Here is a 57,671-nt window from a genome sequence, read left to right as displayed (position 1 = left end):
GGGATGGGATGCAAATAAGAACCTATTCATACCGAACTTCACACGAGAAGTTAACAATCAAAGCATGTGTGCTGAAGGTAGGTGTGCAGAACCATTTGCAGGTCACATGTTTGGTAAGGGCACCATGTCTGGTGGTTGGCCATTATATCCTGCGCAAAATGCATACACGCTTTTAGCGCCTTATGAATCAAGTGTGTTCCAAGATGCGATGGAATCAAAAGCAAACTTTGATCTAAATTCATCAACTGGCTACAGTAAATGGGATCATGAAACACAAAGCATGGCACCATGGACATATAGTGTGAATGATGATCTTGGTCGTCTGTTAACGACTATCTCTGATGCCGATTCATTGCATGAGTTTGGAGCAGAAGATACTAAGCTTCAAGAGCTTTATGCAACGTACAACCTAATCCATTTCAATATGGGTAATGGTCACTGGGCAAGAGATATTCATCTGACTAACGATATTGCCTTTGAAGGTAAGATCGCGGTTGTTGAATCGTGGGCAGGATGGACCGCTTATTTACACCTAAATGGCACAACGATTTCATTACCAACGGGCAGTAAGTTTGCCTACCAATACACTAATGGTGAATGGGTTGAGATTGAAAACGATGTTCTAAATAAGAAAGTCGAACTAACACCATCGAAACAAGGCGTAGCGGTAACAACACTTGTGGGTTACTACGATCCTGAAAACACATTGCCAAGCTACATTTACCCTGCACTGCACGGTGCGTATGGATCTGTGTATGAAGATAACTTCAGTCCTTCTTCTTGTCAGTTAGAAGTGATGACACAAGAAGCGGGAGTGAAAACGTATAATCTGCATAACCGTCGTTTAATGGCTGGTAAGATGAACCGCTTCCACGTTAACGTTGAAACCGCATTAAAACCATATCAAGCGAATGTAGTGTGTAATGACGAAACATTAGATAGCATTGAACTGGCAGCGCCAAAAGCACCACTAAAAGTAAGTATTATTACTACTGAAGCAGGTTTTGCACCTGAGATTATCGGTGCCGATAATGTGGTTCTTGCTCAAGGTACTGAGTTTGAGCCATTAACAGGTGTAAAAGCGACCGATGACTATGATGGTGATGTGACATCATCGATCATCGTTGAGGGTGTTGTTGATACCAATACGGCGGGTCGTTATACCTTAACTTATAAAGCGTATGATAATGCAGGCAGTGAATCAGTTGTCACTCGCCAGATTGATGTACAAAGTGAAAAACCAGTATTTACGGGCGTTAATGATCTAACGATTGATGCAGGTACAGCGTTTGATCCAATGTCAGGTGTGTCAGCAACCGATGCAGAAGATGGTGATATTTCATCTAAAATCCAAGTATCAGGAAGCGTAGACGTTCATACTGCAGGTATCTACACATTGACTTACCGTGTTATTGATAGTGCGAGTCAAACCGTGGCCGCTATCCGTAACATCACGGTAGTTGCAGAAGTGGAAAATTGTGAAGATGCATGGACAATGAACGGAACGTATGTTGCTGGTGATCTTGTTTCTCACAATGGCGCAGTATGGCAAGCGGGGTGGTGGACAAAAGGTGAAGAACCTGGCACAACAGGTGAATGGGGCGTTTGGAAAAAAGTCTCAGACAGCGGTTGTTCAGTTGATAAGCCTGTAACACCAGATCCAGAACCAACGCCACCACCATCAGGTGAGCACCCACTTTATCAAGCAGGAACAAGCTATAAAGAAGGCGACATCGTAATGGGTAAAGATGAGCAATTATACCAATGTAAGCCATGGCCTAACTCTGGTTGGTGTTCAAATCCTAACTACGAGCCTGCAGTGAGCGTATTCTGGCAAGACGCATGGAATAAATTATAATTTTAATTAAATTATTTAGTTAAAAGATAATCATTGAAAATGCCACTTATCTAAAGGTAAGTGGCATTTTTTAAACTACGGTCAATAACTGATCGGAAATTATTAATTATTTACCAGTTTTTTCATTCGTAGACCAATAAACATACCTAATCATGATAATGAAAACTCAGGATTATCAAGTAGGAAAAGAAGTATAAACCAATAGTAACAGAGAGCAATCCACACAAGATTACCATACCACGACTAGGAAGATACTTATGAGTAAACCCAAAAATCATGAGGTCTTCTGGTGGGTTAATATTTTTATCTCAGATTTTTTGGCTTGAGAGTATCTATACTGAAAATAGTACTTGTAGAAACAAGCTAAAAGCCTAAAATTATTATCATTTTTGAAATAACCTAAGAAATTAAGGATGGCTACGTGTTAGAGCATCATATTCGTAACTATATTGCAGGAAAATTAAGCTCGTTAGGTATAAATAGTGACCCTTACGGGTTAGAGCTGACAGGTATTTTTGTGCTTGTTGTTATTGGCGTTGCGCTTATTGGTTATTTAATCACTCGTCATATTATTGTTCGAACGATAAGTAATGTTCTTCAGCTGACCAATATCCCTTTATTAGAAGGGTTTACAAAATATAAAGTATTTGAAAAATTAACCTTACTAGTACCGATTACAATTTTAAATTTACTCTTTCCCCTTGCACTTGGTCATTACACTGTTATTTCGACGATAGCCGATAAAATATTAAGTATTTCAATTTTAGTTGTTTTTATCTCCATGCTGTTTGCACTGCTTGATGCGCTTAATGATATGGCTACAGCAAAAGGCATTACCCGTCGAATGCCAATTAAGAGCTTCGTTCAGCTGATTAAGTTATTTGCTTACTTTATCGGTATCGTTGTATCCATATCTATCCTTGCTAATGAATCACCAGTGATATTTTTGAGCGGGCTAGGGGTTGCAACGGGTTTTGTGCTGCTGGTATTTAAAGATACTATTTTAGGTTTTGTGGCTGGTATTCAACTTTCAGCTAATAAAATGATCAGTTTAAATGATTGGATTGAAATGGATGCTTATAAGGCTAATGGTAGCGTTGAGGAGATTTCATTAACGACAGTCAAAGTACGAAATTTTGATAATACGGTGAGTATGCTGCCTGCTTATGCATTAGTGCAAAATGCTTTTGTTAACTGGCAAGGAATGTCTGATTCAGGCGGTAGACGTATTAAGCGTTCAGTTAATATTGATGTGAACTCTATTCGTTTTATGACAGATGAAGAGATTGAATCACTTAAGAGTATTCGAATTTTACGCGAGTATTTATTTGAAAAAGCCAAAGAAATAAATACATTTAATGAAGAATTAGATGATATTCCTCAGGCTGGTAACATTCGACAAATGACGAACGTAGGTATTTTCCGCGCTTATTTAGCCGCTTACTTACGGACTAATAAAGATATTCATTCTTATATGATGTTCATGGTGCGTCAGCTAGAACCAACCCCTGAGGGTTTACCATTACAAATCTATGCGTTTACCAACAATACGGATTGGGTTTTTTATGAAGGAGTACAAGCGGATATCTTCGATCATATTTATTCCATTATGCCATTGTTTGATTTACGCCCTTACCAAGCATTGAGTGGTCATGATGCTGCAATGATTGGTAAATCTAAGGGATAGAGTGCGACATAGCTGAGGTGGTGATAATCATTGCCTCAGTTCATAACTAGAATTATTTAGATTTCAGATACAAAAAAGCCCCAGCATTTCTGCTAGGGCTTAGAATGTGGTGGAGGGATAGGGATTTGAACCCTAGAACCGCTATTAACGGTTGCCGGTTTTCAAGACCGGTGCTTTCGACCACTCAGCCATCCCTCCGATGCCGCGTATAATAGGGGGTACGGCTTTTCTTGTAAACCCCTAATTGTATTTAAATTGGTTGTTTGTTCCTTTATTGCTCGATTCTTCTTGTTTTTATATGTTTTGTTCGAATTTGCTTTCATTTCATTAGCTAAAAAAACATCAATAAAACATGTTGATACATCTGTTAAACAAAATATATCGTGTGTATATCAAGTGCTTTCATATACATTTTATTTTCTATTCGATCTTTTGTTAACGATTTCATCTACTTGTGTTTTAAACGTGTTTATCTTTATTTTAATTGTTGGCCGCTTGGGTCCTTTATGTGCTAAAGCTACAAATCACATTGAACTATAGCCTTGCTGGCTTTTTTGTCTTTAATAAGGCGTAGAAAAAATTAAAATGATGATGACTTCTAATAGGGATAATGACAATGGTTTGCTACAATCGGCGAAAATTATCGTATTTAAAGGTTCATCATGTCATTTGCGTCATTAGGGTTAACGGAACAGTTACTCAATACTGTTTCAGAATTGGGTTTTAAAGAGGCAACACCAATTCAAGAACAAGCGATTCCTCTCGTATTACAAGGACATGATGTACTTGCCGGAGCGCAAACCGGAACAGGAAAAACCGCCGCTTTTGGTTTACCGCTGATCCAACGTTTAATTGAAAATCCGATTCATCGTACTCAAAACTCAAAAGTTATTGGTAGTTTAATCTTAACGCCGACACGTGAATTGGCGCAGCAAGTATTCGATAGCTTGGTTAGTTACACCAAAGACACCGACATTAAAGTGGTTGTTGCTTATGGCGGCACGAGCATTAATGTTCAGAAAGACAATTTAGTCGGTGGCGCTGATATTTTAGTCGCGACTCCTGGACGACTATTGGATCTTTTGCATATTAATACCATCACGCTAAACCAAGCGGGCTATTTAGTCTTAGATGAAGCAGACCGCATGCTAGACATGGGTTTTATTCCTGACATTAAAAAGATCTTACGCAAAATGCCTGCTGAGCACCAAACGCTATTTTTCTCAGCAACCTTCAGCAAAAAAGTCAGAGAAATCGCTTACTATATGCTGCATAAACCAAAAGAAGTGCAAGTTACGCCAACAAACAGTACCGCTGATACGGTAGAACAGATGGTTTATCCTGTCGATCAGCATCGTAAAAGTGAGCTATTAGCATACTTGATTGGTTCTCGTAACTGGCAACAAGTACTTGTGTTTACAAAAACAAAACAAGGCTCTGATGAGTTAGTTAAAGAGCTAAAAAAAGATGGTATTAAAGCTGCCTCTATTAATGGTGACAAGAGTCAAGGTGCTCGTTTACGTGCGCTAGAAGAGTTTAAAACAGGTAAAGTTCGTGCGTTAATTGCAACGGATATTGCGGCTCGTGGTTTGGATATCGAGCAATTAGAATGCGTGATTAACTATGAATTACCATTCAAAGCCGAAGATTATGTTCACCGTATCGGACGTACTGGCCGAGCAGGATGCACAGGTAAAGCTATTTCATTAATGAGTTCAAATGAAGAGTATTTATTGCAAGCGATTGAAAGCCTGCTTGACACTCGTTTACCGCAAGAATGGTTAAAAGGATACGAACCTGATCCAAATGCTCGAGTAGTAAAAGAAGACCATTCACGTCAAAGTCGTGGTCGTTCTGCGGATAAAAGAAAAATGAAAGCAAAAATGAAAATTCATTCAAATCGCGGAAAGTTTAAAAAATAGCCATGTCGTTATTTTGAATAAATGTATAAATACCCCGTAATTATTTACATGATAATTACGGGGTATTTTTTTATTTGATACTTGTTTTTTGTTCTTTATTTATGCATATTTGAGTAATATTTGTACTGCAAGAACGGTTAAAATGAGAGATAAGTCAAATTTAAAGTGAATATTCTTATATTCAGGCTATATCGAACTGTTTGTAAAACTGTGTAAAATTGAGTTGAAACTATAAATATGAGGCGTATGATTCCGAAAAAAACTGAAGCCACTTTTGGGTTGTTTTCCTTCAGTTCTGGAGAATTTATGACGCAAAGAGCACTTTCTGTACTTTGCCTGCTATTTTTATCTTACTCATCTTCTTTATTCGCTGAATCTTTTACGCTACCCATTTGGAAAGAGGAAGCGGAAGCACGAGGCTATGATTTACCTGAAGCATTTGGATTAAATATTAGCTATATGAAACAAACTCAGGATATCTCTGTAGATAGTATTGGGTTTGATGGTTCGATACCTGCTTTATTTCCTTGGAATCCACCTCACCAGATCGGTGATATTGTCGATATACAATCGGTTGGCAATGGCACACAAATGAGTGAAGTACTGACATTACGAGGGGATATGTGGCTTTTTCCCTTTTTAAATTTATACGGCATTGTTGGTTCTCTTAAAGGTTATTCAGAAACTGATATTAAAATAAGTCTTAAAGGCCCAAAAGGAAATCTACCATTAGGTAGAACATCATTTCGTTTGGACTTAAATGGCACACTCTATGGCGCAGGCTTTGTTCTTGCTGGTGGCTATAAAGACGTATTTACTCTAGTTGATGCGAGTTATACAAAAACCGATTTAAATGTCATTGATGGTGCGATCAGCTCTATTGTTATTTCTCCGCGAATTGGTTATGACTTTACGCGTTTAGGAGCACCACTACGCTTGTGGGTAGGGGCAATGTATCAAGATGTAGAGCAATCATTGTCGGGTAATTTAGATAATGTAGGCTTAGGCGCACTGTCTAAATATATTGACAATGGTCGATTTCATGTTGAACAGCACCTTGTTACACCGTGGAATCCATTATTAGGAATGCAATATAAGATCCATGACCGTTTATATCTTTTAGGTGAAGCGGGTTTTGGTGATCGTAAAAGCCTTTTCTTAACCGTTGATATGCGATTTTAAATCATGAAGCTATTAAGCGCATCGACAGCAGTGTTATTAAGCTGCTGCACATTTTCACTCTCTGCAAAAGAGGGGCACAAAGCTGGGTTGATACTTTTTTAGAGGAGCTTGGCTCATCAGAAGATATTGATGTCAGTAAAGGGATTGACTGGGCTGTGCTTCCAGGGCCTTTTGCTAATCCTGAGCAAGGCTTTGGTATCGGTGTTGCTGCTGTTGGCCTTTATTCCCCATTGGAGACTCCAGATAGCGCCCCCTTATCTACTATTAGTATTACGGGTTATGGGTCAACGTCTGGATCTTATGGGATTGGTGTTAATAACCGAACTTATTTTGAAAATGATGATTTACGTTTATTGGTTCAAGCAAAAGCAAGTCATACCCCTGAATACTATTGGGTATCGGTAAACAGGCTGCGGAATTTGACAGTAATAAGACCCTCGTTGAAGCACAAATCTTAGGCTTTACTCCAAAAGTAGCGTATCAATTTTTACCTAATACCTATTTTCTTTTTGGTGCTGATATAGAGAGTTATCGTAAGCTTTCGTCAGATACTGAGGTATTAACACCGAGAGATCTGGAAAATACTTTTTTAAGTGCAGCGACGGTTAGTGTTGAATATGACAGTCGTGATTTTGAACTAAACGCCTATGCAGGAATGTTATTCAGTATTAACTGGAATGCCTATCGTACTGAATTTGGTTCAGATTTTGATTTTGATGAAGTGACGCTTAACTATCGGCAATACTACAAAATGACGTCTGATACGGTTTTTGCTTGGGAAGTCTATGCACAAGACGTTCAAGGTGATATTCCTTGGTTTGCGCTGTCAGCGTTAGGCAGTGATAAACGAATGAGAGGTTATTACTCAGGGCAGTATCGAGATAATAGCCAATTGTCTTCTCAAGTGGAGCTTCGCCATCAGTTTAATCTACGGCATGGAATGGTTGCATGGGTTGGTGGTGGCAATGTTGCTGACAGTCATCAAGAATTACTTCATAGCCAATGGCTGCCCACTTATGGTATCGGTTATCGGTTTGCTTTCAAGCCAAGAGTTAATGTACGGCTGGATTATGGTTTAGGAAAAAACAGTCAAGCTGTCTACTTTCAAATAAATGAAGCGTTCTAAAAGAGGTACATATGAATAAAAAAAATCTATTCATGGTGGTGAGTAGCCTAATTTTTGGCTGCTCATTTTCTGTTTTCGCTGATGCACCTGTTGGTGTAAGACCGTGTTGTGCATTTGGGACTAATTTACAAACCGAAGTAGGGGGGATCCCTATTCCTTTTCTCTCTGTTGAAAATGTATTGAATATCGATAATCTCGGTGAGCATATATACAATGATGGCAGTCAAAGTGTCGCAAGAAGTTTGATGGGTTTTGGTGATGAAAGTAATGGCATTTTTTATTCTGAAAAAGGTGGCTTCTTAGATTCTGCCCATATTCGAGATACTGCCGACTTTACTTATTATCTCTATGGAGAGTTTTATACTCATCTAGGGACAGAGCATCAGGTTATACTGTCACCAGAATTGAAAGAGCGTGTTGTTCAATTGCATGTTAGCTCAGAAGTTTACTCAGAAGCTGAGCGTCAGAAAATCAGTACTGAATTGGCAGCCTTAACCGCTTATCGATTTGCTCAGTGGCATGAGATAGCGCAGTGGTTTGGAATGGAATCGGTTGGCGGCTTTAAAGAGTATGCTTCTGCTTTTTCACCAGAAGATCTGTATTCAAATATGTTAGGAGCATTGCTTGCGAGTGATGTTATTACTGCCAATCCACAATTAAATAAGAAAGATTTTTCTAAGGCGATGACTAAAGCAATAGAAGCCAAGTTTATTGAATTAGGCGTCGGAACTAAGGAAGAGTCAAAAGCACAGATCAAGAAAATGGATGGTGTGTGGTGGGATAGCTCTAAACGCTTACCAAATAAGTGGGTCGTGATTTATAGAGAATATCACCTAGGAACTGATTTAGAACCAAATGGCTTTAAAGATGAGGTAAAAGAGAGTGTTTCAACTGAATATGAAGCTTTGGCTACATTCAAACTTATGCCAAATGAAAATGATAAAAATTTTACCGCGCTGCCTGATAGGTTAAAAAATAAACCTTATTGGACACCGAATGATTTCCAGGCAATTTCTGATTTTGCTAAAGCGCAAGACGACAAAGAATTACTAAAACTAAAATAGTGATGTACTAAAACTATTGTAAATAAAAAGCCCCGAGTAGGAACGTTATGATTACCGTTTTATTCGGGGCTTTTTATATATTACAAATTATGCTTTTCTATTTTCTATTTTCTATTTTCTATTTTCTATTTTCTATTTTCTATTTTCTACTTTTGGCACAGTTGCGTATTTTTCAGACCTAAACCCTTTTAGCAGGCTTACACACATTCTTTATTTTATGTGATTGATTAATGGTCAAGGTATAGATAGTTTTGCCAAGACTTCATGCGGATTAATACTTTTCGCATGATAGATACGTGTTCAAAACTATCAGAATAAACAGAAATTTCAGCATTAGAACCTGCAGGTAAATGAAATTCAGAAACATCATCAGTCAACTTTAATTTAACTAAAGCTCTACCGTTAGTTCGAATAGCATTAGTCCCTAATAAAGCACCAGAAGCTTGAATTTGGCCTTCACCAATAGCAGGAATTACGTCGACCACTTCACCTTCAAATACTCGACCTGGGATTGCTCGGAATAAAAACTCAGCTTTAAAGCCTTTTTGTAAACGTTGCAGAGAGTTTTGACGAAACGCACCGACAAAGTATTGATCTTCTGTATGAACAAAAGTCATTACAGGACGTAAAGGAATAGGAACTGCCATCATCCCCGGACGAAGTGCCATTTGTGTGACATAGCCATCTGTTGGTGCTCTAACAATGGTTTCATCTAGATTAAACTGTGCCTGTTCTAATTCTGCACGCATACGAGCAACGGTTGTATTCTCTCCATTTATCTCAGATTCTAAAGCCAGTTTCGCTTGTTGTTCTTGAGCTTGGACGGATTCTACAGTTGCTTCAGTCGCTTTATAAGTTTGCTTTCTTGTATCTAATTGTTGAGCAGTAAAAGCACCTTTTTTATAGCCTTTTTCGTAACGTTTAAATTCACGATACGCTTTATCTTTCTCTGCGATAGCTTTAATGGTATTCGCTTGCGCTGATTTATAGATAGACTCCAATTGTAAAGCGGCTTGTTCTGCCTCACTTAGCGCAGCTTGTTTACGAATGACTTCTGCTTGAAATGGGATGTCATCAATTTTAAATAATACATCACCAGCAGCAACCGGTTGGTTAGGGATCACATTAACTTCAATGACCTTACCCTTAACACTTGGAACAATTGGTGTAGTTACATAAAACTGACCACCAAATTGAGTGAAAGGGTGGTTGTAGTTCATTAATAAAACCAGTGTACCAACAAGCACAACGCCACCTAAGCCAGCGGTAGGTACTGTCCATTTGTTTAATGGGATCTTAAATATTTTGAAGATAGCAATACACAATGCGGTGTAAGTAAGAATAAGCAATAAATCCATTATATTTGCTCCTCTTGAGATGCTTGACGAGGTGATGCTTTAGATTGATTCACTTCTAGTTGCGACAGTTTTTCAGTTAATAGCTCAACTTGATCATTAAGATGATTAACGCGAGTTTGCAGTTCTAATTGGTTGTTTTCAATTTTATGGAAGCCCCAACCACGATCCTCACGCCATAACGTTGCCCAAATCCATAAGAACGGCCATAAGACATGAAGCGTAAATAAACTGACCCAGCCTGCAATGTGTATTGCATCTGAATGAGGATGGTCTCGTTTATGTGCTATCTCATAAGGAATATCATGAATAACAATAATGCCGTAAAAAATAACTAGAGCAACAAAAACGAGTAACCCAAGAGCAAAATAATCTAAAAACATAAACGGATCCTTGTTTACCTATAAAATTAACAAAACACATACCTATTAATAACTTGAGTGTCGCATTGCTGTCATTGATATGCAAGTGGGTTGTTATTTTGATATAAAAAAACCGACATAAATGAGATGTCGGTTTTTTAATCTTATTAATTTAGAGGCTGACGCAGTTACGGCCACCATCCTTAGCTCGATATAAGGCAACATCTGAAGCCTTAATAACGTCTTGAGGCTTATTGAATTCAGAATTATCTGCAACCCCAATGCTGATGGTAACATTAACGACTTTGGTTTTGTTTACCTTACCTCGTTTTGCTTGTCCTTCTTTTGCGTCTTTAGGTCGCGTGGTGTTATCTCTGATAATTAAATCATAATCCGCAATGTCTTCTCGTAATTCTTCTAGATATTCAAGACTCTGCTCAGCTGTTTTACCTTTAAATAAGACGGTAAATTCCTCACCACCATAACGGTATACTTTCGCGTTACCGCCGGTTTGTGCCATGATACTTGCGACCAATTTAAGCACATCATCACCCGTATCATGACCGTAAGTATCGTTAAACTTTTTGAAATGGTCGACATCAAGCATTGCAATTGTGTAACGGCGACCGAGATGTTTCATTTCGGATTCTAGTGCTCGACGCCCCGGGATCCCCGTTAATTGATCGATAAATGCAAGTTCATGACTGGCAGAAATGATGTATAACAAAAGAAGCAGACCGGCGATTGAAAACATAGTGCTTGAAATAAAATCAATGCTGAATAAAGCAAATGTTAATGATGAGTATAGTAAGCAGGTATAAGATGCTAAATCGGTATTGTTATTGCGTGTAAGAACAAAAATGGCAGAAAGCCCACACATAACTAAACTATAAAGAACAATAACAATTGGTAACGGAGACACTTCAGGAATATTAAGTAAGTAGGTTTCCCAAATTTCAGTCATGTCGTTATCGGCAAAGTGTGAGACGATGATCCAGCACCAAAAAAACATAAATAGAAGAATGCCTAGGTAGCCTGCGCCATATTTAGAAAATATACGGCGTTCAGGAAAGATAAATGTCGTCATCATTGAAATAGGTAGCAAGAAGGCTGTTAGCGTAAATTCAATGCGAGTTGTCCCATAAGACAATGGAACTTGAAGGCGTTCTTGGATAATCCAATAAGCAATTGCCATGGTAATTGCGATCATACCAACACGGCCCTGGTTGAAAGGTTGGCTCAAAAGCAATACAATTGACAGCACGATGTAGGGTAATATGTATGAGAATCCTTGGTTTTCAGAGGATAAATGGATAATTCCATCCATACCTGTTATCACGGAAACAACGATGATAATAGGCAATAGCAGTTTAAATAATGGATGACTCAAAAGGTTAAATGACATTGGTTTATAGCTAACCCTAATTAATCTAAAAAAGAAAGAGTTTGTCACTGAATTGATAGGACAAGACGTTATTCTATCAATAACATAACTCTATTCATATGCTTGCACTGTAACTTAATGCATTTAATAACAATAAGGCACCTATTTATATGGAATCAAATATTCACAATTACATGGAAGTGTTGGTAAAAAAACGTTTTTTTGAGTTAGATTTTCACCAGGTATACAGCCAAGATCAAATTACTGATATGACATGTATTAGTTTAAATCAGCTTCCAACATTATACATTCGTCATAGCTTAGACATGTTAGCGGCAACACCTCAAAAAAAATTAATGCAATATAATGAAATGGTTGCTGCTGCGGTAGAAAACGCGGAGAAAATGGTCGCGAATGATCGCAGAGAGCGTAAGGATGATTTTGAAGATATTGTTGTATATACGGCCAAAGATCGATTTGAATTAGAGGATGAAGAGATCCCTTTTTCAGGGAAGATTAATTTAGAGTAAAAAAAGCCTGTGCCGCTAATACGGTACAGGCTTTTTATTAGGATGCTTACTTATGCATCCGTTTTTTCAGTGTGTTCAGGTTCTACTTGTTCAGCAATAGGCGCTTCTGGAGCAGGGAAGGCTTGTACTGGTTTAGCCACCATATTACGCGTATCTTCTTTTACTTCAGCAAGAACAACAGTCAGATGGTCACCAAGCTTGAAGGTTTCATGCTTATCAATAGAGATTGAACCTTGCTCAGCACTGCATTCAATACGCTCTTTGTTATCGACAATGAGTGACCCTGGAATGAAGGCGGCAGCCCCATTTTCAATTAATCGTACACGCATACCTGCACGGTTAATATCAAAGATCTCTGCGGTAAACTCAGTAGCTTGCTCAACATTTGAAGCAAGAGTACGGCAATATAGCCAATCACTTACATTTCTTTCTGCCATACGGTGGTAGCGACGGCTTAGTGCAAGCTCTTCACCAACGATATCATCAGGGCGTTGTACTGGTTCTTTGCCTAAGATGTGCGCTTTCAACATACGGTGGTTAATCATATCGCTGTATTTACGAATAGGAGAGGTCCATGTTGCGTAAATATCTAAACCCATTGCGTAGTGTGGTAATGGTACGTTGCCTGTTTCACTGTACGTTTGGAATTTACGAATGCGGGCATCAAGGTATGATGTAGGTTGAGTTCCAAGAAGGCGACGTAGTTCACTAAAACCTTCTAGCGTTGCTATATGCTCTTCTGTGAATTCAGCGTCATCTAATTGATTTACAATGTCAGTCACGTCTTTTAATTTATCTGACTTAATACCTGCATGAGAGTTAAACACACCCATATTGAAGGTATTACGCAGCGTTTTTCCAGCACAGATATTTGCCGTTACCATTGCTTCTTCAACTAGCTTGTTTGCACAGCGGCGCATATCAGCATGAATGGCAACAACATCATTGTCTGCATCTAGTTCAAAACGATAATCAGGACGATCTGGGAAGATCACAGCATGAGTTTGGCGCCATAAGGTACGAGCTTGTGCAAATTCGTGAAGCTCCGTAACCACTTGAGCAATGGTTTCTGTTGGCTGCCACTTATCACACGAGCCTGTTTCTAAGAAATCAGACACATTGTCGTAAGCTAAACGTGCATGAGATTTCATTGTCGCAGCAAAGAAATTAATAGATTCTTCATCAATCGTGCCATTAGCAGCAACGTTTACTGTACAACAAATAGCTGGACGTTCTTTATTTTCGATAAGTGAACATAATTGGTCACTTAAATCACGAGGTAGCATTGGAATGTTGCGGCCTGGTAAGTAGATAGTATAACCACGTTTACGCGCGACTTGATCCATGCTGTCATCTGGGGTGATGTAGGCCGTCGGATCGGCAATTGCAATCGTGAGTTCAAAAGAACCGTCAGCTTGCTTTTTAATGTATAACGCATCGTCCATATCTTTAGTCGATTCACCATCAATAGTTACAAATGGCGTTTCTGTCATGTCAATACGAACGAGATCAGCATCATCTTTGATTTCCCAGTTGTCGATACCTTCAGGCTCAGAGTTTGGTAAATCGTTTTGCGCAAGCGTTACCCACCATGGTGCGATTTTGTCGTTGCTATCGGTGATTTTATGAGTGACTTCGCATAAGAAGCTTTGATCGCCTTTTAAAGGGTGTTGCGTAAGCTCTGCTACAACCCAGTCACCTTCTTTTAAGGTTTCTGGGTTTACACCTTTACGAGCTTTCGCTTTGATAGCATTTTTTAGGCTAGGGTGATCGGGCATAACTTGAAGACGTTTTTTGAACATTTCAATGCGGCCGATAAATCGTGTAATTGATTGCTCAACGAGTTGTTCTGGTTCGGCTTGCTCTTTATCGTTTTCAGAGCGGATCAATGCCACTACTTTGTCACCATGCATTACTTTCTTCATTTGTGCAGGTGGAATAAAGATACTTTTCTTTTTATCATCGGACTCTAAAAAGCCAAAACCGCGGTCGGTTGCTTTTACTGTCCCTTCTTTTTTAGGGAGTTTTTCTTGTATCTGCTGCTTTAGTTGAGCGAGTAGTGGGTTATCTTGAAACATAAGCCTTCATACATATAATAGAGAAATAACGCGCTAACTTTACTATTGCCCTTAATTGATTACTAGAAAAGACGGATTAAATTTTAAGAAAAGGATGTTTAACGTACAAAAAACTGCCTAAACGAAGAAAGTTGAGTTAAATTTGTGAAGTTGCTCAATTTTTTCTGGTAATTCTTGACGTATTGAGGCATTATCCGCACCCTGAGTTAATCATCTTCTATATTTTAAATAGAAGTTGATAAACCGTCCTGTCCCGAGTGCTTGTGTGTGTGTATGGAACTTGCTGAGCAAATGGGACCGTTTTTATATGTTAATTATTGGGATCCCAATGTCAGAAACTATTACTGAATTCCGCCAACTGGCTTTAGACGAAACTATCTTATCTGCACTTGACGAAATGGGCTTTATTGCACCTACGCCAATTCAAGCTGAGTCTATTCCTCTTTTGTTAGCTGGTCGTGATGCACTTGGTAAAGCTCAAACAGGTACTGGTAAAACAGCTGCTTTCTCTTTGCCTCTTTTAAACAAAATTAACCTTAAGCAACATAACCCACAAGCAATCATCATGGCTCCTACGCGTGAACTTGCTATTCAGGTTGCTGCTGAAGTTAAGAACCTTGGTCGTAACATCAAGGGACTTAAAGTTTTAGAGATCTACGGTGGTGCTTCTATCGTTGATCAAATGCGTGCTCTAAGCCGCGGTGCTCATATCATCGTTGGTACGCCTGGCCGTGTTAAAGATTTACTTAACCGTGACCGTTTAAACCTAAGCGAAGTTCATACTTTCATCCTTGATGAAGCTGATGAAATGCTAAAAATGGGTTTTGTTGATGATGTAACTTGGATTCTTGAAAAAGCACCAGATACAGCTCAACGTATCCTATTCTCAGCAACTATGCCTCCAATGGTTAAAACAATTGTTGACCGTTACCTACGTAATCCTGCTCGTGTTGATGTTGCTGGTACTAACCACACCGTTGACAAAGTAGCTCAAAATTTCTGGATCGTTAAAGGCGTAGAAAAAGACGAAGCAATGTCTCGTCTTCTTGAAACTGAAGAAACTGACGCGTCAATCGTATTCGTTCGTACTCGTCAAGATACCGAGCGTCTAGCTGATTGGTTAAGCGCACGTGGCTTTAAAGCTGCTGCTCTTCACGGTGATATTCCTCAGTCTCTACGTGAACGTACTGTTGATCACATCAAAACTGGTGTTATTGATATCCTAGTTGCAACTGACGTTGTTGCACGTGGTCTTGATGTTCCACGTATTACTCACGTATTCAACTACGATATCCCATTTGATGTTGAGTCTTACATCCACCGTATCGGCCGTACTGGTCGTGCTGGACGTAAAGGTAAAGCGATTCTATTAGTTCGCACAAACCAAATCCGTATGCTACGTACGATTGAGCGTGTAACTAAATCAACAATGGAAGAGATTGAACTTCCACATCGCGATCAAGTTGCAGAAGCTCGTCTAGCGGTTCTAGGAGCTGAATTAGCAGCAGACAAAGAATTCGTTGCACTAGAAGCATTTGCTGACTTAATCACTAAGCTTCAAGAGACTCTAGAAGTTGATGCAGCAACAATTGCAGCAATGCTTCTTAAGCGTCAACAAGGTAAGCGTCCTTTATTCTATAAAGGTCCAGACCCAATGATCGCAGCAATGGAACGTGCTAAACGTCGTCCAGAGCGTAGTGATCGTGGTGACCGTGGTGAGCGTCGTGATCGTGGCGACCGTCCAGAACGTGGTGAACGTCGTCAATACAACAACGCTGATTTCGATACGTACCAACTAGAAGTAGGTCGTGAGCAAGGCGTTCAAGTTAAAGACATCGTAGGTGCTTTAGCTAACGAACTTGGTTTCACTAAAGGTGCTATCGGTGCAATCAAACTTGCTCCTGGTCACACATACGTACAGTTACCTAAGAAAATGTCTCCAGACGTTGCAAGTAAGCTTAAGCAACTACGTATTCGTCAAAACGAAGTGAAGGCAGTTGTTGTTGAAGGTGTAGACCTAACAATTGAACGTCGTCCTCGTACAGGCGGTGGTGCTGGTCGTGATGAAAACCGTGGTGGTAACGGTAACGGCCGTGGTGGTTACCGTGGTAATCGTGAAGGCGGTAACCGTGAAGGCGGAAACCGTGGTGGCGAACGTCGTTTTGACCGCAACAAAGGTGGTGATCACCGTGGCAGTCACCGTGGCGAGCGTGCTCCAGGTGCAAGCCGTGCTCCACGCACACCTCGTAACGAAGACTAATCAATAGATTATTGATAATAAAAACCGAGCTCAAGTAGCTCGGTTTTTTTATGTCTGTTATTTGGATGTGCATTTATTTATTTCCGTTTTTATTGAATAGTGGTATTTTCTGCAAATCACAATATGGATAATATCGATTGTGGTGACTATTATTTTATTAGTTAATGGATAACTATGATGAACAATGACATTCGACTACGCGCACTTGAACAGACTGATTTACGTTTTATCCATCAGTTGAATAACAACCGATCGATAATGTCATATTGGTTTGAAGAACCTTACGAGTCTTACTATGAGCTTGAGGATTTATTTCGTAAGCACATTCATGACAGTACAGAGCGCCGTTTTATTGCAGAAAATAATGATCAACAGTCTATTGGTTTAGTTGAATTGGTTGAAATTAATAGCATTCATCGCAGTGCTGAGTTTCAAATTATTATTGCTCCTGATTTTCAAGGCAATGGCTATGCACAAGGCTTAATTCATCGAGCTTTAAATTACGCATTTACAATATTGAACTTGCATAAGGTTTATCTACACGTTGCTGTAAATAATGATAAAGCGATTCATCTTTATGAAAAATGTGGTTTTGCTGAAGAAGGACATTTAGTTCAAGAGATTTTTGTTAATGGGGAATATTGCGATATTAAACGTATGTATATTCTTCAAGATCATTATTTAAAAAGCCGAAAATAATAGTGATGTAAATTTTAAATACATAAAGGGGGCTTCTACTTTAAGAAGCCCCCTTTATTACTCATTGGGTTGTTATTTTTTATTCTATGCTTATGCAACGATAGCTGCGGCTTCTTCTTCAGTGTTTACCGCTTGTATACGTTCACCGTAGATTGAACGTAATTGGCAAACCACATTTCCACGAGTTACGATACCAACAAATTTATTGTCTTCGATAACCGGTAAGATGCGTGGTTTAGCAATTCGCATATCACGAGCTCGGTCATTAACAGATAATGTGCTGTAGCTAGTTGCATAGCCCATATCTGTTGTTGGGTATAATGTTGGTTTATCAATTGAGTAAAATTCAGCTAGTTGAAGTAGGGTATCTTTAGGTGAAATACTAGTGATATCCGTCTTCATTAAATCAGCAACAGTGCGTCCTTGTTCTGGTAAGTAATCTTCACACCATAATTCAACTAATACATCGTGCTCAGAAAAGAAACCAACCACTTCATTATGGTTATTGATAACAATTGCACCAGAAAGATGGCGATCTAATAGGTTGTCTAATGCAATTTCAACAGGCATTTCAGGGCGAAGTACGTAAGCGTTAATATCCATAAATTGATTTACTGTTTTGTTCGCGTTCATATTAGTGATTTCCTTTGTGTCTGAATCGGTAAAAAGAGGAGTAATTTGTGAATTAGGTACTGCATTAAGTTGTGGGCGACTGAATATTGCCCAATAACCTAGACCAACCAGTCCTGCTCCGCCGACAATATTTCCAAAAGTTACCGGAATTAAATTGGCAGTAATAAAGTTAATAATATTTAAATCAGCGTATTGTTCAGGTGATGCATCAACAGACAACCAAAATTCAGGTGGAGCTAATTGTTGAATCGCAATACCTAATGGAACCATAAACATATTGGCAACACAGTGCTCAAAACCACTGCTAACAAACATCGCAACCGGTAAGATAACCATGACAGCTTTAGTTAACATGTTGGTTGAGCAAAACGTCATCCAAACGGCTAGACAGACCAATAAATTACATAAAATACCTAAAGCAAAAGCTTCTAATGGTTGGTGATGTAATTTATGTTGAGCAATGTTTAGGGCGTTTAACCCCCATTGACCACCATCGTTTTGATACATTCCAGCAGAAACGACTAAAGCAAGCAGTAAGGTTGCGCCGATAAAATTACCGATGTAAACCTTTCCCCATATTCCTAGCATCTTTCCAAAGCTAATTTGCTTATTTGCAACAGCAATAGCTGAAAGTACAGAGCTGGTAAAAAGTTCTCCGCCACCAATGACAACCAGTATTAATCCTAAGCTAAATGCTAAACCGCCAGCAAATCGACTAATTCCCCAACCTGTTTGCGTATTACCAGTAGTCACCGTTATGTAGAAAATGAAAGCGATCCCGATGAAAACACCAGCCATAACAGCTAAGCCAATTACCATGCTTGTTGGTTTCTTTGATTTAGCTAGGGCGTAATAAGCCGCTTGCTCCATCATTTCACTGGGATTAAATTGTCCAGAAGTATTTGGACTAAGGTTAGCGCTCATTTGTCCTCCTTAAGTTATTGGTTAGTAGTAAGCTCTAGCTGTGTGTTCATTCCTGTTCTGCTTGAGCCCATTTAGATTATGTTGAAATCAAAGGGAGGTAAAATTGATTGTTTTTAAGTTCTATATCAGTTTTCTTGATGTGCTTGAGATGGTATGATTACTTATAAAATAAATTCTTATAAAAGAGATAGTTATGCGTTATTCATTAAAGCAGTTGGCCGTTTTTGATGCAGTAGCAACAACAGGAAGTGTTAGCCAAGCGGCTGAAATGTTGTCGTTAACTCAATCAGCAACCAGTATGTCTTTGTCTCAATTAGAAAAAATGCTAGGGCGTTCTCTATTTGAGCGAAATGGAAAGCGAATGGCGCTAACCCATTGGGGTGTATGGCTTCGACCTAAAGCGAAAAAACTGATCCATGACGCACAGCAGATAGAATTAGGCTTTTATGATCAGCATTTAATCAGTGGTGAGTTGTCTCTAGGAGCGAGTCAAACGGCTGCTGAACATTTGGTTCCAAACCTTATCAGTAATATTGATAATGATTTTCCAGAAATACGTATTTCTTTAGGGGTAAAAAATACCTCAGGGATCATTAATGGCGTATTAAATTACAAATACGAACTGGGTATTATTGAAGGCCGTTGTGATGATAGTCGGATTCATCAAGAAGTATTTTGTACAGACCATTTAATTATTGTTGCGGCTGCTCACCACCCCTTTGCTAAGCATGACACCGTGAGTTTAGCTCAGTTAGAACAAGCTAAATGGGTATTACGTGAGCATGGGGCAGGTACAAGAACTATTTTTGATAGTGCCATCTATGACAAAATTCCCGATTTAGATGTGTGGCGTGAGTATGAATACGTACCTGTACTACGAACATTAGTTTCTAATGGCCAATATTTAAGCTGTTTACCATATTTAGATGTCGTTAAGTATATTCAACGAGGCGAGTTAGTTGCCTTGAATGTTCCTGAGTTAAACATGGAACGTACACTCTCATTTATTTGGCGTGCGAGTATGGATCAAAACCCAATCAGTAGCTGTATTCGTCGAGAAGGGATCCGAATGATTAAAGATCATCATATAATTCGTTAGGGGCTCTGATAAAATCGACTTCTTACTTTGTTTGTTATTTGCTATCCTCATATGTAGATAACTATAACTTATACATATATTTAGGGAAAAAGAAATGCCAGCCTTATCAGTTTTATTGATGGATAGCTTCAATTACTTCAAAAAGCATTTAGTCGCTTTCTGTATTCTGGTTTTACCGTTTGCACTGATTACAAATGGGATAGCACTGAGTTTTAATGAAGAAGAGGGTTCAGGTAAATTCTTACTTTATATGCTGTTTATTTTGACGATCTATCCTTTCTATAAAGGGGCGATTCTCTACTATATTGCTTACTCTTTTGATGGTCGTCGTGTTCCATTTAGCCAGCTGTATCAGATCCCTGCCAAAACGTGGTTTTCGTTTGTATTAATGAATATCATTTTAGGTCTTGCCGTATTAACAGGTTTTATTGCTTTAATTTTGCCTGGTTTATATTTGATGGCTCGTTTTTCATTCACTGAAATTTATTGTGTTCTTTATAGAGAGAAAACAATGGATGCCATTAAACTAGGTTGGCATGATACGAAAGATAATTATTGGATCCTATTTAAAGGCCTTGTGATTATCTTTGGTTTTACGACAGGGTTAATGTGGGCGTTAGAGTACGGTTTAGGTTTATTAGGCCTACAATCTTCTGTGTTGTCGTTCGTTTTCTCTATTGCTGAAGTTGTGCTCTCTATGATGAATACTATTTTTATCTTTCGAGTCTTCACTTTGAATACTAAGAAATTAGAAGAGATTCAAAAAATCGACTAGTGTATGTATTTTAGACTAGACAGTAATCTAACTATCTGAATTTAAATGATAAGCAGTCTTATTTATAGTAAGACTGCTTTTTTATTTGTCTGTTTATTTTTACTCGGTAGCTGTTTTATCACGTTCCCAATAAGCAAATAGGCGCGATAATGTAAAACAAAGAATAAAGTAGCAAAACGCGACCACTATCCATACCTCAAAAATCATACCGCTTGAATTCGCAATTTCAGTTCCAACGAACGTTAACTCTTGAATAGAAATCAATGAAATAATCGATGAGTCTTTAACTAAAGAGATACATTGACCAGCAAGAGAAGGAATAATCACTTTAAATACTTGCGGAGCAATAATATAGCGGTAGCGGTGCCAAGTGGATAGCCCTAAACTTTTGGCTGCTTCATGTTGGCCTTGTGGGATTGCATCTAAACCAGAGCGCACAACTTCACCAATATAGGCCGCTGAGATCATACCGATACAAAGAACGCCCGCCACTAAATTTTCCCATAAATTGGCAGAGCCAAATAAGAATGATTGAAGATCATTAATACGGCCATTGTGCTCTCTGAGTATAGACTCCAAACCAAACAGTGGCACTAATTGGTTTGCAATAAAGAAATAGAAAATGAAAATAAACACTAATGGTGGAATATTGCGAATCAGCTGAATATAGCTATTGGACAATGCTCTAAACATAGCAACATTTGAACGACGACCTAAGCCAAGAAGAGTCCCGAACAAAATAGCAAAGAGCATTCCCCAAAACGTTAATCGCAGCGTTGAAAATATCCCGTCAAAGAAATAGGGCAGTGACCCATCTGCTTTAGAGGTAAATAGTAGTTCTAACGCACGCGACCACTGCCAATGATACACAAGGCTACCGCTTTCCTTTGTGTATAACCAAACGATAAAGCTTGCGACAATGGTCAGTAATATCCAATCTAATCGATTAAGTTTTAAAGAAACTCTTTGCTGCATGGTAATTAGTTCGCTGTGTGTGTTTGCCAATCTAGGCTAGTAAACCAGTAATCATAACGCTCTTTTAGCCAACCATCAGCCGTACGAGCTTGGATCCAGGCATCAAAGTAAGCTTTTTTATCTTCTTCACCAAGGCGAACCGCAAAGGCTTCATTACCTTGCGATAAACGCTCTTTAAAAGGCAGATATAAGATATCAGCATGCTTGATACTATCAAACTCAGGTTTTGGTGTTGACGCGGCTACTGCATGAGCATTGCCATTTAATACCTCTTGGAATGCTTGAGCATCATCATCAAACTGAAGCACTTTGGCTTTAGGAAAATGTTCTTTAATCGCTGCAACCGTAATTGAACCACGACGAGCAGCAAATTTTACACGACGAGAATTAAACTGCTCGCGAGTAAAGCCCTCTGTGAGTTGTTTGTTGGCTGCAATTTGAACGCCAGAATGCGAATAAGGAACCGTAAATAATACGCTTTTTGAGCGATCGTCAGTAATGGTTAAGCCACCAATAATGACATCGAATTTTCCTGAAATAAGAGAGGGGATAATGCCATCCCAAGCGGTAGGGATGAACTCAATTTTTAAGCCAGAGTCTTTTGCTAAACGTTTTGCAACATCGACTTCAAAGCCAATCAGCTCACCTTGTTTGTCTCGCATAGCCCAAGGAACAAAAGTACTTAAACCAACTTTAAGCGTTCCTCTGTCTTGAATTTTATCAAGATTAGGTGTGCTGTCTGATGACGATGCTGAAAATACCGAGCTACTAAATAGTAAGCTTAGGCTGAGTAATGATGTGAATAGTTGCTTCATGCGAGGGGTTCTCCATTAATATGCATTGTGCATGCGATGTTCTAACCAAGCTGATAGCCCAGAAAGCGTTAATGTAATAATGAGATAGATAGCGGCGACAGTAAACCAAATTTCAAAAGGCATTGCCGTATCAGAGACGATATTTCGTCCTTCGGTTGTTAAGTCAAAAATAGCCATCACACTGACTATAGAAGAGTTTTTGACTAAAGAAACTAATTCATTGGTTAATGAAGGCAATGTTTTTCTTACCACTTGGGGTAATACTATATAGCGATAGCTGTTGAACGCAGATAATCCTAATGTTTTACAGGCTTCAAATTGTCCTTTTGGTAAATTGATTAGGCCTGATCGTAAAATCTCAGCGGTATAGGCTCCTTGAAATAGAGCTAAAGCAAGAACCGCAGTTGTGAATCTATCTAAGCCTAAAAATGGACCAAAGACAAAATAAAGCAGATAAATTTGCACTAATAAAGGCGTATTACGGATCAGCTCAATATATAAGGTGGCAATACTGCGACCGACGATGGAATCAGAAAGACGTAATAATGCGGTGATCAGTGCAATGGCTAGAGTGGCAATGGCACTAATGGCTGAAATATGTAAGGTGACAAGGAGCCCATCCATCAGTTCTGCGGGGAACCATTCACCATCTTCATAAAAGAAAATGAAATCAGGCACCCGATCCCACTGCCATTGATAATTCATGGCTTGTGCGCCGCTGTTTAAAATCCAATAGAGCGCAATCGCTAATAGTGATATTTGTAACAGAGCAGATAACACCGGGGCTAAAATTGTTTTTAAACGATTCATATTAGTAACTTAAGATCTGGTTTAAAAATTGTTGAGTACGTTGGTGTTGTGGATTGTTAAAAAACGGCTCAGGTTTAGCAATCTCAAGGATTTCACCTTCATCCATAAATACCACACGATCGGCAACTTTCTTAGCAAACCCCATTTCATGTGTCACACACACCATGGTCATGCCATCTTTAGCGAGATTAGACATCACATCTAACACTTCGCTGATCATTTCAGGATCAAGTGCGGATGTCGGTTCATCAAACAACAGGATTTGAGGCTCCATACACAGAGATCGAGCGATCGCGACTCGTTGTTGTTGTCCACCAGAAAGTTGAGAAGGGTATTTATCTGCTTGCTCTGCGATATTTACGCGCTCTAAATAGATTAAAGCACGCTCAGTCGCTGCTTTTTTAGATAATTTTAATGTTTTAATTGGTGCCAGAGTTAGGTTTTCTAATACGGTTAAGTGCGGGAATAAATTAAAGTGTTGAAACACCATGCCGACTTTTCCACTCATTAATTGCTTTGATGAGAGTGGTTGTTCAAAGAGAGAAAGCGTACCACCTTGAATAGATTCTAAGGCATTGATACAGCGAATAAGAGTGGATTTTCCTGAGCCAGAAGGACCACAGATAACGACTTTTTCTCCTTCATTTATAGAAAGGTTAATGTTTTTTAATGCATGAAATTGCCCGTAGTATTTATCCACGGCTTTAAAATCAATGATATTGGCTTTATTTGTATTTTTATTAGTCACAATTCATCCTAGCATTCGAGAACTAAACTTACTGTAACATATTCATAAAGCTAAAGAAGTGATTCTTAATGGAGTGGTTTAATTTTAACCAAAAGATGCTTATATCTCTGCTTATAGTTAAATTTCTATTGAGAAGGAATTTATATTAAATTAACCATTGCACAACAGTTAAAGACACGTTACGTTAACAGTATGGAGAATAAAGATGCAATATATAAACAATAAATTGCATAAATAAATGGAAGAGAGCAATGTATCAAACTGATGATGTAAGAATTAAAAAAGTAAAAGAACTATTACCGCCTGTTGCTGTATTAGAAAAATTCCCAGCGACTGAGATTGCGGCAAAAACCGTATTTGAATCTCGCCAAGCTATCCACAATATTTTACAAGGTGATGATGATCGTCTTCTTGTTATTATCGGTCCGTGTTCAATCCATGATACCGAAGCGGCTTTAGAGTATGGTGCAAAACTTAAAACATTACGTGATGAGTTAGGCGATCGCCTTGAAGTTGTTATGCGTGTCTATTTTGAAAAACCACGTACAACTGTTGGTTGGAAAGGGTTAATCAATGATCCGTATATGGATGATTCATTTAAATTAAATGATGGTCTACGTATGGGACGTAAGTTGCTGCTTGATCTTACTGATATGGGCTTACCAACGGCTGGTGAATTTCTAGATATGATCACCCCACAATACATGGGTGACTTAATCAGCTGGGGTGCTATCGGAGCACGTACTACCGAGTCACAGGTTCACCGTGAGCTATCTTCAGGTCTTTCTTGTCCTGTTGGTTTTAAGAACGGCACAGATGGCAACATTAAAATTGCCACTGATGCAATCCGCTCGGCGGGTTCTTCTCACCATTTCTTGTCAGTAACTAAATATGGTCACTCTGCCATTATTGAAACAGCCGGTAACCCTGATTGCCATATCATCCTTCGTGGTGGTAAAGAGCCAAACTACAGTGCTGCTCATGTTAAGCCTGTCAAAGAGCAATTAGCCGCTTCAGGATTACCTGAAAAAGTAATGATTGATTTTAGTCATGCTAATAGCTCAAAAGACTTTAAACGTCAGATGATTGTTGCTGATGATGTTTGTGGTCAAATTTCGGGTGGTGAAGAGGCCGTATTTGGTGTGATGATTGAGAGTCACCTTGTTGAAGGTCGTCAAGACCTAGTCAGTGGTAAAGCAGTGACTTATGGTCAATCAATCACCGATGCATGTATTGGTTGGGATGATACTGAAACCGTACTTCGTCAATTAGCAGAGGCCGTGACTGCTCGTCGAAATAAATAAATTATTAGAATAATAAAAACGCCAGTCACTTCAAAATGACTGGCGTTTTTTTGTGTAGAAGTCGTTATCGTATTAGTTACCCTGACCTTTTGCCATGGTGACGGTTCGTTTTAGCGTCCAACGCAATAATAATGGAATACTATCAATGCCTTGCTCTTCACTGTGTTGCACGATAGCTAGCGCTAAATCGGGTTTTGCGTATTTTTTCAATGTTTTAATGATAATTTTCTTAGGAGTAACATGTTGATCTTTTGGTATATTCGCAAGTTTTTTGAATAGTTTTGCAAATCCATGATGATAAAGGTAATGCTCAATGTCTTTATGAGGTAATTCCGTTAACCGATGCCGTTCGTGCTCATTATCTAACTGACTTTTCACCGCAAATGCGTATTTCTTACCAGCGGGATCCCCATCGGTTACAACGTGCCATTCAATATGCAGCGCTTTGGCTATTTTAATTAATGATTTTAATCCGGATTGAGCAAACTCAATAATTTGCACCCCTTCTGCAGCAAGGTTATAACCTAGCATTCGAGCCATTTCATTGAACAACCAGACTTCCGTTTCACCTTCCACTAACAACCAACATCGCGCGAATAAAGCGTTCGTTCTTTGAAAACGGATATGAAAAGTGATGCGACGTAAATCATCTCTTGATAAACAGGTTGATGAGACTGAATAGCTAGAAGTTGAGTCAGACTCTCTCACTAAGCGACGAATTGAACATAATGGAACGGCGCTTAATAGCTCGCTGCTGTTGGTGGTGAGGATCTTTTGCATAGGTATATGATTAAGTAAAGACCATGCTTGAATAAGTTGGGTTGGGTGTAATCGCCCTTCTGGATCTTCAATAATCATTAACGGCCTTGCCGATTTTTTTAGCGTATTAGGACCTTTTGCACGTAAATAGGTATTTAATAAGCCAAGTAGCAAGAGTTTTGTCTGTTTTGTATTATCTTGATTGATAAATTGGGATAAGGAAACGCCTTCCGTTTTTTGGCCAAAAAAGAGGTCATCGTGAATACGGTGTGGTGTATGTTTTTTATGATTTCGAAATGCAAAATAATGTTCAACAAGTGATTGCATAGAGCGAAGGGCACTTTTTATTTCCCCTCGGTTGACTTGACCAGGTGCGCTTATTAAACGACGGCAAGTATTATTTATTCTTCGCTCAATACGATCATTGGAAAGTTGAGAAATAGCATCCTCTTGGCTTAGTCGACGAGAATCACGGATGCGGATCACAGGGTGAAGTTGGATTAATTCGGTGACTAATTTTTCAATTTTATGGTATCGAAGCACATTCCCTTCATTATCTAGAAAGGTACTTGATGAGGTGATTTTGTCGTCATTATTTGTCGCACTAATACGATAATAGATCCGTTGGCAATGGTTAGACGGGTCGGGTTGCCAAAGGCTGGATAGTTTTCTGTAGCGTCCTGCTCGATGTTCATTTTTTTCAGTGGTTTTCCAACTGATGATAATTTGGATATGTTGATCTTGAGTGTACGAGATAGAATGATCTTGATGAAAGTCTTTTAACGTGAATTGGTGAAGCTCTCCTGAAACAGGCAATGCAATGGATAAGGCATCAAGTAAAGATGATTTCCCCCACGTGTTTTCACCAATTAAGGTGGTTAATTGTTCAAATGAAAGGGATAAGCGTTTAATACCTCTAAATCCTGAGACTTCAATTCGTTCTAAGAGCATAATGATTCCTCATCAGAGACGGGTTATAAATAACTATATAGCAACTGAATCAAGTAAAGCATTATGGGAGTCACAATTATTAATTATACTGACGGTAACGTACTGAATTTTTTATAAGTAATAATGTTGATTTTTAGATCATTGTATACAGGTATCGTGACCATCGAGTTTGTTTGTTATATTTGTTTGCTCTAAAAAGGAAAAGAAATGGAAAATCAAAAGAGCAATATATTAAGAGTCATGCACATTAATGACACGCATTCTTATTTTGATGAATCAGTGATCGCACTGAATTGCCGTGGATTAGACAAGTTTTATATTAAATGTGGTGGTTTTTCACGCTTATCCCATCAAATTTCAGTTCTCTCAGAAACACATAAGCAAAAAGGAGGAGCGGTTTCTCTATTTCACGCGGGTGATTGTTTTCAAGGCACCTTATATTTTTCATTGTATAAAGGCCAAGCGAACGCGGAATTGCTTAATCAATTACCTCTTGATGGTATGGTACTCGGGAATCATGAGTTTGATCTTGGAAATGAGCTTGTTAGTGAGTTTATTTCATCGACTCACTTTCCGATATTAATGGGCAACTGGGATTTAAGTCATGAAGATCAGTCAAAAGGTCATGGGCTAAAGTATCAAGAACGGATCTTAGATTTTGATGCGGAGCGCCAGATCGCGAAGTACATGATTAAACACGTCGGAAATATAGACGTTGCTATTTTTGGTTTAACCATAGATCAAATGGAAGTGTTAGCGAGCCCCGATCCTGACACTCCCTTTAAAAATGCGATTGAGACAGCCAAATCAACGATGCACTACTTGGCCGAGAAAGGCATTGATAACGTTATTATTGTGAGTCACCTTGGTTATGAAGCGGACAAACAATTAGCTCAATCTGTTTCAGGGATTGATGTGATCATTGGCGGTCATAGCCATATATTACAAGGTAACTTTACTGAGATTGGTTTAGAAGAGCGAGCCAGTTACGGTGAAAGAGTGAATGGAACTCACATCGTACAAGCTGGCTGTCATGCGCTTGCTTTGGGCTATTGTGATTTAACTTACTCTAATGAAGGGGAGTTAATAGGATTTAATGGTCAAAATAGCTTATTGATTGATAATGTGGCCTATAAGGATAAGGCGTGCAGCCATCAAGTCGAAGCCACTCAGCTAGCTAAAATAACGACGACTTTAGCCGACTTTAAACATACTATTTTTTGCGATAAAGACCCAAAGATTGAAGCATTACTTATCGATAAATATCGAGAAAAAGTTGAACGTTTATCACAACAGATTATTGGATATTGCACCACTGATTTAACTCATCGTCGTATACCTGATGAGCAAGGACAAAGTGATATCGCGCCTTGGGTTGTCGAATCGTTTTATTCAAAAGCTCATCAAATAGATAATCGAGTTCAGTTCGCGATGCATAACGCAGGTGGTGTGCGCGCGGGCTTAAATCAAGGAGAGATAACTTATGCTGATATTGCCGGAAAAGTATTGCCTTTCGCGATTCCAATTGTCATTTATAGTATTAAAGGGCAATATTTAAAAGCAGCAATAGAAGGGGCAATTGATAACGCAACAGATAATGGGGTGATTGGCAGTGGCTCAGGCAGCTTTCCTTATGTATCTCAGCTGCGTTATCGCTATGATGCAAGTAAACCAAGTGGCTCTCGCATTATTGAATTTAGTATTTATAACCCTAAGGTAGGGTGGTTAAGTGTTCTTGATGACCAAATATACTTTGGAACATCAACAGCTTATACAATTAAGGGGAAAGAGGGGTATGCGCCTCTTTTGCATAGGGAAGAAAAAGTGATCACGACTTCCTACTCAATGGCAGATTGTATGATTGAGTATTTAGCTCATTATCCAGATCTAGCAAAACCGACAGAGTGTTTGAATCAATATCACCGAAATGAGAACACTGTCGTATAAATGGCATAAGATTTGCTAACTGTTTTATGGAATAAGAAATTTTGTGAGAGAGGTTTCTATGAATAATACGTGCTGTGAGTCTAAATAGGTAAATGATGGATAATGATTGGTCTGATAAGCTCTTAATAGCCAGCTGGTTTTCTGCTTGGGCAGTAATTGCTTACTTCGTTCAATTTTCATAATAAATGAACTCCCTACTTTAGTTAGGGAGTTTTTTTTACCCTAAATAAACCCATCTTAATTGTCCTTGTTTCTATTTTGTTTCTATTTTGTTGTCATTCTTGTGTGATGAGAAAAGTGATGCGCAAAAAGAATGTTAACTAAAGGTTGTGGTGGTTTTTTATTCAATACACGTTATGGTGTTTGCCTAAATATTCATCTTTATTGACTAAAATGTAATGTAATATTTGCATTATAAAATCTAATGTTAGTTTGAAGAAAAAGTCATTTTTTGAGGTGTGAATTTAGTTTTATTATCTCGCCATCAAACCATTTTATGAATTTTAAGTGAGGCAATCATGGCGCAAGCAGCAATGAAGGTTAATAACATCGCTACTTCTTCTTTGGAAAAGAAGGCCTACTCAGTAAGTATCAAAGGATTGATTGCTCATTTAGCTGATGTTTTGTTTGGTAAAGGCCAAGCAACGTCAACGCATTATACATCTGAATTATCAGAGCATTTACAAAGAGACCTTGGCCTATATCGTTAAGTTCTCAGTAGTAAAAAAACCAGCATTCGTGCTGGTTTTTTTATAGCTAAAATTAGATTTAATGGTAATGGATGCACACTTTATTTTTTCCAGATCGTTTAGCCTGATAAAGAGCTTTATCCGCTCGTAATAAAGTGGCCTTGTAATCTTCATCTTGAATATGGTGAGTCACTCCAATACTGACCGTGAGTAAGCGATCATTAAGGGTATCTTTCCAATCGTTATAGGCGATAGCCTGACGGCAATTTTCTGCTACCTCATACCCATATTGTCGATCATTTGACATAACAATAATTATAAACTCTTCGCCACCGTATCGAATGGCATAATTATTTGACCCGATAGTACGTTGTAATATTTTACCTACAACTTTTAAGATCACATCCCCCGTTAGGTGAGAGTATTCATCATTGATAGATTTAAAATTATCAATATCGATAATTAGAAGCTGATACTTATCCATGGTTGATTTTACTTCTTGTATAAAGGTAGTTTCAAACCAACGGCGATTATAGAGTTTGGTCAAACTGTCATGAAAGACATCTTTTTGAAGTTTTGCTACGGTATATTTTTGTTGAACAGACGCTTTTTTTAGTTGGATGTTTTCAGTTTCCGATATATTTAACCGAAGTTGCAATTCTAAGCGGCTTAATCGTCGTAAAGAGTGCTCACCGAGTTGATTAATTGGAAAGTTATTGATGATTTGGGTTGTTAATTTATGCGATTCTTTTTCACACTGTAACGCTTCAGAAAAGCACATACAGCTGGCTAATGCATCACTCTTAATATCCAGTAATTGACTTATATAGTATCCTTGTGAGTACTTTCGGGTACGTTTTAATTGCTGAGATATAAGAACATCAGCGAGATCGCCTCTTTTTAGTTGAATAAGACAGTTGGCAGCTTCAATGGAGAAAAGCTTACTTAACCATGGGTACGAGTGAAGATTATTATATTCTTTACGAAAAGAAATTAATGCCTCAAGAGCCGCCTTTGATTCATTCTGTAACCTTAATAGCTTTGCGGTATAGAGTTTTATTTGTGCGGTGAGAGACAAATCATCAGAAACATATTGAATAACTTTACACTCATCTAAAACCATTTTTGCTTTTGATAAACGGTTAAGATTAAGTAAACAAGCAATCGTATACAAACGATAGCGTAGTGAAAGAGTATTACTTTTAATCGTTGAACTTAATGATTCAAGTTTTTGGTAGTAGCGTAATGCTTTAAGGTGATCACCATAAATAGAGCATAAATTGCCAATCCCTAAAATTGATTGGATATAATACTCATGATCACCAAACTGAACAGCTAGATTAGACAGTGATGATAAATGATCTAACGCTTTTTGATATTCACCAATGTCAGTGTATCGATAAATAAGAGCAGAATAGATCTGTAACATCAATTTATTGTCTTGTGGTAGCGACAAAAGTAAGAGCGCTCGTTGCAAATGAAGAATACTCTGCGTGGTGAGATTAAACTCAACTTCCAATTCAGAACACATTAACAACGCGTAGGCTTTTTCAGTATCAGACTCAGTAAAATCATCAACAATAAGTAGCCAAAGCTCTAGCGATTGTTGAGAGTTGAGTTTCATGAGGTCAATGCCTTGATCGGCGATTCGAACTAAAAGAGTATCCATTAAAATACCAATTGAGCGTCAAGGTGAGTGTATGAGAAATCAGATTGCGATACCCATTGATGTAAATTAAAGTAATTCACAGAAGGGATCGAGGAGTTCAACGAATAACGATGCCAAGGATAGCTTGAAAACAGAGACGATAATGAATGCACTATTTCTTGAGTTCTTTGGCCATTTTCATTAATTAACAGTGAAATCTCAGTCTTGCTAATGCGAGTTATGCTGTCACCATCTTTACAGTAATGGTGACCTAATAATATGAGATTATTAAGTTTATCTTCAGATGGATCTGTTATCGTTATGACGTGATAATCCAGATTTGCAGAATGAGAGAGCAATGAGCTAATATTTTGTTGCCATTTATCAAGTGGCAACAAATAGGTGAGTGACGATATAGAATTAAATTCTAATTGAATCTCAATACGGTGAATTAATTTTTTAGCTCGTCTTTCAAGTTGCTCTTTAGATGAGCGAGTTTTATCTCTGCCTAAACTGTTTGTTTGCTCTTGAATTAATGAAACTTCATATTGACGGTAACGTTTATAAGAATAAAGGGCATGTTCATAGTCCTGTGTTAATTCAGCGATACGGGATTGCTCAAGACAGATTTGAGAGCGTAACTCTCCTTTATCAAATTGGTGTGCAATCACTTCAGCTTGAGTCAGCAGATCATAAGCATGAGCATAATGAGATTGAGCAGAGGCAATTCGTGCTAAACTGATAGCAGAATGAGCCTTCATCCAGATTAAGTTATGCTGTTGAGCCGTTTGGTATGCGTAACTACAACATTGCTGCGCTGAATTTAAATCATTTAAGCCTAAAAATGCCAAACCCCTAAAATCGTACACTTCAGATTTCCACGTGAGATTATGACTGTTACTTAATAACTGTTCAGCTTTAAATAAGACCGGTAACATAGCCTGATAATCTTGCAGTAAATAACTATCCCACGCATAGAGAATAAAGGCTTTCGCTTCTAAGTGGGGAATCCGAAAATAATGGGCTCTTTGAGCGGCAATATTATGAGCTGATTTTGCGTTTTCTAAATTATTGGTCATTCGCCAAATGTTACCAAGCCCAATTAATGACTCAACTTCAATTTTATTATTACCAAGTAGTGAAGATTGCTCTAGAGCTTGTATCCAATATTGCTGTGCAGAATAAAGCTTGGCCTGCCCCCAAGAGTGAAGAGCAAGATTATGCAGAATACTCGGTAACAAATCATCATTATCTAGCTCTTGGTGAAGAGTTAATAAGTCTTTGGCAATGGCAAAGCCCGCTTGATATTTAAGTAAATGCCAAAGAGACGTTGAAATAATTAATTTTGAGTATGCTATACCATATTTAAACTGTAGTTCTTCTGAGAGTAATAATTGTTGTTCTGCGCCTAGCCTAGCTTTCTCTGCATCTTCTTCAACAATTAAGTCTAGAGCATTGAGACTAGATATGATGTTATTTTGAGATTGTTTCACTGCGATCCTTCCTAGTTGACGTTAATATAATATCGCTAATATATTGACGTCACGGATTTTTTATCAAATATGCGATTCAGTTAAAAGGAAGGATAGAAAAGTAAAAGAGAATGGCTAATTACTCATTTTCTGCGAGGTTCAATAGTGCCATTGCACAGCTTACACTGGTCGCAAGAACATCAATAACGCCGGTTCTTAATGCCCCCATAATTGATAATGCTTTGCGACTTTCACTCGCCATAGCAATAACATTTGATATTTGACGAAGATCTTCCATTTCAAGGCCAATCACTCGGCCGCGCATTAAAGTATCCGCGTTTGAGCCATCTAACTTAAAGAAGTCAAAACCACCAATATCACCGACAATGCCATCATTAAGGCGTGCTTCAACAAACTCTTTTGGGGTAAAGAAGCCCAGCTTAACCATATGGCTGTTCTCATCCATATCACCAATACCCACTAAAGCAAATTCGGCTTTACGAGCTTGATTTAATGTCTCTTTAATCGTGGTGTGCTCCATAAAAGCAGAGCGTAGACTTGGGTCATTGACATAAGCGGGAGCATACAGTGTTTCACTACTGCCACCGTATTTTTTGGCTAAGCGACGACAGATATGATCGGCATTAATGATATCACCACTACGATGCGTGCCCCCAATAGCAGAGACAAAACGCGCATTACGGTGAGATACAATCCCTGCGTGATCAGCAACGGCCGCCACATTTTGTCCTTGGCCTACAGCGACAGCCATATCTTCTTGTAAGTTATTGTTTAAATATGAGCTTACTAAAGCGGCAACTTGTTTACGCTGTTCGTCAGTATTTGGTTGATCCAATGAAATAAGTGCGCGTTTCAAGTTAAATTTTTCAACTAATTTTTGTTCAAGTTGGGCACTGTAAACAGGGTGAAACTTAACGGTTATCTCAACAATGCCTTCTTCGCGTGCCTTTCTTAGCATACGACCTACTTTGGCACGAGATAAACCAAATTTTTTCGATATCTCCTCTTGAGTCGCTCCTTCTTGATAATAAAGAATAGAAATTTCAGTAAGAATATCCGTGTTTTCAGTTTGATCTTGAGAAAGCAATGGAGGCATATCGTTTCCTAACTTAATAATTCGGCAAGGGTGATTGGTTTAGAAATCAACCCAAGCTTTTGTGCTGGCGTAGTGCCAAGTTTATCTTGATGGCAGAGATTATGCCACGCTCTGAAAATATCGAGTAGTGGAAGTAAACTGGCTGGGCGAAGTTTTCGTCTTGGTTCATTCACTAAGCTCGTAAATTGGGTGTAAAAACGATCTTGATACTCTTTAGCCTTTGTTGCGGAGGCGCGTTTTAACCAATAGACTTCATTATTTTCAGCACCATTAAGGTGGCAAATGCCTTTATTTAGGCCATTTACTTCAGTAAAAGCCCAACGATCACGCCACCAACCAACAAGGTGTATATCGATTTTCTCACCACTTTGTCCAAGAGGAAAAGCAGTGTCCTGAGTGACATATAAGAGGTCAATACTATTTTCTTTAATGCGATTTAAAAATACCGACATCGCAGCCGAACGCAACATTGGCTCTTGAGGCATATAAAGCTCAATCGAGTCACAATGTGAGAAAGCGTATTGGATCTCCAAAAAATGGGCATAAGAAGTATAGGGTGGTCTAATTAATGCGCCTTTTGATGGATAATTTAATGAGACGTAATTACCCAATGGATCTTCCACATTTGCTCTAGCTAAGATCTCTTGATACTTAGCATCCACACGCTTAAAAATCGATTGTTCGGTTACTGCACTTTGAGAATTCGCTTCCCCAATAAAGGCAGTGGGTAGAAATTTAGCGTCATCATAAAAAGGGTCATGATCAAGTTGAGTTCCAGGCTGATGAGATTCTGAGTAATTGATGTGTTGTGCTATCACATAACCAGAATTCATTTCAGCAGTGGTGTACCAAAATACGCCATTATTACTTAATGGTTGCAGCGGAGTAGCATTAGATGCCAGCTGTATTTCTGTTCTGTCGTGTTGCAATCTTGTGTCAAATAAAGACATATGACGGCGACAACGATTAGCGATTTGATTTATATGATCGTAAAAAGTCTTAGGATTAATATGTAATCGTCGGCAAATTTCACGAACCGAATAACCAGTAAATAAAAAACCTAAAATCTTTTGTTGGATTAGACTTTTTTGATTCTCACCAGACCACTTATCTACAAACGTAGATGCGCATGATTTGCAGCGGTAGCGTTGACGATCACCACTGTAACCAAAGGCATGATAAAGCTCTCGATGTGTTAAAACATCAAGACCAAAATGGTCACAAGCTGAATTATTACAAGAGGGTAATGAGTGAGATTGAACGGAGCCTTGACGAGCAAGTTCATTTAATACTTCATTGTTATTGATTAAGGGAGGAAAAGCACCACATTTCCGGCAAACTAATGCTGGTCGCTTAGGATTAGTGCGTTGAACTAAATAATGTTGTTCATCGCTATCACCAAAATTGTCACACGCCAATGTTTTACAAAAATTGAGTTGTAACCCTTTAGCAGCCAACGGCAGTTTTTCGGTCGGCACTAGACGCCCCTTATAGATTTATAGCGCCAGACCTTTCTGGCGCAAACATAATTACAGTTTAATCGCTGTTTCTAGCGCAACAGTCATCATGTCGTTGAATGATTTTTGACGATCTTCAGAGCTTAATTTCTCACCGCGTTTGATGTGGTCTGAAACCGTTAGAATAGTTAGGGCTTTTGCACCTAAATCTGCGGCTACACCGTAAATACCTGCCGCTTCCATATCAACACCAAGGATGCCTAATTTTTCCATTTTTTCGAACAGATCAGCTTCTGGTGAATAGAAAAGGTCCGCAGAGAATACATTACCTACTTTTACAGGAACGTTTAACTCACGCGCTTGAGCAACGGCGGTTTCTAACAAACCGAAATCAGCGATGGCTGCGAAGTCGTGGTTGTTGAAACGAATACGGTTTACTTTTGAATCAGTAGATGCACCCATACCAATAACAACGTCCATTAATTTAACGTCATCATGCACAGCGCCACAGCTACCTACACGAATGACGTTTTTCACGCCGAACTCTGCGATTAGCTCATGAACATAGATACAACAAGATGGAATACCCATGCCGTGACCCATAACCGATACTTTTTTACCTTTGTAAGTACCAGTGTAACCAAACATATTACGCACATCACATACCTGAGTAACATCTTCTAGGAAGTTTTCAGCAATGAATTTTGCGCGTAGTGGATCACCTGGCATTAGAACGGTTTCTGCGAAATCGCCAAGTTGAGCATTAATGTGTGGGGTAGCCATAATAAGGTCTCCGGTTCTTAAAAGTTAAATATAATTCAGTGTAACTAAAAGTGTTGAACAATCTTGTTCGTTATGTGGCTATTTTATGCCTATATTTTAAGGTGTCATGAGATTAATGTCACATTTTACCTTAGTTGTTATGTTATTTTCACTATTGATAACTAAATATGTTGAAAGTAAAAGGGCAATCGCAACCTTTTGCGTGTCTTAGCTTTAATACCGTCATGACGTTTCTTTAATCAAGAACCTCAATTAGATTGAACTTAGGATTATCTAAGAGGATGATGCCAAAACGAAACTTCTCTTATCTCGTGATTATTAAAGTGAGTGAATTGGATGAAAGCAAAAAATAAACAATATGCTGTGATTGGGTTAGGTCGTTTTGGACTGACGGTATGTGAAGAGTTACACCAATACGGTTCACAAGTGCTGGCTATTGATATAAATGAAGATCGAGTAAAAAAAGCCACTGACTTTGTATCCACAGCAATCGTTGCTAACTGTGCCAATGAAGAGACAATTTCTGAATTGAAACTCGATGAGTACGATATGGTGATGGTTGCGATTGGCTCTGATATTAATGCGAGTATTTTAACGACACTAGTGCTTAAAGAGGCGGGGGTTAAGACGGTTTGGGTAAAAGCGAACGATAAGTTTCACGCTAAAATTCTGACAAAAATAGGGGCTGACCATATTATCCTTCCAGAAAGAGACATGGGGATCCGCGTGGCAAGAAAAATGTTAGACAGACGCGTATTTGATTTTCACCTGTTGGGAAGTGGGCTCGCGATAACTGAAATCGTGATTGGCGGTGCTAATATGGGGAAATCATTAGGACAGCTAGACTTTTGTCAAATGTCTGAGGTGAAAATACTGGCAATTAAACGTGGCCCTGAAGTCATGACCGCACCAGAGCACAGTAAAGAGCTTGAAATTGGAGATATCCTTATTATTGTTGGGCCAGAAGAAAAGTTGGCGCAGAAAATTAAAACATTATGAATTACTTACCCAAGCGTGGATTATTTCCATTAAAGAATAACCAAAAAGCAAAAGAGTGGTCTGAACCAAGGATCATCCTTTTCTCATTTTTGGCTATTCTTTTGCCTTCTGCATTACTGCTCACTCTTCCAGTATTCTCTGTCTCTGGCTTGAGTTTTATGGACGCATTATTTACAGCGACCTCGGCAATCAGTGTAACAGGACTTGGTGTGGTCGATACCGGCTCTCATTTTACGATAAGCGGAAAAATCGTTTTAATGTTCCTGATGCAAATCGGTGGCCTTGGACAAATGACCTTGTCTGCGGTTTTACTCTATGTGTTTGGTTTACGGTTAAGTTTGCGTCAACAAGCATTGGCAAAAGAGGCGTTAGGACAAGAAAAGAAAGTCAACCTACGTAAGTTGATAAAAAGTATTATTTGCTTTGCCTTAGTCGCAGAGCTGATAGGAATGATGATTCTCTCTTTTCGTTGGGTTCCTGATCTTGGGTTAGCAAAAGGCTTATTTTACGCCGCGTTTCACTCTATTTCGGCATTTAACAATGCAGGGTTTTCCTTATTCTCTGATAGCTTAATGGGGTATGTGGGGGATCCGTTGGTTATTTTTACCTTATCGTGCTTGTTTATTGGTGGTGGTTTAGGGTTTACCGTTATCGTCGATTTAGTTAAAAATAGCTCAAAAGGATTTAGTCGCCTCCAATTGCATACCAAAATAATGGTCATTGCAACGCCAACACTATTAATTGTAGGTACCTTATTTTTCTATGTACTTGAATATAATAATCCAAGCACATTAGCGTCATTATCTGCCGGTGATAAATGGTTAGCCGCCTTCTTTCAATCAGCAAGCGCTCGTACTGCTGGCTTTAACAGTGTAGATTTAACTCACTTCACGCAACCTGCGCTGTTTATCATGATCATATTGATGCTAATTGGTGCAGGTTCAACCTCTACCGGTGGTGGCTTAAAAGTGTCGACCATTACAGTCGCCGCAGTTGCAACGTGGACTTTCCTACGACAGAAAAAGCATGTAGTGATGTTTAAAAGAACCGTGAGTTGGGCGATTGTGACTAAATCTCTGGCGATTATTGTGGTGAGTGGATCGTTACTTTCAATTGCAATGTTTTCATTGATGCTGACTGAGAATACAGGGTTTGATAAGGTGATGTTTGAAGTTATTTCAGCGTTTGCGACAGTCGGTTTAACGGCAGGATTAACCGCAGAGCTGTCTGAGCCTGGCAAGTTTATTATGGTTATCGTGATGATTATAGGTCGTATTGGGCCATTAACCTTAGCCTATATGCTTGCAAGACCAGAAACCTCGCGTGTGAAATACCCTGACGAGAATGTGTTAACGGGTTAATGCTAGAAACATTATAAGCAGTATATAGAGGGCATCGACTCAGAGTGGATGCCCTTTTTTGTTATTTTAAAAAAGATAGCTTATGACTTCGCCTGCCCAAAAAAAGTAGATAAGGAAAAATATCACGGCAAAAATGCCCCATGCAATGACAGCATGTTTCATTTTTGGAGTATGTCCTGTGAGCTCGGCATATCCAGTCAACATTGGCTTAATTAAATTAATTCCTTTAAGTCGATAAAAGAAAACCGCGGCGATGTGTAAACTAATAAACCCAAGAAGAATATCAAAGTTTTGATGATGTATTTGAGTTAAAAACCCACTTACATCATAACTAACTAATGAAGCCAAAGGGCCTTCAGAAAGGATATCATCATTACTAAATAATCCAGTGACTAACTGAAGTGTTAGCAAGAAGAATAGCCCAAGCACCATGTAACCACCAGCAGGGTTATGACCAATAGAGTGAGATAACGTCCCTTTTTTCTCTAATGATAAGTAACTAATCGCTTTTTTAGGAGAGGTGACAAAGTGGGAAAATTTTGCGGTGTCACTACCAATAACTCCCCAAATAATTCTTGTTCCTAACAAGGCCATTAGAAGGTAAGCAAGAGTAAAATGCCACTCCATCAAACCTTCTTCTGCAGTATACCAAAGAGAGCCAAGTAAAATCACTTGGCTCCAATGATAAACCCGGACAAAACTATCCCAGATTTTCATATTTATCCTTCGACTATTCTATCTAATTATTTTGCTTTGTAATCTGAATGACAGGCTTTACAGTTTTTTACTGCTTTTCCAAAAGCCTTACGGATCGCCGCTTTATCACCGCCATCTGAGATACTAGCTAGAGCGGCAGTATCTTCTTGGAATTGCGCTAGACGAGCTTCAAAATCAGGAAAGTTTGTCCATACCTTAGGTAAGGCATTTGTTTTTCCTTTGTCTGAGCCTTCTACATAGAAAGCATCAAGTGGCATTAAAGAAAGCTGAGCCAATTGATTGGCACGCTTAGAAAAAATAGCGTCACTCCAATCGGCTTTACCTTTAACCATTTCACCCATTTCACTCACGTTACCTGCGATCATAGTGAATGCCGCTTGACGGTATTTTATTGCTTTGTCCGCTTCGTTAAAAGTGTGGGCTAAAACAGACGTTGAAGCCAAAAGAGTCGATGCGATAACCAGTGTTTTAATTGCTTTCATGTTGAGACTTCCTTGAATTGTAATTATTTTGAGGCACTATTATATGAAATGATGAATAAAAGAAGTAGTTACCTATCACAATATTTACACATTCTTTACACTTGGTAGGGGTGATGATTAAAATTCAGTGGTTATTTGATTGCTGCAACAAAAAACAAAGTGCGTATAATGCGAGTGTTATTTTTTAAGTAGGCTTGTCAGTTTTTATGCGAATTTTAAATATTACAACGCATCCAGATCTAGAGCGTTTAGATAATAAAAAAATCCTTCAACGTAATGCGACGCGCGCGATTGTTTTAAAAGGAGAAGATATACTTCTTCTATATACTGAGCGCTATCATGATTACTCATTACCTGGTGGTGGTATTGATGATGGTGAAGATGTCATTGCGGGCTTAGTTAGAGAAATTGAAGAAGAAACGGGTGCTAAAAATATTTCTAACATCGAACCATTTGGTATTTATGAAGAATTCCGCCCTTGGTACAAGCATGAATGTAATGTTCTACATATGATTTCATACTGTTATACCTGTGATACAGATAAAGAACTTGGTGAAACTAATTATGAAAGCTATGAAATCCGTAATGGAATGAAGCCAGTGTGGATTAATATTCATGAAGCGATTGCACATAATGAAGATATTATTGCTCATAGTGAAAAGAAAGGCATGAGTATTGAGCGTGAAACCTTTTTACTTCACTTGATCGTCAAAGAGCGTTTACATGTTCAATAAAGAGCAAATCGTTAAATTAACACAGATGCAAATGCCGTTTGGAAAATATGCGGGGAGAGTATTGATTGATCTTCCTGAAGAGTATCTTTTATGGTTTGATCGAAAAGGAGGCTTTCCTGAAGGGGAATTAGGAGAGTTAATGGCACTATGTTTAGCAATGAAGATTGAAGGACTAGATGAAGTTATTCGTCCTTTAAAATATCGTAGATAATAGAAGTCGCAATAAATAAGAAGCATAAATCAATTATTTATGCTTCTTATTTTTTTATTTATACTGAGATTCGCCTTTTTTAGCTCGTTGAAAATCGTCTAGTAATTCACCAGAGGCATCCTTGACTAGATAATTGAGTGCAGAACAAAAGCTATTTGTTTCATAATAAACTTCACGTGAGCGGTCAATATGTCGTTCAGCGGTTCTACGTACTTGTGCTGTATTTTTAGAGTTACTGTATTGTACTTGTTGATCAAATACGGCTTTTACGTATTTTGCTTGACAAATGTCCTCGTTCTCTGGTGTTGCGACGATATCAGCCGTGCTTCCAAATGAAACTAATGCCAACAATAAGGCATAAAATCGATTTTTTATCATGTTGTTATTAACCACTCGTTTGATTTTTGGTAATTCTACGTATCCACTATATCGAGTGCAATACTTATTAATCAATTAAGGATTACTTTTCTAGGATGATATCTCAGCGATATGGAGGCGCTAATTTAGAATATTTTAATACGGGCATTACTGAACCATTTTTGTTGCTAAAAAATAGAAAATTGATGAAATTGTTAATATAACTATTTGATCTAATACTATTATATACTCATTATGTTGATTTTAAGATCTTCGTCACTGTAACTCTGCATATAGCCTCTACTATAAAAGGATACTACGGAGATAATAATGATTAATAAAACAACGATAGCACCACAAGGCCCTGAATTTTCAGAGCTTGTACAAGGTTACTGGAGAACTGCTGATTGGAACATGACAGCTCAGCAACGTTTAACCTTTCTAAAGCAACACATTGATCTAGGCATTAGCACCGTTGACCATGCGGATATTTATGGTGGCTATCAATGTGAAGCTTTGTTTGGTGAAGCATTAGCATTAGATCCTTCTGTTCGGGATCAAATTGAAATCATCACTAAGTGTGATATTAATTTATGCACTTCGGATTTCCCAAATCGAAAAATAAATCACTACGATACCTCAAAAGCACACATTACTAACTCAGTGAATAACTCACTTTCGCGCCTTAATATTTCTGAAATTGATCTACTCTTGATCCACCGCTTAGATGTATTAATGGATGCAGATGAAGTAGCAGACACGTTTAATCAGTTACAGAAAGAAGGCAAGGTGAAGCATTTTGGTGTCTCTAACTTCACGCCAAGCCATTTTGATTTATTGCAATCACGTCTTGATAAACCATTAGTGACGAATCAGGTTGAAATTAACCCACTTAATTTTGAAGTGGCGCATGATGGCACGCTTGATCAACTGCAAATGAAGCGTATTAAGCCAATGGCATGGTCATGTTTGGCGGGGGGAGCGATCTTCTCTGGACAATCTGAGCAAGTGATTCGTGTTCGTAAAGTCCTTGAAGAGCTAAAAGAAGAGGTGGGGGCTAAAAGTATTGACCAAGTGATTTATTCATGGGTGCGTAAGTTACCATCAAAGCCATTACCAATTATTGGCTCTGGTAAAATAGAGCGTGTGCAGGCCGCTGTTGATGCGATGGATATTAATCTAACTCGTGAACAATGGTATCGCGTATGGGTTGAGTCAAAAGGCCACGGTGTACCATAGAGCAGAGCACTCAGAATCAATCGGAAACAAAAATGGGACGCTAATTGGCATCCCATTTTTATTTACCCTAATACTATTTTAGCAATTAGGTAAATAGTATTGATGATTATTTGACTAACCATTCAATCGCTTCACCTGCACGAATTGGCACAACAAAGTCATTGCCAAATGTCATTGTTTCAGGAGCGATCCACGCTTCTTTTACAAGAGTAATCGTATCAGTGTTGCGAGGTAGGTTATAAAAGTCAGGGCCATTGAAGCTTGCGAATGCTTCAAGGTTTTCTAATTTACCTTCGTTCTCAAATACTTCAGCATATAATTCAATTGAGGCATGCGCGGTATAAGAGCCGGCACAACCACAAGCCGCTTCTTTTTTGTCTTTCGCGTGTGGTGCAGAGTCTGTACCGATAAAGAATTTAGGATTACCGCTTGTTGCTGCTTCAACTAAAGCTTGCTGATGGGTGTTACGTTTTAAGATTGGTAAGCAGTAGAAGTGAGGCTTAATACCACCCACTAACATATGATTGCGGTTGAACAATAAATGGTGAGCTGTAATGGTTGCCGCTACGTTAGGGCCTGCGTTTTTAACAAAATCAGCCGCATCTTTAGTCGTGATGTGCTCTAAAACGATTTTTAACTCAGGGAAATCATTAACGATAGGAGCAAGAACGGTATCAAGGAAGGTTTTTTCACGATCAAAAATATCAACATCATGTGTCGTTACTTCACCATGAATAAGTAAGAGCATACCTTCTTCTTGCATCGTTTTTAATACAGGGTAAACCTTGCTAACGTCGCTTACGCCAGAATCTGAATTGGTTGTTGCACCAGCAGGATAAAGTTTAGCAGCAACAATATGGCCTGTTGCTTTCGCTTTACGGATCTCGTCTGATGTTGTCTTTTCCGTTAGGTATAAAGACATGATAGGTGCGAAAGTATCAGATGGGTTTGCTGCTTGAATGCGGTCACGGTAGCTAAGCGCTTGTTCCGTGGTTGTAACTGGTGGAACTAGGTTTGGCATAATTAATGCGCGGCCATTGTAACGGCCAGAATCACGAACAGTGTCAGTTAATACGTCACCATCACGTAGATGTAAATGCCAATCATCAGGACGAGTAATTGTTAAAGTTGTCATTTGCTGCTCCCACCAGAAAAAGAAATAAGAGCCTAAGAACCATTGAGTTAATCGTTTGCTTAGGCGAAAGGATTCTAAAGCAAAATGGCTAAAACAAATAGGATAAAGTAAAAATTAGTAACAAATTTGACTTAAAAGGTAAAAGAAAAGACAATGTGTGCGAAATTTATACAGCAAGAAGATAGCGAGAAGTTATGAAAAAGAGTAAAAAAGAAGTGTTACCAGTTTCCGAATTTGAGCATGGTAGAGGTAAAATTAAAGACAACGCTTTAAAAGCGGTTGTTACAAGTCAATTATTTACAACAAGAGTAATGAAAGCCAAAAAAGGGAAGGGGAGTTTCATTCGCAAAGAAAAATACAAAGGGTTTAAAGAGCCCTATTCAAAAGCAGCATAGGTGTTTGAATAGGACTTTTGTGATCTAGCTTCGGTTTTTATTGCTAATTGAACAAATATCCACCGTTTAACTTGTTGAAATGAAAAAAGATCTTTACCTCAGCGCTCAGTGTGGCATTATCTATCTCGTTCCAACGATGTGCGTACATCGTATAATGGCTATTACCTCAGCCTTCCAAGCTGATGATGCGGGTTCGATTCCCGCTGTACGCTCCAATCTCTATTTATCCTCCCCAAGAGATTGTTCCTTATAAAAACCTAAATGTAATTTATTTTTACCATCTTGGTAAGCTACTAATCCGATCATGGGTTCTTCATCTTTAGCAATGAAATTACAATTGGTTAATTCTTTTTTCTAAAACCGTGTTTAAAAATTAAAAAAACCAGTAAGTTCTATTTTATAAAAAGTAAATATCAAGCTTAATAAATGGAATGCATGTCACATTTTTGTTATAATAGCGACAGTTAATCATTAAATTATTAAAATGAGATGAAAAGAAATTTTATTGTAAGAATTTTAGCTGTTAATTTTGTGTTTTTTACATTAGTGCTTAGTTATCATCATATAAAAGCCAATACATTAAAATACAGAATTGTTAATAAATATGAAAGCATGATATCGATAACGCGAAATTTTCATCATCGGTATCTGAATACTGAATATGCATTAAGAAATGTGGGTTTGTTTGCCTATCAAAATGAGAAAGATAACAAGCATCTTGACTATTATGGGGGGGCTATGTTTAACAAAGACGGCCTGTATCCTATTTTAAGTAAGGATCTTTATGTTATCTATAATAAATTAAGTGAGCGATTACCTGAGAAATATATTAATTCATTAGAGGTATATATGCCTTCAGCTCATTATATTTTGCCATTTAGCGCACTGAAAAATAATGAATTGACTGAGCATAAATTGTCACATCAATTTACTAATCATGGGTTTCTTGATTCAGACTGCCTTGCATTTAGAGAGAACGAGATCACGATATTTACTAGTTTTCATAATAATGAGATTGCGAGTAATAAAATAGTTTTACCCATATGTATTAATCTTAAAATAGAAGCCGCATTTGTTATTGATATTGATGGTAAATACTTTAATCAGTATATTGAAGAATTTAATGAGCAAAATTTCACACAATATGAAATTGGAAAAAATAATGGTTTTATTAGACATAAAATTGATATTCCATATTCTAATGAAGAAAGTGAAAATGTGTATTTTGGTATTAAATTAATAAATGTGATATTCATTAGTTTCATATTAACATTGATTGCTGAGCTTGTTTATTTAATATCATGCCACTTATATAATGTGTTTTATAAAAGTGCATTTTATGATTCAATGACAGGGTGCCTAAGACGAAATATTTTTGAGATGAAATATAAATCGATAAGAAATTATGGCGTTATTTTATTAGATATAGATCACTTTAAATCAATTAATGATAACTACGGCCATGCAATCGGGGATAGAATTATCTCATCTGTGGGCAAAGTAATTATAGAACAAGCACATAAGAATGTTTTAAATTTTCGGTGGGGAGGAGAGGAGTTTCTTATTCTTCTACCAAATACAAGTAAAGACGCATTACAAAAATATGCAGAAAAATTAAGAGAGAATATCGAATCTAGCCCTTTATTGGATCAAAAAATTGTTACTGTTTCATTAGGATTAACGGAACAAAAGCATCAAGAAAACATACATCTTTCGATTCATAGAGCTGATATTGGTTTATATAAGGCTAAATCATTAGGTAGAAATCAGAGTTATTATATATGAGAATGTTAATTAAAAAAGCCTCATCGTTTTTATTGGTTAATTTTATTATTTTTGTTGTAATTTATTGTGTTTATTATAGTTATAATAAAATCAAATACGATGAGTTAGATGAATATATCAAAGTGAATCTATATAAGGTATTTGATAATCTTGAAGCTATTTCATCTTTTTATGCCAATGCCCCTTTTATTAGTGTGGAAAGAGGGCTGCATAATATTGAAAAGGTTGGGATATATGTTCCACAAGATGGTGAAATAAAATCGCTATCAACAGGTATTGACGTAATATCAGAAAAATTAAAAAACTTTATTGGTGATGATTTTTGGAGTTTGGGGGTTATTGATAATAATAATAAAAATAAAAATACTATTTATTTTTCACCAATGCGGGTGCCACACATACAGATTTTTTTAAAAAGTGACTATGATTTTTTTAATCATATATTAGTAAGTGAAAACTTGCCAAGTACATATGAACTATCATTAAAGAATGGCTTATTTAAACAGACAGAGCCTTACAATGAAAGCTTTAATGAACAATCTATACGCAGTATTTACTATCCTATTTATATAAAACGAGATCTAAAAGCATTATTACTTTTAGATATTAAAAGTAGCATATATCAGACATGGGCAGAAAAATTCAACCAAAATCAGTTTACGGTTTTAAAAATCAATGAGAATAATAATCGTGAAGATTTAAGGAAAATATCACTGCCATATACGATTAATTGTGAGTTATTTCTTTATATAGATAAAGTCTTATTATTTAAGTATAGTCTTATCTTCTCTTTTCTGGTGACGCTAGCGCTTAATTACGCAGGGAAAAGTATTAACTATTTAGTTGATTTTTATGGAAAAGATACTATGACTGAGTGCATACGAAGAGATATTATCGAACCCAAGTTAAGGAACAAAATACTACATAATCAAGCTATTATGATGGTAGATATTGATTTTTTCAAAAAGATTAATGATGAATATGGGCACGGTTTTGGTGATGAAGTTATAAAAATAACAGCATCTATATTAAAAAAGAGCATAAGGAAAAGTGATACTTGTATTCGATGGGGCGGAGAAGAATTTATGATAATTCTGAATGTTAAAAATATTGATCTTGATTTCTTAATTAATAAGGCGGAACAATTACGCCTTAAGATAGAAGAACAGACACTGCTCCATATTAATTTTACAGTATCAATTGGCGTTGCTTTAGGGAAACAACAAGATTTTACTGAAGTATTAAAAAATGCAGATATGGCATTATATAATGCAAAAAATAATGGACGTAATCAGGTGGCTTATTTATGAATATTAAACATGTAAAATGTTATTCTTATTTAATATGTTCAGTATCATTGATGATTATATTCAGCTTTATATATTATACTTTTTATAATAAATATATAGAGATGAAGGTTGATGAGGAACATGAGGAAGTAAGAAGTATATTTAATTCTGTTGTTAATGATAGGGAGGGATTAATAAATATATTAATTGATAAAGATCCCGAAGGAATAGAACAACAACTTAATTTAATTAGATATGTTTCAGAGAATAAAGACGTCAGTAGTATCAGTGTTGTGCTTGATTCAAATTATTTATATAGCACATTTGGCAACCGTGATAACCAAGTTGAAGAACAAGTGAAAGAAGGCTTTAATATTAAGCTAAAAAGTTCACTTACATATAAGCCTATTATTTCATATGCGATAAAAGTTGATAGTAAAACATATTTAAAAGTGTATTTTAAACCAATGAAATTCAATGTCATCAATGGGTTTGGACGTGGTTGTTTAATTATACTTGATGATATTCAACTTGGTGAAAAAAATGAATTAATTAAATATAAATTAAAAGATAAAGAAAACAACCATTACTTCACATTAAATGATGCTGAATTTCATGTTGAAATTAATAATGGAAGGGCGATTAAGGAGTTTATTTTCGATAAATATGGTTATCTTATATTGAGTGTTATTGTTTATCTAATGTCTTGTTATTTCCTAGGTTCTTGTATCAAAAGAATGTGGGTTAAATCATTGATTCGACGCAATGTAATTAAGCCTTATTTACAGCCAATAGTGAATGCTGAGGGTGAAATTATAGGGGCAGAAGTGCTTTCTCGTTGGATAACGAAAGACAATGAGATATTACCACCCAATTTATTTATCCCATATATAGAAGAAAATAAGTTAACGCCATATTTAACAAAGTCATTAATGGAACAACTATATAAAGATTTAGCATCTATAGAAAATAAGTCATTAAAATTAAGCTTTAATTTGACCGAAGATTGTTTATTTGACCAAGAAGTATATAAAGCAAGCTTATTATTAGTTTCTAAGTGCAAGTTAATCCTTGAATTTACGGAATCAGCGCCATTCTCTCACCCTAAAGTGAAAGAACGAATGGAGTTATTTTCAAATGAAGGTGTTTTCTTTGCTCTTGATGATTATGGAACAGGCTATTCAGCGCCACATTATTTGACGGATTACCATTTTGATTATTTGAAAATTGATCGCTGTTTTGTTGAAGAGATTGAGCATAATGCAAAATCACTTTATATAATAGAGAGTTTGGTATTCCTAGCAAATAAGCTAAAATTTCAGTTAATTGTGGAAGGGGTAGAAACGGTTAATCAGAAAACAGCATTACTGAATTCGGGAATTAACGAGTTTCAAGGTTTTTTATTTTATAAACCGATGCCTATGAAGCTATTTTTTGAACTTTATGCCAAGTAACAATGACTATCGTAAGATGTTTAAGGCTTAGGATTATATAATGAAGAGACACCGTTTGGGTGTCTCTTTTTTTATGTCTATATTATTTAATACCTGATTACCACCGAGACTCAGCCAGCTTAAGCAACCGCTCTGGCATCGGTGCCGTTTGAATACTTGAGTAAATAAGCTGTTCAAGCATCTTTTCAAGATTGAAGCGCCTATTGAACTTAAAACAAAACTCTCCCAAATAACTAGGAAGAGGTTTCTTGCATGGTAAGTTCCATGCACTTTCATTGCTTGCATCAGCTTATGCTTCATATGCCATGCTGCGTTATAAGAAATAGCCAGCAGTATTTATCATGACCGTAATTGTCACAACGATAACCAGCAGGTCATCGCATATCGAACAGTCGTTTACGGCATTGTTCCTCAGTACCTAACAGTGAAATAAAGTCATGTATTGAAATGCTTTTTTGAAATCGGACTTTATTTTTAGCCATGATAACCACCTCATTTTTTACTTCACTTTAAGTCTAGTCTAATAAGCGGAATTTGAGAGGTAATCAGGTTTATATATAAAAAAGAACCCTACTTCGAGAAGCAGGGTTCTTATTCATTTAGCTATGTTAGATAACGAATTACCTAGATAACGTAACCAAATTATTGTGGATTTAGGCCTAGTTGCTCTAGAACCAGTTTAAAGTTAGCACGACGTTCTTTAACGTTATGAACTTCACCAGTAGAACACACTAAATCAGGACAACCACGGTTTACGATACCAGAAACATCATCGATAAAGTCAGTGCCTTTCATACCGCTATCAACGTATTTCTTAAGCTCGTTATGGTAGTTCCAGTTACCGTACTGACCAGACTCATCAGGGTAGGCTTGTACTGAAGTAACCCAGTAGAATAGACCTGCAATCCATTTGATTTCTTTGTTCTCTTCAGAGCTACAGATTAAGCCTGGGTTTGAACAGAAATCTAATTGAGCGTATAACGGGTTCTCTGGTGGCGCTTCAACAACAACACCATCAATTGTTTTACCAATTGTCTCAGGGTCAACGTGTGAACGACCTAAGTAGTGGTTAAGCGTACCGAAGTTTTGACGACCAGTCGTTTGAATTACACCACGGCCCCACCAGCCACAACCTTCAACGTCTTCTTGGCTGCTGCCATCCCAAATGAAGCTACCTGCTTGTTGGTCAACGTACGTTTTACATGTATCACGTTCCCATACTTGCTTAGATGTATCAACAGAAGTCGGTTTGTCGTTACAGTGACCACTGTTTGTCCAACGACCTACGTTACCGTTAACCAGTAAGCCACGCTCTTCAAGTACTGCATTTGGAGCTGCAAATACTGGAGCAGGTGCGCCGTACCATTTAGCGTGAGTCATTGCGCTTACTTCCATTTTATCATCACGAGGACAAGAGTAAGCGTGATCTAAACCAGAAATAGGGTTAACACCGTAATCTGCGTATTTTTGCTCAAGTTGACCACAGCTAGCAGACATTGGGTAATCTGTCGCAGCACCGTATTTAATCTCAGCCCAGTTGTTCTCATCACATGCGTTGTAACGAATCGTTTCTTGCATACTTTGTGCTAAGAAGGCAGCAATCGCTACTTTCGCGTATTTGATGTTAGTTGCATCATCAGCACTTTCATCTAGTAGCCAGAACTTGTTACCCGCAACACCCACGTTATGCATTGCATTCAGACCAGTCATGAAGTCAGTCCACTTATAAACAGTAGACGGAACCCATTGTGATTGAGGTGTTTCGTACAAGAATGCCGTGTTGTTCATTGTATCTTCAGCGTCAGCCAATTCACGGTTTAACGCATCAATGATAGTTAATTGGCCATTTTCTGTTGATTCACCAACGTAATATAGTGGCATTTTAGCTTTTTTGTATTCTTCGATTTCAGCCGTTAATTTTGCTGTATCTTTATCAAATACGATAGCAAATACGTTGCTGAATGCCGCTTTACGCACTTGTGGTTTGCTTGCATTATCACCCATGAAATAAGCAGAAGCTTGATCCGTAGGGATATTGTTTAGCATTACAGGCGTTTTAACAAAATCAGAAACTTGCTTAACGTACTCTAGTGCGTTATGCCATTGGTCGCTAGTTAGAGCAGCCGTTGAGTTTGACTTAGTGAACGCAATAAAATCAGCTTTAGTTGCAACATCTGCTTTGAACAACTCTAGTTTGTGTAGTAGATCAGCGCTGTAGTTAGATGCTTCATCCCAAACAGATTGTCTGCCAGAGTGAGTATCAAACGCGAAATCACCAATGCTTAGAGACCAACCGTAGTTTGCTGCTGGTGCTAGCGTAGAGATGATTAGGTGGTGCGCATTAGCCCAGCCTTTCAAGTCATTGCTAAGCGCGTTGATAGCGTCGATGTCAATCTTGTTACCAGTGATGTCCATCGCTTTAGTTAGCGCTTCTTTAACTGCAATGCTGTTTGAAGATAAAGCTTTATCTTGCGTTGCTTGATCAAGAACATCAGTGTTGATGATGATTGATGCAGAGCCTGCTTTTTCCGCAGCATTAATGATAGATACAAACGTGCTTGTTAGCTTATCAAAATCAGCTAAATCAGCGCTGTTGCTTGCTTCAATAGTTAGCATTGCAGGTGCCGCAGACGATGGGCTAGCAACAACTAACGTGTTTGGCCAACCAGCAACTTCTAGACGAACAGGGTCCATTGGGTTTGGCAGAGAAAGAAGCGGTGCTGTACCAGGTTCTGTACCATCACAATTTAGGTGAAGCGACCATGTAGCATCGCTACCAGGAACTGATGAAGTCCAGTAGTTCGCAGAGTAAGCGATGTTATTATGAACCATAATGTCACCACCAGTAGCGTGATCGCCATTTGTCCAATCAGGGTAAACATTAAAGTCTTTACATAAGTCACCAGGAGTTACAGGCGGCTCAACAGGTGGCTCAACCACATCTTCTTCAACAGTGATTGTTACACTTGTTGTAGATGAAAGATCTTGAGCATCAGTAGCAATAGCTTTTAGTGTTACGTTACCTGCTTGAGTTGGCTGAAAGTCACACGCAAATGTAGTGGTATTCGCAGCGTCAAACGAACAGATCTCTTTGTTGTTTGCGGTAACAACCAGTGTCGTTAAATCGTTATCTGCATCTGTTGCATTAACAGAGATAGCAACGCTTTCAGTTACGTTGATTGCAGAGCCATTAGTTGGTGTAACAAATTTAACTACAGGCGCAACGAAATCTTCAGTTACTTCTGCTTCTACAACAACAGATACTGATTTTTGTTCGATTTTTTGGTTATTTTTATCGAATACAAATACGTTAACTGTCGCATTACCTTCTTCACTTGGGGTCCAAGCTTGAGAGTACTGAGTGTTGTTCTCGTTAACTGCTTTTTCAGCTAGTTTTGTGTTGTTTACCCAAAACTCAACTTTAGCAGCTTGGTTACCATCAACATGAGCACTGATAGCAATCGTTTCATTTGCTTGAACAACTTGACCAGCAGTAGGAGCAAGAATAGACAGTTCAGTCTCTTCTGGTTCTGGTCCAGGGTTAACTGGCTCGTCAGAACATTCAGTTAGTGACCAGAACCAAGAACTTGCACTTGGAGCTTCCCAAATACCAGGATTATTTTGAGCAATGAAACATTGGTTTTCGTATGAAACCACATCGCCATTTTCTACCTGAGTTTTACCTGGGATAAATGGAATAATATCGCCTAAATCTGGATCAGGTGTCGGATCTGGATCTGGGGTTGGGTCAGGATCAGGTGTCGGATCTGGATCTGGAGTTGGGTCAGGATCAGGAGTTGGTTCGCCTGAGCATACAGCGACATCCCAGAACCATGAATCTGCAGTTGGAGATTCCCACACACCAGGGTTGTTTTTAGCAACAAAACAGTCGCCATTGAAAGAAACCATCTCTCCATTTTGAACTTTTGTTTCACCAGGAACAAAAGTAACAATGTTAGACGCTGCATTTACATCAGCGGCATACAAGTACCCACTGAACATAACGCTAGTAATAGCGGCTGTTATTTTATTTATTTTTCTCACTGCTTTTTCTTCTTTTTTATTTATCTTATCTAGATAAATTTATTAATTATTTAAAGGGTGACGATGGGTGATGCCCTATCATCCACTCTACGCTTATACGCGAGGTAGTAAGTTTTAATTTAACTCATTCAAAATTCATATATCAAAACTAAATTGATGGTTAAACTGAATTTTTGTGCATTCTAGCCAGAAGCTATCTTATGGAAATTAATATTTATCAATTATGTGATCTCGGTTCTGAAATAACTATTGGTTTTGGGTTTGAAATATGTCAAGTGACCATTTTTTGACGTAGAAGTCAGTTTTTTGTTGTTATTTTGACTGTTAAGAAGAGGTGTTTTTTCAATGTCAAACCCCTAATGTGTTTATTTTTGTGTTAAAAAGTAAACTTATATTTCAAAAATGAGGGGTGGTAAGAGGAGATATATCGAATTAGCACTTCGTTTATGAATGCAAGCTGATCTAAGTACACATGATAAAATTAATGATTTTGTTGTTTTGTATTCAACATTTCGCAAGCTTATAAACCACACATCATCTATCCCATTCATTATTCTAGCTCTCAACGAAACGACATTACTTTGAGAGACAGCATCATGTGCAAGCAAACCAACTACAGCAAATACCAAAAACGCGTTATTAAGTTCCTAAACGATCTGCTTGGCACAGATACGCCATTCACTTATGAAAGAGCCAAAAATAACCACTTAAAAGTATTGATTGAAGGTATACCCAAGCCAATTTACACCGGCTCAACGCCATCTGATTGCAAATCAATTAATAACTTCATGGCAGAAGTAAAGAGAGAGCTCAAAGCCAGCAAAAATGAGACAGAGAAAACGCCACAACAAGAAAAACGTAAAGTGATCAGCCTGCTCAATCAATCGAACGACAAATTAATTCAGAATTGCGTGAAATCACTAAGAACACGTATTAGTGCATTAAAAACGCAAGAAGAAGCCAGTGTACTTGAGAACCTGTGCATTAATGGCATCAACCTCAAGCGTATCGAGACAGTAAAACAGTCAGTATTACTTGCCTTACAAGCGCGAAAACAAGGCGCATACCTCAAACCCAAAGAGCTGAAAAGCATTGAAGGGGTAGTACACAACCACCTTAATTTCATGTTACCTAGCATGGCTTATTATGCCGAGCTATTAGACAGTAAATTAAAACGCAAACAGGCAGAGAAACAGCCGACGCAAATTGAACCCTTAACTAACAACGTCATAAGTTTGGAGGATAAAACCCAACACGCCCCGATAAAAGAGGCGAAAAAAGTGGCTAAAAAACCAAAACAACCAGTGAGTAATAAAAACATGAATACAAAAAACAGTAATTCAGCCACTGAGTTGATGGCTATGTCGGCTAACAATCGCGTTAGTCTGTTACGCAACTTAACCAAAGCCCAAGCGTCAATGTTAATTGATGACATTAACCAAGCCATGGCAGCAAACCGAGAAGAGGACATCGAAGCCGTAATCGCATTAATTCGAGACAAAGATCTACCGCTGGATGCGATCATCTCACGCATGGAAGCCGTGTAAAGATAAGCATAAACAGAGAGCATTTCGGTGCTCTTTTTTATTATCGTCTAAATATAAGAATCAATCAGTCATTTCTCCTATCCATGTCATCGTTTTATTTTTTAAAATCTGCTATAACGAATGCAATTCTAAAATTGAGTATCAATGGCTTATGACTACTTCTTTAAATTTTGAACTTATTCGCGAACACAATGACAAATTGACGAAACTTGGTTCATTAGCAGAGCAAATTCTTCATCTCGATCCCGGTAGTGCTATTACCCGTTTACGTGGCTTTGCCGAAGAAGTCACCAAAGAGATTTATGCCATTGAGGCCTTACCAAGGCTGCCTCAAGCGAATTTTATTGAGTTATTAAAAAACGATGCTTTTATTGATGCAACAGAGACTCGTCTGCGAGATCAACTGCATTTTTTAAGAATAGAAGGTAACGAGACCGCTCATGGTGGGGATGGCTCAATTAAAAAAGCATACGCCGCATTAGGAACGGCTCACTCACTGTCTCAATATCTTGCGATTAACTATTACGGTTTTCGAGTTGCCGATCTTACGGATTTAGTTTATCCAGAAAAACCAAGTTCATCAGCGTTGAATCAAAAGCAGCTTGAAAAAGTAATAGAAGAAAACCAAAAACAACAAGATCTATTATTACAAGAGCTAGAGCGTGAACGCCAAAAACGCATCGAATTAGAGAATAAAGAACAAGCTACCGCAGAGCAATTAAGCCAAGCGAAATCTCGCAGTAAGCAAACCGCCAACAGCCTAGAGTGGGATGAAAATAAAACCCGCCAACTGTTAATTGACAGCCAATTAGCACAAGCTGGTTGGGATATAAACAACCCAGATAGCGTTGGTATTGAAGTCAAAGTCTCGCACCAACCAACAACATCGGGAACAGGTTATATTGATTATGTTCTGTGGGATGATGATGGAACGCCACTGGCCGTTGTTGAGGCAAAACGTTCGCGCGAACATATTCAAAAAGGTCGAGAACAAGCACGATATTACGCCGAAGGTTTAGCCAAAGAGCACAATTGTGCCGTTCCGATCGTATTTTATACCAATGGTTACGAGATCTGCACTTGGGACACCAAACAGTACAATACCTATCGTCAGATCTTTGGTTTCTATTCAAAAGACAGCCTCAAGTTCTTGCAGTTTCAATATCAACATAAAGAACCCAATCTTGAGTTATTGAATCCAAGCTCTGATATTGCAGGACGCCCTTATCAGATCGAAGCGATCAAATCGGTGACAAGCCAATTTCAGAATCAGCGTCGTAAAGCCTTAATCGTACAAGCGACAGGCACAGGTAAAACGCGTGTATCTATTGCCTTGGTTGAGTTACTACTTCGATCTCGTTGGATAAAACGAGTGCTCTTTTTGTGTGATCGAAAAGAACTGCGTCGACAAGCTGATAATGCATTTAAAGAGTATTTACCGAGTGAACCTCGCTGCGTGATTGGTGAGAAAAACCAAATCGACCAATCAGCGCGCGTCTTTGTCTCTACTTATCCGGGCATGATGAATCGATTCTCACAGCTTGATGTCGGCTTTTTTGATCTGATTATTGCCGATGAGTCGCACCGTAGTATTTACAATCGCTATCGTGATATTTTCGATTACTTCGATGCAATGCAAGTCGGTTTAACCGCAACCCCAGTTAAGTTCATTGCACGCAACACCTTCGATTTATTCGGTTGTGAAAATGGCGATCCGACGTATAACTTTGATTTAGCAGAAGCGATCTCACACGAACCACGCTTTTTAAACCCATTTAGAGTGAAAGAGTTCACCACCGAGTTTCTGCGTGAGGGCATACATTACAGCAAACTCACGGCAGAACAAAAGCAACAGCTTGAAGACGATTTAGGGCTTGAAGAAGCGCAAAAAACCACAATTAAAGGCAAAGACATCGGAAGAAAGATCTTCAGTGTTGAAACCGACAGCGCGATTTTAGAAAACCTAATGGTCAACGGCATTAAAGATGCAACCAACTCATTAGTCGGTAAAACCATTATTTTTGCGCAAAGCCAAGCCCATGCCGAGCAACTTGAAAAACTGTTTTGTGAAGAACTGTACCCACAATACGGCAGTGCAGTCTGTAAAGTGATCCACAACAAAGTGGACCGCCCAGATGCCCGAATTGATGAATTTAAAAAATCAGATAATCAGTTCCGCATCGCGATTTCCGTCGACATGATGGATACCGGGATCGACGTGCCTGAAATTGTGAATCTCGTGTTTGCTCGTCCTGTGAAATCATGGGTGAAATTCTGGCAAATGATAGGCCGTGGAACTCGCTTATGTGACAATTTATTTGGCCCAGGTAAAGACAAAGAAGAGTTTTTGATCTTCGATCACTACGGCAATTTCGAATATTTTGAAGAAGAATACGTAGAAGTAGATACCGGCAACAGTCGTTCATTATTACAAACCGTCTTTGAAGCGCGTTTAGCCTTGGCTGATCAAGCAAAGAAAAAAGCAGATGTACACGCTTTTGAATTAGCCTGCGCACAAATGAAAGCGGATATCTGCGATTTGCCAGAAGGCACCATTGCCGTACGCCGAGAGTTACGAACCGTTAAACAGTTGCAAGAAACCGACATGTTGCTAGAGATGAATGGCGCAACATACCATCTTTTAGAAACCAAAATCGCACCATTAATGGGGTATCGAACCTTAAAAGATAAAGATGCCGCCATGCTAGACAGATTAATTGCCCAAGTTGAGACTGCGCATCTTACAGGCAGCAGTGATCTTGAAAACTTAAAAGCAGATTTACTGTCTCGCATTCAAAACCTTGCTATCACGATAACCGACGTTCGTAAGCAAGGTGATGAAATTGCACGAGTTCAAACGCAAGAATATTGGCAAAACATATCACTGAAGCAACTGGAAAAAACACGTAACAATCTACGTGGGATCATGAAATACAAAAAGAAAGAGCACAGTATTTATGATTCAGTGCAAACCACCAATACTGCGGATGGCGGGATCCAAGAGTGTGAACGTGTCGTGGTGATAGGGGACGACAGCGAGGCAATGGTGTATCGCAAACGTCTAAAAGACATATTGGAAGCCATGCTTGCGAACAATCCCGTATTACAAAAAATTCATCATAACCAAGCGGTGACAGAAGATGAATTGACCTCATTAACATCAACCATTTTAACGCAACATCCGGGTGTGGATGCCAATGCGCTCAATGCCTTTTATGGCAGAACGCCAGAGCAGCTAAGTCAAACCTTAATTCAATTAGTGGGGTTAGATGCCGAGCAAGTGAATGAGCGTTTTACGGACTTTATGCAAACAAACGCATTAACGTACAAACAGACTCAATTTTTGAATCAGCTAAAGTCACTTATTTGCCGTAATGGACGCATAAAAATGGCAGATTTATACGAAGGCCAGTTTGAACGCTTAACCAATGGTGAAGGGTTAGACATCTTCTGTGGTGATAAAGCCGATCAACTTGAAGCGTTAATTGAACCGTTTTTACTGCCTCAAT

47 protein-coding genes, 2 tRNA genes and 1 pseudogene (2 of these 50 cut by a window edge) are annotated in these 57,671 nt (G+C 38.2%); 27 read left to right on the top strand and 23 right to left on the bottom strand.

Annotated features, from left to right (window positions below; all coding sequences use genetic code 11):
- Both PVK62_RS00430 and PVK62_RS00425 read left to right on the top strand, forming a co-directional pair.
- Window positions 1–1,858 carry the 3' portion of a M66 family metalloprotease gene (locus tag PVK62_RS00430; RefSeq protein WP_274442634.1) on the top strand. The gene continues 1,409 nt to the left of window position 1, outside the view, so the window shows 1,858 of its 3,267 coding nt (coding positions 1,410–3,267); its start codon lies off the left edge, out of view; the stop codon is at window positions 1,856–1,858.
- 421 nt (window positions 1,859–2,279) lie between these two features.
- Complete coding sequence (locus PVK62_RS00425) at window positions 2,280–3,545, top strand: mechanosensitive ion channel family protein (protein WP_274442633.1); 1,266 nt, start codon at window positions 2,280–2,282, stop codon at window positions 3,543–3,545.
- A 107-nt stretch (window positions 3,546–3,652) separates the two neighbouring features.
- On the opposite strand, the gene PVK62_RS00420 is transcribed toward PVK62_RS00425, so the two are convergent.
- A tRNA-Ser gene (locus PVK62_RS00420) sits at window positions 3,653–3,743 on the bottom strand.
- A 464-nt stretch (window positions 3,744–4,207) separates the two neighbouring features.
- Between PVK62_RS00420 and PVK62_RS00415 the strand changes: the two genes are divergently transcribed.
- The 5 genes from PVK62_RS00415 to PVK62_RS00395 all read left to right on the top strand — a co-directional run bounded on the left by PVK62_RS00415 (window position 4,208) and on the right by PVK62_RS00395 (window position 8,839).
- A complete protein-coding gene (locus tag PVK62_RS00415) occupies window positions 4,208–5,467 on the top strand; it encodes a DEAD/DEAH box helicase (protein WP_274442632.1) in 1,260 nt (419 codons plus the stop codon).
- A 306-nt stretch (window positions 5,468–5,773) separates the two neighbouring features.
- The gene (locus PVK62_RS00410; protein WP_274442631.1) at window positions 5,774–6,649 is read left to right on the top strand and encodes a TonB-dependent receptor; all 876 of its coding nucleotides are present in this window, start codon (window positions 5,774–5,776) and stop codon (window positions 6,647–6,649) included.
- A gap of 155 nt (window positions 6,650–6,804) precedes the next feature.
- Window positions 6,805–7,107: a hypothetical protein gene (locus PVK62_RS00405; RefSeq protein WP_274442630.1), complete on the top strand. Its 303-nt coding sequence runs from the start codon at window positions 6,805–6,807 to the stop codon at window positions 7,105–7,107.
- Window positions 7,041–7,775 carry a BamA/TamA family outer membrane protein gene (locus tag PVK62_RS00400; protein WP_274442629.1) on the top strand — a complete coding sequence of 245 codons (735 nt, stop codon included), beginning with the start codon at window positions 7,041–7,043 and terminating at the stop codon, window positions 7,773–7,775. The genes PVK62_RS00405 and PVK62_RS00400 overlap by 67 nt, the downstream gene beginning before the upstream one ends.
- Before the next feature lie 11 nt (window positions 7,776–7,786).
- Window positions 7,787–8,839, top strand: coding sequence for a DUF4056 domain-containing protein (locus tag PVK62_RS00395; protein WP_274442628.1), 1,053 nt, complete (start codon window positions 7,787–7,789; stop codon window positions 8,837–8,839).
- Between the two features lie 227 nt (window positions 8,840–9,066).
- Here the strand turns inward: PVK62_RS00395 and PVK62_RS00390 are convergent, their stop codons facing one another.
- The 3 genes from PVK62_RS00390 to PVK62_RS00380 form a co-directional block, all read right to left on the bottom strand.
- Window positions 9,067–10,197: an HlyD family secretion protein gene (locus PVK62_RS00390; RefSeq protein ID WP_274442627.1), complete on the bottom strand. Its 1,131-nt coding sequence runs from the start codon at window positions 10,195–10,197 to the stop codon at window positions 9,067–9,069.
- Entirely contained in the window at window positions 10,197–10,577 is a 381-nt protein-coding gene (locus tag PVK62_RS00385) for a DUF3302 domain-containing protein (RefSeq protein ID WP_274442626.1), read from the bottom strand. The genes PVK62_RS00390 and PVK62_RS00385 overlap by 1 nt, the downstream gene beginning before the upstream one ends.
- A 151-nt stretch (window positions 10,578–10,728) precedes the next feature.
- Complete coding sequence (locus PVK62_RS00380; RefSeq protein WP_274442625.1) at window positions 10,729–11,961, bottom strand: GGDEF domain-containing protein; 1,233 nt, start codon at window positions 11,959–11,961, stop codon at window positions 10,729–10,731.
- 149 nt (window positions 11,962–12,110) lie between these two features.
- On the opposite strand from PVK62_RS00380, the gene PVK62_RS00375 reads away from it, so the two are divergent.
- Complete coding sequence (locus PVK62_RS00375; RefSeq protein ID WP_274442624.1) at window positions 12,111–12,470, top strand: late competence development ComFB family protein; 360 nt, start codon at window positions 12,111–12,113, stop codon at window positions 12,468–12,470.
- A gap of 50 nt (window positions 12,471–12,520) precedes the next feature.
- Here the strand turns inward: PVK62_RS00375 and PVK62_RS00370 are convergent, their stop codons facing one another.
- Entirely contained in the window at window positions 12,521–14,548 is a 2,028-nt protein-coding gene (locus PVK62_RS00370; protein WP_274442623.1) for an exoribonuclease II, read from the bottom strand.
- Window positions 14,549–14,876: 328 nt separating this feature from the next.
- On the opposite strand from PVK62_RS00370, the gene PVK62_RS00365 reads away from it, so the two are divergent.
- Both PVK62_RS00365 and speG read left to right on the top strand, forming a co-directional pair.
- Window positions 14,877–16,808, top strand: a complete 1,932-nt coding sequence (locus tag PVK62_RS00365) for a DEAD/DEAH box helicase (RefSeq protein ID WP_274442622.1) — start codon at window positions 14,877–14,879, stop codon at window positions 16,806–16,808.
- A 177-nt stretch (window positions 16,809–16,985) separates the two neighbouring features.
- Window positions 16,986–17,507 (top strand): spermidine N1-acetyltransferase, encoded by a 522-nt coding sequence (gene speG, locus PVK62_RS00360; RefSeq protein ID WP_274442722.1) that lies wholly within the window; start codon window positions 16,986–16,988, stop codon window positions 17,505–17,507.
- A gap of 90 nt (window positions 17,508–17,597) precedes the next feature.
- On the opposite strand, the gene focA is transcribed toward speG, so the two are convergent.
- Window positions 17,598–19,064, bottom strand: a complete 1,467-nt coding sequence (focA, locus tag PVK62_RS00355; protein ID WP_274442621.1) for a formate transporter FocA — start codon at window positions 19,062–19,064, stop codon at window positions 17,598–17,600.
- A 193-nt stretch (window positions 19,065–19,257) separates the two neighbouring features.
- Here focA and PVK62_RS00350 point away from each other — a divergent pair, with 193 nt between their 5' ends.
- A complete protein-coding gene (locus PVK62_RS00350; protein ID WP_274442620.1) occupies window positions 19,258–20,163 on the top strand; it encodes a LysR substrate-binding domain-containing protein in 906 nt (301 codons plus the stop codon).
- A gap of 94 nt (window positions 20,164–20,257) precedes the next feature.
- Complete coding sequence (locus PVK62_RS00345) at window positions 20,258–20,938, top strand: hypothetical protein (protein WP_274442619.1); 681 nt, start codon at window positions 20,258–20,260, stop codon at window positions 20,936–20,938.
- Window positions 20,939–21,037: 99 nt separating this feature from the next.
- Here the strand turns inward: PVK62_RS00345 and PVK62_RS00340 are convergent, their stop codons facing one another.
- From PVK62_RS00340 to PVK62_RS00325, 4 genes are read right to left on the bottom strand one after another with little or no spacing between them, the layout of a single operon-like run.
- Window positions 21,038–21,913, bottom strand: a complete 876-nt coding sequence (locus PVK62_RS00340) for an amino acid ABC transporter permease (RefSeq protein WP_274442618.1) — start codon at window positions 21,911–21,913, stop codon at window positions 21,038–21,040.
- Between the two features lie 5 nt (window positions 21,914–21,918).
- The gene (locus tag PVK62_RS00335) at window positions 21,919–22,728 is read right to left on the bottom strand and encodes a transporter substrate-binding domain-containing protein (protein ID WP_274442617.1); all 810 of its coding nucleotides are present in this window, start codon (window positions 22,726–22,728) and stop codon (window positions 21,919–21,921) included.
- A 15-nt stretch (window positions 22,729–22,743) separates the two neighbouring features.
- Window positions 22,744–23,538 (bottom strand): amino acid ABC transporter permease, encoded by a 795-nt coding sequence (locus PVK62_RS00330; protein WP_274442616.1) that lies wholly within the window; start codon window positions 23,536–23,538, stop codon window positions 22,744–22,746.
- A 1-nt stretch (window position 23,539) separates the two neighbouring features.
- Window positions 23,540–24,286 (bottom strand): amino acid ABC transporter ATP-binding protein, encoded by a 747-nt coding sequence (locus PVK62_RS00325; RefSeq protein ID WP_274442615.1) that lies wholly within the window; start codon window positions 24,284–24,286, stop codon window positions 23,540–23,542.
- A 251-nt stretch (window positions 24,287–24,537) separates the two neighbouring features.
- Here PVK62_RS00325 and aroG point away from each other — a divergent pair, with 251 nt between their 5' ends.
- Window positions 24,538–25,590 (top strand): 3-deoxy-7-phosphoheptulonate synthase AroG, encoded by a 1,053-nt coding sequence (gene aroG, locus PVK62_RS00320; RefSeq protein ID WP_274442614.1) that lies wholly within the window; start codon window positions 24,538–24,540, stop codon window positions 25,588–25,590.
- 72 nt (window positions 25,591–25,662) lie between these two features.
- Here aroG and PVK62_RS00315 read toward each other — a convergent pair whose 3' ends face one another.
- The gene (locus PVK62_RS00315) at window positions 25,663–27,300 is read right to left on the bottom strand and encodes an ATP-dependent endonuclease (protein WP_274442613.1); all 1,638 of its coding nucleotides are present in this window, start codon (window positions 27,298–27,300) and stop codon (window positions 25,663–25,665) included.
- Between the two features lie 207 nt (window positions 27,301–27,507).
- Between PVK62_RS00315 and PVK62_RS00310 the strand changes: the two genes are divergently transcribed.
- Window positions 27,508–29,247: a bifunctional metallophosphatase/5'-nucleotidase gene (locus tag PVK62_RS00310; protein WP_274442612.1), complete on the top strand. Its 1,740-nt coding sequence runs from the start codon at window positions 27,508–27,510 to the stop codon at window positions 29,245–29,247.
- A gap of 24 nt (window positions 29,248–29,271) precedes the next feature.
- Here the strand turns inward: PVK62_RS00310 and PVK62_RS00305 are convergent, their stop codons facing one another.
- Window positions 29,272–29,427 (bottom strand): hypothetical protein, encoded by a 156-nt coding sequence (locus tag PVK62_RS00305; RefSeq protein WP_274442611.1) that lies wholly within the window; start codon window positions 29,425–29,427, stop codon window positions 29,272–29,274.
- 338 nt (window positions 29,428–29,765) lie between these two features.
- Here PVK62_RS00305 and PVK62_RS00300 point away from each other — a divergent pair, with 338 nt between their 5' ends.
- Complete coding sequence (locus tag PVK62_RS00300) at window positions 29,766–29,957, top strand: hypothetical protein (RefSeq protein WP_274442610.1); 192 nt, start codon at window positions 29,766–29,768, stop codon at window positions 29,955–29,957.
- Between the two features lie 58 nt (window positions 29,958–30,015).
- Here PVK62_RS00300 and PVK62_RS00295 read toward each other — a convergent pair whose 3' ends face one another.
- The 5 genes from PVK62_RS00295 to deoD form a co-directional block, all read right to left on the bottom strand.
- Window positions 30,016–31,605 (bottom strand): GGDEF domain-containing protein, encoded by a 1,590-nt coding sequence (locus tag PVK62_RS00295; RefSeq protein WP_274442609.1) that lies wholly within the window; start codon window positions 31,603–31,605, stop codon window positions 30,016–30,018.
- Complete coding sequence (locus PVK62_RS00290) at window positions 31,605–33,077, bottom strand: ATP-dependent transcriptional regulator (RefSeq protein ID WP_274442608.1); 1,473 nt, start codon at window positions 33,075–33,077, stop codon at window positions 31,605–31,607. The genes PVK62_RS00295 and PVK62_RS00290 overlap by 1 nt, the downstream gene beginning before the upstream one ends.
- A gap of 118 nt (window positions 33,078–33,195) precedes the next feature.
- Window positions 33,196–34,173, bottom strand: coding sequence for a sugar-binding transcriptional regulator (locus PVK62_RS00285; RefSeq protein WP_122032741.1), 978 nt, complete (start codon window positions 34,171–34,173; stop codon window positions 33,196–33,198).
- A gap of 8 nt (window positions 34,174–34,181) precedes the next feature.
- The gene (locus PVK62_RS00280; protein WP_274442607.1) at window positions 34,182–35,651 is read right to left on the bottom strand and encodes a lactate dehydrogenase; all 1,470 of its coding nucleotides are present in this window, start codon (window positions 35,649–35,651) and stop codon (window positions 34,182–34,184) included.
- 51 nt (window positions 35,652–35,702) lie between these two features.
- Window positions 35,703–36,413 carry a purine-nucleoside phosphorylase gene (gene deoD / locus PVK62_RS00275; RefSeq protein ID WP_274442606.1) on the bottom strand — a complete coding sequence of 237 codons (711 nt, stop codon included), beginning with the start codon at window positions 36,411–36,413 and terminating at the stop codon, window positions 35,703–35,705.
- Window positions 36,414–36,749: 336 nt separating this feature from the next.
- Here deoD and PVK62_RS00270 point away from each other — a divergent pair, with 336 nt between their 5' ends.
- Window positions 36,750–37,412, top strand: a complete 663-nt coding sequence (locus PVK62_RS00270) for a potassium channel family protein (protein WP_274442605.1) — start codon at window positions 36,750–36,752, stop codon at window positions 37,410–37,412.
- Window positions 37,409–38,773, top strand: coding sequence for a TrkH family potassium uptake protein (locus tag PVK62_RS00265; protein ID WP_274442604.1), 1,365 nt, complete (start codon window positions 37,409–37,411; stop codon window positions 38,771–38,773). Before PVK62_RS00270 ends, PVK62_RS00265 begins: the two co-directional genes overlap by 4 nt.
- 66 nt (window positions 38,774–38,839) lie before the next feature.
- On the opposite strand, the gene PVK62_RS00260 is transcribed toward PVK62_RS00265, so the two are convergent.
- Both PVK62_RS00260 and PVK62_RS00255 read right to left on the bottom strand, forming a co-directional pair.
- A complete protein-coding gene (locus PVK62_RS00260; protein WP_274442603.1) occupies window positions 38,840–39,490 on the bottom strand; it encodes a cytochrome b/b6 domain-containing protein in 651 nt (216 codons plus the stop codon).
- A gap of 26 nt (window positions 39,491–39,516) precedes the next feature.
- Complete coding sequence (locus PVK62_RS00255) at window positions 39,517–39,972, bottom strand: c-type cytochrome (RefSeq protein WP_274442602.1); 456 nt, start codon at window positions 39,970–39,972, stop codon at window positions 39,517–39,519.
- A gap of 206 nt (window positions 39,973–40,178) precedes the next feature.
- Here PVK62_RS00255 and PVK62_RS00250 point away from each other — a divergent pair, with 206 nt between their 5' ends.
- Window positions 40,179–40,706, top strand: coding sequence for an NUDIX hydrolase (locus PVK62_RS00250; RefSeq protein WP_274442601.1), 528 nt, complete (start codon window positions 40,179–40,181; stop codon window positions 40,704–40,706).
- The gene (locus tag PVK62_RS00245) at window positions 40,696–40,917 is read left to right on the top strand and encodes a DUF3820 family protein (RefSeq protein ID WP_274442600.1); all 222 of its coding nucleotides are present in this window, start codon (window positions 40,696–40,698) and stop codon (window positions 40,915–40,917) included. Before PVK62_RS00250 ends, PVK62_RS00245 begins: the two co-directional genes overlap by 11 nt.
- 54 nt (window positions 40,918–40,971) lie before the next feature.
- Here the strand turns inward: PVK62_RS00245 and PVK62_RS00240 are convergent, their stop codons facing one another.
- Window positions 40,972–41,295 (bottom strand): hypothetical protein, encoded by a 324-nt coding sequence (locus PVK62_RS00240; protein WP_274442599.1) that lies wholly within the window; start codon window positions 41,293–41,295, stop codon window positions 40,972–40,974.
- Window positions 41,296–41,604: 309 nt separating this feature from the next.
- Here PVK62_RS00240 and PVK62_RS00235 point away from each other — a divergent pair, with 309 nt between their 5' ends.
- Window positions 41,605–42,513 carry an aldo/keto reductase gene (locus PVK62_RS00235; RefSeq protein ID WP_274442598.1) on the top strand — a complete coding sequence of 303 codons (909 nt, stop codon included), beginning with the start codon at window positions 41,605–41,607 and terminating at the stop codon, window positions 42,511–42,513.
- Window positions 42,514–42,619: 106 nt separating this feature from the next.
- Here PVK62_RS00235 and pyrC read toward each other — a convergent pair whose 3' ends face one another.
- Window positions 42,620–43,648, bottom strand: coding sequence for a dihydroorotase (pyrC, locus tag PVK62_RS00230; protein WP_274442597.1), 1,029 nt, complete (start codon window positions 43,646–43,648; stop codon window positions 42,620–42,622).
- Window positions 43,649–43,842: 194 nt separating this feature from the next.
- On the opposite strand from pyrC, the gene arfA reads away from it, so the two are divergent.
- The 5 genes from arfA (at window position 43,843) to PVK62_RS00205 (ending at window position 48,571) form a co-directional block, all read left to right on the top strand.
- On the top strand, window positions 43,843–44,043 hold the full coding sequence (gene arfA, locus PVK62_RS00225) for a ribosome alternative rescue factor ArfA (RefSeq protein WP_274442596.1): 201 nt from the start codon (window positions 43,843–43,845) through the stop codon (window positions 44,041–44,043).
- Window positions 44,044–44,183: 140 nt separating this feature from the next.
- Window positions 44,184–44,258, top strand: a tRNA-Gly gene (locus PVK62_RS00220).
- A gap of 274 nt (window positions 44,259–44,532) precedes the next feature.
- Complete coding sequence (locus tag PVK62_RS00215; RefSeq protein ID WP_274442595.1) at window positions 44,533–45,828, top strand: GGDEF domain-containing protein; 1,296 nt, start codon at window positions 44,533–44,535, stop codon at window positions 45,826–45,828.
- Entirely contained in the window at window positions 45,825–47,138 is a 1,314-nt protein-coding gene (locus PVK62_RS00210) for a GGDEF domain-containing protein (RefSeq protein ID WP_274442594.1), read from the top strand. Before PVK62_RS00215 ends, PVK62_RS00210 begins: the two co-directional genes overlap by 4 nt.
- Entirely contained in the window at window positions 47,135–48,571 is a 1,437-nt protein-coding gene (locus PVK62_RS00205; protein WP_274442593.1) for an EAL domain-containing protein, read from the top strand. Before PVK62_RS00210 ends, PVK62_RS00205 begins: the two co-directional genes overlap by 4 nt.
- 97 nt (window positions 48,572–48,668) lie before the next feature.
- Here PVK62_RS00205 and PVK62_RS00200 read toward each other — a convergent pair.
- Window positions 48,669–49,053 (bottom strand): annotated as a pseudogene (locus PVK62_RS00200) (hypothetical protein).
- 160 nt (window positions 49,054–49,213) lie between these two features.
- Window positions 49,214–52,615 (bottom strand): Ig-like domain-containing protein, encoded by a 3,402-nt coding sequence (locus PVK62_RS00195; RefSeq protein WP_274442592.1) that lies wholly within the window; start codon window positions 52,613–52,615, stop codon window positions 49,214–49,216.
- Window positions 52,616–53,211: 596 nt separating this feature from the next.
- On the opposite strand from PVK62_RS00195, the gene PVK62_RS00190 reads away from it, so the two are divergent.
- Together PVK62_RS00190 and PVK62_RS00185 are read left to right on the top strand one after the other, a co-directional pair.
- Window positions 53,212–54,162: a hypothetical protein gene (locus PVK62_RS00190; protein WP_274442591.1), complete on the top strand. Its 951-nt coding sequence runs from the start codon at window positions 53,212–53,214 to the stop codon at window positions 54,160–54,162.
- 151 nt (window positions 54,163–54,313) lie between these two features.
- Window positions 54,314–57,671, top strand: partial view of a DEAD/DEAH box helicase family protein gene (locus PVK62_RS00185; RefSeq protein ID WP_274442590.1) — the 5' portion only. Its footprint extends 2 nt past the window's final position; 3,358 of the gene's 3,360 nt are visible here — the first part of the coding sequence; the start codon lies at window positions 54,314–54,316; only part of the stop codon is in view: it crosses the right edge, with 1 base visible at window position 57,671.

This window comes from Aliivibrio sp. S3MY1 (genome assembly GCF_028765575.1).
Lineage (GTDB): Bacteria > Pseudomonadota > Gammaproteobacteria > Enterobacterales > Vibrionaceae > Aliivibrio.
The sequence above is the reverse complement of the archived record's forward strand: the minus strand, read 5'-3'. Positions and strand labels throughout refer to the sequence as shown.

What these genes read in the sequence shown, in the direction of transcription:
- PVK62_RS00350 (WP_274442620.1), top strand. Translation starts at nt 19,258, where the DNA reads ATGCGTTATTCATTAAAGCAGTTGGCCGTTTTTGATGCAGTAGCAACA.
- PVK62_RS00395 (WP_274442628.1), top strand. Translation starts at nt 7,787, where the DNA reads ATGAATAAAAAAAATCTATTCATGGTGGTGAGTAGCCTAATTTTTGGC.
- PVK62_RS00375 (WP_274442624.1), top strand. Translation starts at nt 12,111, where the DNA reads ATGGAATCAAATATTCACAATTACATGGAAGTGTTGGTAAAAAAACGT.
- PVK62_RS00245 (WP_274442600.1), top strand. Translation starts at nt 40,696, where the DNA reads ATGTTCAATAAAGAGCAAATCGTTAAATTAACACAGATGCAAATGCCG.
- PVK62_RS00190 (WP_274442591.1), top strand. Translation starts at nt 53,212, where the DNA reads ATGTGCAAGCAAACCAACTACAGCAAATACCAAAAACGCGTTATTAAG.
- PVK62_RS00210 (WP_274442594.1), top strand. Translation starts at nt 45,825, where the DNA reads ATGAGAATGTTAATTAAAAAAGCCTCATCGTTTTTATTGGTTAATTTT.
- PVK62_RS00250 (WP_274442601.1), top strand. Translation starts at nt 40,179, where the DNA reads ATGCGAATTTTAAATATTACAACGCATCCAGATCTAGAGCGTTTAGAT.
- PVK62_RS00310 (WP_274442612.1), top strand. Translation starts at nt 27,508, where the DNA reads ATGGAAAATCAAAAGAGCAATATATTAAGAGTCATGCACATTAATGAC.
- PVK62_RS00390 (WP_274442627.1), bottom strand. Translation starts at nt 10,197, where the DNA reads ATGGATTTATTGCTTATTCTTACTTACACCGCATTGTGTATTGCTATC.
- PVK62_RS00380 (WP_274442625.1), bottom strand. Translation starts at nt 11,961, where the DNA reads ATGTCATTTAACCTTTTGAGTCATCCATTATTTAAACTGCTATTGCCT.
- PVK62_RS00335 (WP_274442617.1), bottom strand. Translation starts at nt 22,728, where the DNA reads ATGAAGCAACTATTCACATCATTACTCAGCCTAAGCTTACTATTTAGT.
- PVK62_RS00340 (WP_274442618.1), bottom strand. Translation starts at nt 21,913, where the DNA reads ATGCAGCAAAGAGTTTCTTTAAAACTTAATCGATTAGATTGGATATTA.
- PVK62_RS00295 (WP_274442609.1), bottom strand. Translation starts at nt 31,605, where the DNA reads ATGGATACTCTTTTAGTTCGAATCGCCGATCAAGGCATTGACCTCATG.
- arfA (WP_274442596.1), top strand. Translation starts at nt 43,843, where the DNA reads ATGAAAAAGAGTAAAAAAGAAGTGTTACCAGTTTCCGAATTTGAGCAT.
- deoD (WP_274442606.1), bottom strand. Translation starts at nt 36,413, where the DNA reads ATGGCTACCCCACACATTAATGCTCAACTTGGCGATTTCGCAGAAACC.
- PVK62_RS00255 (WP_274442602.1), bottom strand. Translation starts at nt 39,972, where the DNA reads ATGAAAGCAATTAAAACACTGGTTATCGCATCGACTCTTTTGGCTTCA.
- PVK62_RS00285 (WP_122032741.1), bottom strand. Translation starts at nt 34,173, where the DNA reads ATGCCTCCATTGCTTTCTCAAGATCAAACTGAAAACACGGATATTCTT.
- PVK62_RS00270 (WP_274442605.1), top strand. Translation starts at nt 36,750, where the DNA reads ATGAAAGCAAAAAATAAACAATATGCTGTGATTGGGTTAGGTCGTTTT.
- PVK62_RS00330 (WP_274442616.1), bottom strand. Translation starts at nt 23,538, where the DNA reads ATGAATCGTTTAAAAACAATTTTAGCCCCGGTGTTATCTGCTCTGTTA.
- PVK62_RS00205 (WP_274442593.1), top strand. Translation starts at nt 47,135, where the DNA reads ATGAATATTAAACATGTAAAATGTTATTCTTATTTAATATGTTCAGTA.
- pyrC (WP_274442597.1), bottom strand. Translation starts at nt 43,648, where the DNA reads ATGACAACTTTAACAATTACTCGTCCTGATGATTGGCATTTACATCTA.
- PVK62_RS00345 (WP_274442619.1), top strand. Translation starts at nt 20,258, where the DNA reads ATGCCAGCCTTATCAGTTTTATTGATGGATAGCTTCAATTACTTCAAA.
- PVK62_RS00415 (WP_274442632.1), top strand. Translation starts at nt 4,208, where the DNA reads ATGTCATTTGCGTCATTAGGGTTAACGGAACAGTTACTCAATACTGTT.
- PVK62_RS00215 (WP_274442595.1), top strand. Translation starts at nt 44,533, where the DNA reads ATGAAAAGAAATTTTATTGTAAGAATTTTAGCTGTTAATTTTGTGTTT.
- PVK62_RS00235 (WP_274442598.1), top strand. Translation starts at nt 41,605, where the DNA reads ATGATTAATAAAACAACGATAGCACCACAAGGCCCTGAATTTTCAGAG.
- PVK62_RS00365 (WP_274442622.1), top strand. Translation starts at nt 14,877, where the DNA reads ATGTCAGAAACTATTACTGAATTCCGCCAACTGGCTTTAGACGAAACT.
- speG (WP_274442722.1), top strand. Translation starts at nt 16,986, where the DNA reads ATGAACAATGACATTCGACTACGCGCACTTGAACAGACTGATTTACGT.
- PVK62_RS00265 (WP_274442604.1), top strand. Translation starts at nt 37,409, where the DNA reads ATGAATTACTTACCCAAGCGTGGATTATTTCCATTAAAGAATAACCAA.
- focA (WP_274442621.1), bottom strand. Translation starts at nt 19,064, where the DNA reads ATGAGCGCTAACCTTAGTCCAAATACTTCTGGACAATTTAATCCCAGT.
- PVK62_RS00370 (WP_274442623.1), bottom strand. Translation starts at nt 14,548, where the DNA reads ATGTTTCAAGATAACCCACTACTCGCTCAACTAAAGCAGCAGATACAA.
- PVK62_RS00410 (WP_274442631.1), top strand. Translation starts at nt 5,774, where the DNA reads ATGACGCAAAGAGCACTTTCTGTACTTTGCCTGCTATTTTTATCTTAC.
- aroG (WP_274442614.1), top strand. Translation starts at nt 24,538, where the DNA reads ATGTATCAAACTGATGATGTAAGAATTAAAAAAGTAAAAGAACTATTA.
- PVK62_RS00315 (WP_274442613.1), bottom strand. Translation starts at nt 27,300, where the DNA reads ATGCTCTTAGAACGAATTGAAGTCTCAGGATTTAGAGGTATTAAACGC.
- PVK62_RS00240 (WP_274442599.1), bottom strand. Translation starts at nt 41,295, where the DNA reads ATGATAAAAAATCGATTTTATGCCTTATTGTTGGCATTAGTTTCATTT.
- PVK62_RS00300 (WP_274442610.1), top strand. Translation starts at nt 29,766, where the DNA reads ATGGCGCAAGCAGCAATGAAGGTTAATAACATCGCTACTTCTTCTTTG.
- PVK62_RS00385 (WP_274442626.1), bottom strand. Translation starts at nt 10,577, where the DNA reads ATGTTTTTAGATTATTTTGCTCTTGGGTTACTCGTTTTTGTTGCTCTA.
- PVK62_RS00305 (WP_274442611.1), bottom strand. Translation starts at nt 29,427, where the DNA reads ATGAAAATTGAACGAAGTAAGCAATTACTGCCCAAGCAGAAAACCAGC.
- PVK62_RS00260 (WP_274442603.1), bottom strand. Translation starts at nt 39,490, where the DNA reads ATGAAAATCTGGGATAGTTTTGTCCGGGTTTATCATTGGAGCCAAGTG.